A 57,671-nucleotide genomic window follows, 5' to 3' on the forward strand; every position below is an offset into this window, starting at 1 on the left:
TCTGCTGTTGCATCAGCAGGAGCCACACCATTGACTGTGATAATATCAGAACCTGATGTTAAAAATGTGATAAGATTTGAATTTTTGAAACCAAGATAGGCAACGAAAACGCCAATACCTCCACCAATCGCATGTTGTAAGCTAACTGGAATCGCCTTGATAATACTCTTACGTACCTTCGTAACCGTGATAAAGATGTTAAACAAGCCACAGAGGAAAACCATGGCAAGAGCCTCCTGCCACGTAAAGCCAAGACCGATAACAACGGTATAAGTAAAGAAGGCATTCAAGCCCATCCCTGGTGCTAGCGCATATGGAACATTAGCAAATAAGCCCATGATTAAGGTAGATACCGCACTGGCAATAATAGTTGCCAAGAACACTGCTTGAGAAGGCATTCCTGCTACACTCAGCACACTTGGATTGACAAACAAGATATAGGACATGGCAAAGAAGGTCGTCATACCTGCCATGATTTCTGTTGAAACTGTCGTTCCATTTTCTTTTAGACCAAAATAGTTATCCATTTTTCAAAAAATCTCCTTTATTTACGAACGATAAATAGATTATAACCTAAAAACAGTCGTTTTTCAAGCGAAATGTTCGTGAAATTGTTTTCTTTTTTTAAAATATCTGCTTTTTTCTAAAAAATGTTCGGTTTTTACTGTTTTTTGCTTACATAGAACGTTAAAAACAAAAATAAGATAGCTACACTTTGCCAGATGTCCTGTATTTTGCTATACTTAGAGGTATTAACTCATTGAAAGGAGTTCCTCCATGAAGAAGAAAATGATTGCTCTTGATTTAGACGGGACATTATTAAACAAAGAGAGTCAATTGAGTGACTTCACCATCGAAACCATTCGACAGGTTCAAAAAGCTGGTCACACTGTGATTATCGCAACAGGTCGTCCCTACCGCATGGCACGCCAATTTTATGAAACATTAGGACTGTCCACTCCCATGATTAACTTTAACGGCTCGCTCGTCCATCTCCCTGAACAGCGCTGGAAATGGGAGAAAAATATCCTCATCGACAAGCGCTATTTGATTGACTTTCTAAAAGAAGAAGAGCGGTTTGAAGCCGATTTTATCGCTGGAGAGTACAAAAATGCGTTTTTTATCACCCAAAATTATTTAGATAGCTTTAATCCTGCTCTTTTAGGGGTCGAGCAAATTACCCCTGATACCTTGATGAAGCCAGAGCGTATCACAACAGATCCTCACTCCATCTTGATGCAGACACGAGCAACAGATAAATACGCCCTAGCCGATGAAATCAACCATTATTTCAATAATGAGCTGGAAATCAATACTTGGGGTGGTCCTCTCAATATCCTTGAGACCTGTGCAAAAGGCGTTACCAAAGCCTCTGCCTTGTCCTATCTCCTTGATCACTACCGCATGGAGGCACAGGATCTCATTGCCTTTGGCGATGAACACAACGATGTCCAAATGCTCTCTCTAGCAGGTATTGGCTATGCCATGAAAAATGCCAGCGACACCCTTCTTCCCCACGCTGACCGTCTAACAGAGTTTAGCAATGACGAAGACGGCGTAGCAAGAGAATTACGCAAACTATTTTTAGACTAGGAAATCAATTCCCTCTTTAGGGTGTTGATTTTTTTGTACGCCGATACAATAGCATCACCGTTCGCATCTTTTGATACTCTCAATCACCTTCCTTTTTTCTAATCAGATGTCACACATCTCTGTCAACTTTTTCTTATTTTAGAGAACAAAATTCCTTTCTGTATCAGCCTTTATGCAAACCTATTTTGTAAAGGTGTGGGTTTATTTCAGAAATTTTCGAAAAAATTTACTTACAATTAGCACATATTTACTTGACAGAAAAATTGAAAACGTTTTATAATAAGATAGTTCAAAAATGTCCGCTCAAAACTAGCAACATGGAGAACGGTTGTCATTGAACAAGATTACACATTCAGAACCAATGGATAGGCGCAAGGTACTGAAAATGATCGATTTCAATGATTGGAAAATGACTTAGGAGGAAACATAATGAGTATCGGAATCATTATTGCAAGCCATGGTGAATTTGCTGCGGGTATTCATCAATCTGGTTCCATGATTTTTGGCGAACAAGAAAAAGTTCAAGTAGTAACTTTCATGCCAAACGAAGGTCCAGACGATTTATACGCTAAATTCAACAATGCTGTGGCTACTTTTGATGCGAATGACGAAATCTTGGTCCTTGCTGACCTATGGAGTGGGTCACCATTTAACCAAGCAAGCCGTGTTATGGGTGAAAACCCAGACCGCAAATTCGCTATCATTACTGGTTTGAATTTACCAATGTTAATTCAAGCCTACACAGAACGCATGATGGATGCAAATGCAGGCGTTGCTGCTGTTGCTGCAAACATCATCAAAGAATCTAAAGACGGAATCAAAGCCCTTCCAGAAGAACTAAACCCAGTAGAAGAAGCTACTGCTGCACCACAAGCCGCTGTCGCTCAAGCTGCTATCCCTGAGGGAACTGTTATCGGAGATGGGAAATTAAAAATCAACCTTGCTCGGATTGACACACGCCTCTTGCATGGTCAAGTTGCGACTGCTTGGACACCTGATTCAAAAGCAGACCGTATCATCGTTGCTTCTGACTCAGTATCCGCTGACACCCTTCGAAAAGAGTTAATCAAGCAAGCTGCACCAGGAAATGTTAAAGCAAATGTCGTCCCAATCCAGAAATTGATTGACGTTGCAAAAGATCCTCGATTTGGAAATACCCATGCCCTTATCTTGTTTGAAACACCTCAAGATGCACTTCGTGCAATCGAAGGCGGTGTGCCAATCAAGACCTTGAATGTCGGCTCAATGGCGCATTCAACTGGTAAAACCATGGTCAATAACGTTCTTTCTATGGATAAAGAAGATGTCGCAACCTTTGAAAAACTGCGCGATTTAGGTGTTGAATTTGACGTTCGTAAGGTGCCAAACGACTCGAAGAAAGACTTGTTTGACTTAATCAACAAAGCAAATGTGCCCCACTAATTTCTAATTAGAAATTGTGGTCTGATTGAGGGTTTCATTCATCGGCAAACTTGAGTTGTTCGCCTATCACACTTGAGCAAACCTAGCCAGATGAACCAAACCAATTCAGTCATACTTGGCACGATAGAGGAAGAAACAATCGTTTTCAGCCTCGTCTTATATCGTTATGAAAAGAAAGGATTTATCATGTCATTAATTTCAATGATTTTGGTCGTTTTCGTCGCTTTCCTCGCTGGTATGGAAGGTATCCTCGACCAATTCCAATTTCACCAACCAATCGTTGCTTGTACCCTTATCGGTCTTGTAACAGGTAACCTTGCAGCAGGTGTTGCGCTTGGTGGTGCCCTTCAACTGGTGGCCCTCGGTTGGGCAAATATCGGGGCTGCGGTTGCACCAGACGCTGCCCTTGCTTCTGTTGCTGCTGCAATCATCCTTGTAAAAGGTGGCGACTTCTCACAAGGAGCTATCAGTGTCGCTCAAGGGATTGCGATTCCTCTTGCAATTGCTGGACTTTTCCTTACCATGCTCGTTCGTACTGCTTCTGTCGCTCTTGTGCACGGAGCTGATGCGGCTGCTGAAAAAGGAAACTTTGCTGCTCTTGAGCGCTACCACCTAGTCGCTCTTTCACTTCAAGGGCTTCGTATTGCGATTCCTGCTGCCCTTCTTCTTGCGATTCCTGCTGAGTCAGTAAAAGCAATGCTTGACCTCATGCCAGAATGGCTCAAAGGAGGAATGCAAGTCGGTGGTGGTATGGTGGTAGCCGTTGGTTTTGCCATGGTTATTAACATGATGGCAACCCGCGAAGTATGGCCATTCTTTGCCATTGGTTTCGTACTTGCTGCTGTCACTCAAATCACCCTTATCGGTTTTGGTGCTCTCGGTGTGTCAATCGCCCTTATCTACCTTCACCTTTCAAAAACTGGTGGAAATGGTGGCGGAGGAGCTACCTCTAACGACCCAATCGGCGATATCCTAGAAGACTACTAAGAAGGGAGATTTACAATGTCAGAAAAATTACAACTTTCCGTAAACGACCGTAAAAAAGTATGGTGGCGTTCTCAATTTCTTCAAGCTTCTTGGAACTACGAGCGTATGCAAAACTTGGGTTGGGCTTACTCTTTAGTCCCTGCCCTTAAAAAACTCTACACTAATAAAGAAGATCAAGCCGCAGCTCTCAAACGCCACATGGAATTCTTCAATACACATCCATACGTAGCTGCTCCTATCATCGGGGTAACACTTGCCCTTGAAGAAGAACGTGCAAATGGGGCAGAAATCGATGACGCTGCTATCCAAGGGGTAAAAATCGGTATGATGGGGCCTCTTGCTGGTATCGGTGATCCAGTATTCTGGTTTACTGTTCGTCCAATCCTTGGTTCTCTTGGTGCCTCTCTTGCCCTTTCAGGAAATATCATCGGACCAATCATCTTCTTTGTTGCTTGGAACTTGATTCGTATGTCCTTCTTATGGTACACACAAGAAATCGGCTACAAAGCTGGTTCTGAAATCACCAAAGACATGTCTGGTGGTATCCTCCAAGACATCACAAAAGGTGCTTCTATCCTTGGGATGTTTATCCTTGCGGTTCTCGCACAACGTTGGGTATCTATCAACTTTACCTTCAATGTCTCTGAAGTACCGCTTGCCAAAGGAGCTTTCATTGAATGGGATAAATTGCCAGCAGGCAGCGAAGGAATTCGCCAAGCCTTTGAACAAGTTGGTCAAGGACTTTCACAAACTCCTACTAAGGTCACAACCTTCCAAGATAACTTGAATGGCTTGATTCCAGGATTCATGAACTTACTCCTTACCTTCCTATGTATGTGGTTGTTGAAGAAAAAAGTGTCTCCAATCACCATCATCATTGGCCTCTTTATCGTTGGTATCCTTGCTCGTGTAGCAGGTATCATGTAAACATGAATTCTACTAGAAGAAGGTTCCGGCCTTCTTTTAGTGTTTTTCATCCCAACTATCGACAAGATAGCAAGCAAACCTCAGAAACTGGAAATAAATCCAATCTATAAATGTGGTATAATAGAGAAAACAAGAACGATAAGGAATCATCATGGCACAATCACAAAATAAAACCGTTGAATTTCAGACAACTGGTGTCTCTTACCTCGGAATTGGAGGAAAGGTCGGCAAATTTTTAGTTGGTGACAAGGCTCTAGAATTCTACGCCGATGCCAATGTGGAAGACTATATCCAAATCCCTTGGGAAAATGTTCTACAAATTGGTGCAAATGTCTCGGGAAAAACGGTCAGTCGGCATTTCCAAGTTTTTACAGACAGTGGGAAATTCCTCTTTGCCTCCAAAGATGCTGGTAGCATTCTCAAACATGCTAGAAACCATATCGGCAATGAAAAAGTCGTCAAATTACCCACTCTTTTGCAAACAATCAGCCACTTTTTTAAAAATCTATTTGCAAAAAAGTGAAAAATCAAGTATAATAATTGCAACGGATAAGTAGTATCAGGCGTTTTTCAGAAAGTCTGCGGTCGCTGTGAGCAGATAAGCAAGGGATATGAAATTCTACCGTTTCATTTATTTTCATACAAAAACAAGTGCACTCATGTGAAGTTGGATGGAACCGTGGCTCTGTCACTCCAACACGTTCATGGGTGTATTTTTTATAGGAGGAAGAACATGTTAGATATCAAACGTATTCGTGCCGATTTTGACGGTGTCGCTGCAAAACTTGCAACCCGTGGAGTAGCAACTGAGACCCTCGCTCACATCAAGGAACTCGATGCCAAACGCCGTCAGGTCTTGGTCAAGGTCGAAGAATTAAAGGCTGAACGCAATACCGTATCCGCTGAAATTGCCCAAGCAAAACGCAACAAGGAAAATGCGGATGACAAGATTGCAGCTATGCAAACCCTCTCTGCAACGATCAAGGAGCTCGATGCTGAACTCCTTGCCATTGACGAAGAATTACAAGCCATTCTCGTCATCTTACCAAATACGCCACATGATAGCGTACCAGTTGGGGCAGACGAAGAAGAAAATGTCGAAGTGCGTCGTTGGGGGACACCGCGCGAATTCGACTTTGAACCCAAAGCGCACTGGGATCTCGGGGAGGACTTGGATATTCTTGACTGGGAACGTGGAGCCAAGGTAACCGGCGCTCGCTTCCTCTTCTACAAGAACCTCGGTGCTCGCTTGGAACGTGCCCTCTATAACTTCATGCTCGATGAGCATATTGCCGAAGGATATCAAGAAATCATCACTCCTTACATGGTCAACCACGATTCTATGTTTGGCACAGGACAATATCCAAAATTCAAGGAAGATACCTTTGAACTTGACCAAACCAACTTTGTCCTTATCCCAACAGCCGAAGTACCGCTTACCAACTACTACCGTGATGAGATTGTAGACGGCAAAGACCTGCCAATTTACTTCACTGCTATGAGCCCATCTTTCCGTTCAGAAGCTGGTTCTGCTGGTCGTGACACTCGTGGTTTGATTCGCCTGCACCAATTCCACAAGGTTGAAATGGTCAAGTTTGCCAAACCAGAAGAATCTTACGAAGAACTAGAAAAAATGACAGCCAACGCAGAAAACATCCTTCAAAAACTAGGACTGCCTTACCGCGTTCTTGCTCTTTGCACAGGCGACATGGGCTTCTCCGCTGCGAAGACCTACGATTTAGAAGTCTGGATTCCTGCTCAAAATACCTACCGTGAAATTTCTAGCTGTTCTAATACTGAAGATTTCCAAGCACGCCGTGCCCAAATCCGTTACCGTGATGAGGCAGATGGCAAGGTCAAACTCCTTCATACCTTAAATGGTTCAGGACTAGCCGTGGGGCGTACTGTCGCTGCCATTCTTGAAAACTACCAAAACGCAGACGGCTCTGTGACTATTCCAGAAGTCCTTCGTCCATACATGGGTGGCGCAGAAGTCATTGCACCAAAATAAGACTGTTTTATAGAATAGAGGAAGAACTATCCTCTAGCCCTTCCCTGACGGTTTTAATTCGCTACCTCACAATAGTCAGGCTTGAGATTCGCTATTAGCTTCAGCGGTAGCAGGTACCTATAAGGGACTTTTGCCTTAGATATACGATATATTTATCATACCTAAAAATAGGTTGAGCAGTTGCTCAACCTATTTTATTAGGCTCTATAATATCTGTAGTGGGTACGCCCGCCACAGAGATTATGGAGCCTTTTTCAGTGTAGAAAAAAAGTTCCATATGACCTATAATGAAAAGCGACAAAACTATCATTTAGAAAGACTCATATGGAACAACTAAATCTTATCACAAATTTTCTCAAAATGAAAGACAAAAATATCACTATCACTAATGAATGCGACATGGGAACACACTTAGAACTCCACGGTCACTTGGATTACACAGCCCCTAAATGCCCTTCCTGCAAGGGACAAATGGCTAAGTACGACTTCCAGAAAGCCTCTAAAATCCCCTACTTAGAAACTGCTGGCTACCCGCTACTTATCCGCCTTCGAAAGCGTCGTTTCAAGTGCAAAGACTGTGGGAAAATAGCGGTCGCTGAAACTCCTATTGTTAAGAAGAACCATCAAATCTCTGTCGCTGTCAACCAGAAAATCGCACAATTACTCATCGAAAAGCAAGCAATGACACATATCGCACACAGACTCTCCATTTCTACATCTACAGTTATTCGAAAACTCAATGAGTTTAAATTTGAAACGGATTGGGATAAGCTTCCAGAAGTCATGTCCTGGGATGAGTATGCCTTCAAGAAAGGGAAAATGAGCTTTATCGCTCAAGATTTTGACACAAATAACATCATCGCTATCCTTGATGGAAGAACGCAAGCAACCATCCGAAATCACTTTCTGAGATACCCTAGAAAGGTCAGAAACCGCGTTAAAATCATCACTATGGACATGTTTAGCCCTTACTATCAACTAGCCAAACAACTTTTTCCTCATGCTAAAATCGTGCTGGATCGCTTCCACGTTGTGCAACATCTCAGCCGTGCTATGAACCGTGTCCGTACCCAAATCATGAATGCTTTTGACCGCAAATCGCATGAATACAAGACGCTCAAACGCTACTGGAAACTGGTACAACAAGATAGCCGTAAACTCAGTGACAAGCGGTTTTATCGCCCTACTTTTCGCATGCATTTGACCAATAAGGAAATCTTAGACAAGCTCCTATCCTACTCAGATGAGTTACGACAACATTATGAACTCTATCAACTTCTTTTATTCCATTTCCAAGAGAAAAACTCAGATCATTTCTTTGACCTAATTGAGCAAGAAATAGCCACTGTTAACCCTATTTTCCAGACGGTATTTAAGACGTTTCTAAAGGATAAGGACAAGGTTTTAAACGCCTTGGAATTGCCTTATTCCAACGCTAAATTGGAAGCTACCAATAATCTTATCAAAGTCATCAAGCGTAATGCCTTTGGATTTCGGAACTTTGAAAACTTCAAAAAGCGGATTTTGATTGCCATCAATATCAAAAAAGAGAAGACCAACTTGGTCCTCTCTAGATGTTAGCTGACATCTACCCACTACAGTTGACAAAGAGCCTTTTATTATTCTAATTCTGATACTATAATAGCCGTTTTTTATGTTCCATTTCTGCCGCACCACACTTTATTCAGATGTACTGAGCAGTTATTTTCCCCGTAGTGATATTATCCGCAATAGCAATCCTGCTGTGGATGCCAAAAATGTTCATTTTGATTTTTACAGAGTACTGCTATAGTTGTTTATGATCAGTAAATTTATTTAACAGGTGAATGAAGATGACTAAATGAAAGGCTATTAGCGTTATAAAGCCTCCTATAATATTTCCCTTTTGAAAATATAAAAAGATAAATATAAAAAGATCCATTATTATTATTTCAAGCATAGAGATGATTAAAAATTTTTTCATTTTATCTCCTTTCAACATATACATATTTTTGTTTATTCTATTACAATGATAGAATGATTTTGTAAAAAAATCAAAAAAAAAGGAGGCTTTACAATGAAAAATTGTAAAAAATTATTAACCGGTTCGTTTTTAGGGATTTGTATTCTAGCGAATAGTATTTCACCTGTTACTATGGTTTATGCTAATGAAATTCCTAATGCATCATTTTCTCAAAAAGTTTCTAATGCTACTTTTTATGATGAAGTAAATAGGGTTTCCGTTGAAGTTGTAAATGCTGATGTATTACGATTAACTTATGAAGATGGAACGATAGATGTATTGGAAAAGAAGGAAGATGGAGTGTATAAAAACGGCGTATTATTTGTTGAAAATAATTCATTACCTTCTGTTAATAGTATTTTTAGAAGTTCTGGTTGGGCAGTCGTTGGAGTAACATCCGATAGAGCTGATAGAGATAGTGTGGTTCATAATGCTATAGGCGCACTTTATAGTACCGTGTTAGGTTTGGTAGGTGGGGGAGCTATTGGTTTCCTCATTGAAGCAATTCAATTAGCGACACATTCTAATCCTCCTGGAGCATATAGTAGAACAACTGTATTATATAATGCTTCTGAATTAAGATTTAAAGTTATTAATGATTATTTTAGAGATCCTTATTTCTCGCAACATGTTAAAACAACCGTTGGATATGTAACTATTCCTCAATAAAAAGATATCTAATGTAGTTAATACTTTAAGAACCTGTATGCACAATTGAAGTCCTTTTATATAAAAGATGGTTTTTCGCTAATCAAGTCAGTTTTTTGAGGGAATACTGACTGTATTTTGAAAAAACCAGCCTTAGATGGACGTGCTGAACTGTGAATACAGTTTCTATATATATTGAGACAAACGTCTAACTCCAATACTCTATAAAAAATCAAAATCTTTCCCCAGACTCTTTGTTAATATTTTCGGAAACGCTCATACCGTTCTGCGACTAATTGTTCTCTTGAACGAGATTGTAACTCCGCAAAGCTAGCAATCAACTCTTCTTTCAAGCCTTCCACAACTTCTGTTTGACTGCCTTTTTCTGAAATAACCTTGTCAATTACTCCCATTTCCAATAGTTCATAGGAGGTGATTTTCATGAGCTTGGCAGCTTCCATAGCACGACTGGCATCTTTCCATAAAATAGAGGCAAAACCTTCTGGACTAAGCACCGCATAGATGGCATTCTCTAACATCCAGACTCGGTCTGCTACTGCTAGGGCGAGTGCGCCACCTGATCCCCCCTCACCGATGATTAGAGCAATAATAGGAACCTTTAAATCACTCATTTCCATGAGATTACGAGCAATCGCCTCCCCTTGGCCACGCTCTTCCGCACCGATTCCTGGATAGGCTCCAGCCGTATTAATCAACGTCAGAATTGGCCGACAAAATTTCTCAGCCTGCTGCATCAAGCGTAGTGCCTTGCGATAACCTTCTGGATGTGGCTGACCAAAATTTCGTTTCAAATTATCTTGTAAACTCTTACCTTTTTGAATCCCTACGACTGTGACAGGCATTCCACCTAACAGCCCAAGACCACCGATGACTGCACCGTCATCGCGAAATTGGCGATCACCATGCAATTCCATAAAGTCATCTAGGAGCAGACGCGCATAGTCCAGACTGGTCAATCGAGCCTGATCACGTGCCTGCCGAATGATTTTTGCTATCTCCGTCATCTCTTTCCTCCATGCAATCGAACTAGGTAGCCAATGGTTTCCCGTAATGCTTGCCGCTTGACAATTGCATCGACAAATCCATGTTCTTGTAAAAATTCAGCCTTTTGAAAATCATCTGGTAGCTGCTCTCGAACAGTCGTTTCAATCACACGACGGCCCGCAAAGCCTACTAAGGCTTGTGGCTCAGCTAGGATAATGTCACCCTCCATAGCAAAGGAGGCGGTTACCCCACCTGTCGTTGGATCTGTCAAAATGGTCAAATAGAACAAACCTGCATTGGAATGGCGCTTAACAGCTGTAGAAATCTTTGCCATTTGCATGAGACTCATAATCCCTTCCTGCATCCGAGCACCGCCCGAAGCTGTAAAAAGGACGACCGGAAACTGTTGCTCTGTCGCATATTCAAACAAACGGGTGATTTTTTCGCCGACCACGGTCCCCATACTAGCCATGATAAAGGACGCATCCATAATACCGAGTGCTACTTCCTGACCTAAAATCTCTGCCTTTCCTGTCAATACCGCTTCATCCAAACCTGTTTTCGCACGGACTGCTGCTAACTTTTCGGTATACTGGGGGAAATTGAGAGGATTGGTCGTTTCAATACCTGTAAACAATTCTTCAAACGATCCCTCATCGATCGTTAAATTCAGACGCTCATAGGCACTAATACGAAAGGTGTAGGAACAATGCTGGCACATTTTCTCCTGACCCAACTCTTTCTGATAAATCAGACGTTTGCAGGCAGGACATTTTGAAAATAGGGCATCCGGCACTTCGGGCTTATTCTGAGAAGTTGTATTCATAAGCGATCGATTGGGATTGATGCGAATGTATTTATCCTTTTTTCTAAATAAAGCCATTGGCTCCTCCTTCTTTACTACTGATTAGCCTCACTTCTACTCGTCAAAAATCAATATCTGATGTCGTTAACCCTGCGTTTTTTAGGACACAAGCTACGCTAGTTTTATCTATCACCTTCCACAATTCTCAATTGTGGAAGCTAGTCAGATGTTAATTTTTATAGTGTATTACTCTACTACTCCACGATAACGAGGTAAAAAGTCTTCCATGAGGTAGGCGGTGTCATAATCTCCTGCTACCACACGTTTATCCGCAATCAAGTCCAATTGGAAATCTGTATTGGTCACCAGTCCATCAATCTCTAACTCATACAAGGCACGCTGCATTTTCATCAAAGCTTCAAAACGATTGCCACCATGGACAATGACCTTAGCAATCATGCTGTCGTAGTAGGGCGGAATTGTATACCCTGGATAAACCGCCGAATCCACTCGCACTCCGACACCACCACTCGGTAGGTAGAGATTAGAAATCTTCCCGGGACTTGGTGCAAAGTTAAAGGCTGGATTTTCAGCATTGATACGGCACTCAATGGCATGACCCTGAATCCTAATCTCGTCTTGAATCACACTCAGTTCTTGCCCTGCAGCAATACGAATCTGCTCCTTGACAATATCAATGCCCGTGACAAATTCTGTTACAGGATGTTCTACCTGAACACGGGTGTTCATTTCCATGAAATAAAACTGACCACTTGCTTCGTCTAGCAGAAATTCAATCGTTCCTGCATTTTCATACCCAACAGACTGGGCTGCTCGTACTGCTGCTTGGCCAATCTGTTCACGAAGGGTTTGCCCAATAGCAATGGACGGAGCTTCTTCAAGAACCTTTTGATTATTACGCTGAAGGGAGCAATCACGCTCTCCTAAATGGACAACATGACCGTATTGGTCTGCTAAAATTTGAACCTCAATATGTCTTGCTGGGTAAATGACCCGCTCAAGATACATAGCCCCATTTCCAAAAGCGGCCTTGGCTTCGCTGGAAGCAGACTCAAAAGCTGCAATCAGGTCTGCTGCTTTTTCCACCTTGCGGATTCCTTTTCCCCCACCACCAGCTGAAGCTTTTAGCATGACAGGATAACCAATTTTTTCAGCAATGGCAAGGGCTTCTTCAGCTGTAAATACTTCTCCGTCTGAACCTGGAATCACAGGGACATCTGCTTCAATCATCTTTTTTCGAGCATTAATTTTATCCCCCATGGTGTCCATGACTGCTCCAGACGGTCCGATAAATTTAATTCCTACTTCGGAACAAAGAATCGCAAAGGTAGAATTTTCACTTAAAAAACCAAATCCTGGGTGAATAGCTTGCGCCCCTGTTACGACAGCTGCAGAAATAATGGCATTCATGTTTAGATAGGAATCTCTCGAACGAGCTGGACCAATACAAATAGCTTCATCTGCTAACATCGTATGCAAAGCTTCCTTATCAGCCGTTGAATAAACTGCAACTGTTGCAATTCCCAATTCGCGTGCCGCACGAATAATCCGCACAGCAATTTCTCCACGATTGGCGATGAGTATTTTTTGAAACATGTTCTCCTCCTTCCTCTTCATACTCTATAAAAACAGCACTATTTAACTAGAGTTTGGGACAAAAGCCCCGTATCCCATTACATTTTATCGTTTTAACAGTTTGACGCGGTAATTGTCAGACTTGTAAGGGAGTTTGGAACCTCAAAAGGGTTCTCACTCTCTATTTTCCAAACTCAGACACCTACTGCAAAGGTTAGGGTTCCACTTGCTGCGAGTACACCGTCTACTTCCGCTTTGGCTTCAACAACTGCAATCGTCCCACGACGTTTGACAAAACGAGCTGTCATGATGAGCTGGTCTCCTGGCACAACTTGCTTTTTAAATTTTACCTTGTCCATACCTGCGTAAAAGACCAATTTCCCCTTGTTCTCTTCCTTAGACAGTTCCAAAACACCTGCTGTCTGCGCTAGGGCTTCCATAATCAGAACTCCTGGCATAACAGGATAGTCTGGAAAATGCCCATTAAAGAACGGTTCGTTCATGGTCACATTTTTTAGCGCTACAATTTCATCTTCTCTAACCTCCAGCACCCGATCAACTAAAAGCATCGGATAACGATGAGGAAGAGCTTCTTTTATTTCTTGTATCGTCATCATACAATCCGTACCAATCCTTGTCCAAATTCAACCACAGCTTCATTAGCAACCAAGACTTCTGCTATCACACCATCACACGGTGCAGGAATTTCATTCATCACCTTCATAGCTTCGATAATCATCACGGTTTGACCTTTTTTAACAGTATTACCTACTGAAACAAAAGCCGCCTTGTCTGGTGATGGAGATAGATAGGCTACTCCTACGAGCGGACTGTCTACAACTGTCCCTTCGCTCACGGTTTCAGGAGCCCTTTCTGCTACTCTTGCTACACTGGTTGCTTCAACTCTCGGCTCTGACATACCTTCTGCTGGGGTAGCCGACTGAATACTTGGTCCAACCGACTCAGCCTTGTGTTCATTTTTACTAAAGACGAGTTGAACACCGTTGTTTCTATAAGAAAATTCCCGTAGACTTGATTGATCAAATTGAGCCATCAAGTCCTTAATCTCAGTATTGTTCACTTAATCCTCCCAACGTTTAAAAGCAATCACGGCATTGTGGCCACCGAAACCAAAGGTATTTGAAATGGCATGGCGGATTTCCATATCACGACCTTGACCATAAATAACATCTGCTTCAATGTAATCGGACAATTCTGTCGTTCCCGCTGTCTTTGGAGCATGAGAATGGCGTATGGCCTCAATCACCGCAACCGCCTCAACGGCTCCTGCTGCTCCTAAGAGATGACCAGTGTAAGATTTGGTAGAAGAAACTGGCGTATTCGTCCCAAATACTGCTACAATCGCTTGGCTCTCTGCCTTTTCATTAACTGGAGTAGAAGTTCCATGGGCGTTGATATAATCAATATCTTTAGGTTCTAAACCTGCTTCACCAATGGCTAACTTCATCGCCTTAATGGCACCAAGTCCTTCTGGATGAGGAGAGGTCATGTGGTGGGCATCGCAGGTATTTCCATATCCTACAATTTCTGCTAGAATGGTCGCTCCACGTTTTGTGGCATGCTCCAAACTTTCCAAAACCAGGACAGCTGCACCTTCTCCCATGACAAAACCATTACGATCCTTATCAAAGGGAATAGAGGCTCTCTCTGGATCTTCCGTGGTGGAGAGGGCTGTTAAGGCTTGGAAACCGCCGATTGCGAACGGTGTAATCGCAGCTTCTGAGCCACCTGCTAACATGACATCTTGAAATCCAAATTTGATGTCACGAAAGGCCTCACCAATTGCGTCATTGGATGCAGCACAAGCGGTAATCACACATTTACAAATGCCATTTGCCCCAACCTGCATAGCAATATTGCCAGCAGCCATATTCGGAAGAGCCTTAGGAAGGACCATAGGTCGAATTCGCTTTGCGCCCTTGGTGTTCATTTTTTCAACCTGCTCTTCAATTTCCTTGATTCCACCGATACCTGTTGATAAAACAACACCAAAACGGTCGCGATTTAGGCTATCGGTATCTAAAGCAGCATGAGCAACTGCCTCGTGAGCTGCATATAAAGCATATAGAGAATACAAATCATAGCGGTTGCTATCTTTTTTGACGAAATACTTATCAAATGGAAAATCGGTCACTTCTGCAGCATTGTGGACATTGTAATCGCTCGTATCAAATTTGGTAATCGGTCCAATTCCGACTTTTCCAGACTTCAAGCTATTCCAAAATTCTTCAGGTGTGTTTCCGATTGGCGATGTTAGGCCATATCCTGTTACTACTACACGGTTTGTTGTCATGTCTTACTCCTTTATTGCATGGTTAAGCCACCATCTATGGCGAGCACTTGGCCTGTGAGGTATTCTTGGCGAGCGAGAAATACAGCAACTTCTGCTACTTCTTGTACCAACCCAAAACGTTTCATCGGAATTTGCCCTAGCATAGCTGTCTTGATCTTATCCGGTAAAACAGCTGTCATATCTGACTCGATAAAACCTGGTGCAATCGCATTGACACGGATATTGCGACCGGCAACCTCACGGGAAATCGACTTGGTCAATCCAATCACGCCTGCTTTAGAAGCTGCATAATTGGCCTGACCGGCATTCCCTGTCAACCCCACGACACTAGACAAATTGATAATTGCTCCAGCTTTCGCCTTGGTCATCGGTTTCAACACAGCCTGTGTCATATTAAAAGTCCCTGTCAGATTAACCTTAAGTACCGACTCAAAATCATCTTCTGACATCCTTAGTGCCAAGCCGTCTTTGGTAATGCCAGCATTGTTGACCAAGATATCGACAGAACCTGCATATTCAATGGCTTCTGCTACCATACGCTGTGCTTCACTAGAGTCCGCAACATTGCCCAGCACCACATGGACTTGAACACCATAAGATGCAAAACTCTCTATCACCTCTTCTGAAATACTATTGCGCCCATTTAAGATAATATTAGCTCCTTGCCTTGCAAATTCATGGGCAATACCCAGTCCAATTCCACGACTAGATCCTGTAATCAAGACATTTTTTCCCTTTACTTCCATTTTTTACTCCTCTGCCATAAATGTTGCCAGTGTAGCGAGATTTTCGACCTGATGGACACGTGCTGAGCGATCAATTTTTTTCAAGAAACCTGACAAGACTGCTCCTGGCCCAATTTCAACAAATTCTGTTACTCCAGCCGCCTGCATACAAGCAATCGAATCATAGAAACGAACGGGTTCCATCACCTGGCGCGTCAAAAGAGGAACGATTTCTTCTTTGGTCATCACCTGAGCCAGCGTATTGCCAACCAAGGGAAGGGTAAAATCATGAAAGGAAACCGTCGCCAAGGCTGTTGCTAATTGCTTTGAAGCAGGTTCTAGTAAGGCTGTGTGAAAAGGGCCTGATACATTGAGGGGGATCAAGCGCTTCACCCCTGCTTCTTTCAGCAAATCTAAAGCCCTATCGACTGCAGCAACTTCACCACCAATCACGATTTGAGCAGGTGTGTTGTAGTTAGCAGCTGCCACAATGCCATATTCTGAAGCTTTTTGACAGACTTGTTCAATTATATCTAAATCCGCATTCAGGACGGCCACCATTTTACCACTACCTGCCGGCGCAGCAGTCTCCATATATTCACCACGCTTAGCTACCAGGGCAACCGCCTCTTTAAAATCTAAGGCACCTGAAGCTACCAGGGCACTATATTCACCTAGAGAGAGACCGGCCACCATATCTGCGCTTGCTCCCTTTTCCTGCAACAAACGCCAAATAGCAACTGAAGTCGTCAAAATCGCTGGCTGAGTATAGCGAGTTTGATTCAGTTTTTCCTCATCTGAGTCAATCAAGTGCCGTAAATCATAACCAAGAACACTTCTTGCTTCATCAAAAGTTTGTCTCACAATTTCATACTGGTCATAGAGGTCACGCCCCATTCCAAGGTATTGAGCACCTTGACCAGCAAATAAATAGGCTCTTTTTGTCATCTTATTCTCCACTTGTTGCCCAACGTGTAGCCTGTTCCTTGATAACACGAGCTGCTCCGTCATAAATATCACGCACAATCTCCGCACATGACTCTTCTTTTCTAATCAAGCCAGCAATCTGTCCAGCCATGACGGAGCCATAATCCACATCACCGTCTACAACCGCATTACGCAAAGCGCCAGCTCCTAAGACTTCAATGTCTTCGCTTGTTTTTTCCCCACGTAGAAAGTCTTTTTCTGCGCTTGCATAAGCTGTTGCCAACTTATTTTTGATAGCACGTACAGGATGACCTACGACTTGAGCGGAAACAGTAGTATCAATATCTTTTGCCCTGAGAATCTTAGCCTTGAAGTTTGGATGAGCATTGGATTCTGTTGCGACAACAAAGCGTGTCCCAACTTGTACTGCCTCCGCTCCTAGCATAAAGGCCGCTGCCGCTCCAGCACCATCTGCAATTCCTCCTGCCGCAATAACAGGAATGGATACTGCCTCAACTACCTGTCGGACCAAAGTCATAGTCGTCAATTTTCCAATATGGCCACCAGCTTCCATACCTTCTGCGATGACAGCATCAACACCTAGTTTCTCCATGCGTTTTGCAAGGGCAACACTTGGAACAACTGGAATGACTGTAATTCCCGCAGCATGAAACCGCTCCATATACTTCCCTGGATTTCCAGCACCAGTCGTTACCACTTTGACACCTTCTTCAATGACTAAATCAACAATGTCTTCTACAAATGGTGATAAGAGCATGATGTTGACTCCAAATGGCTTGCCAGTTAATGATTTAACCTTGTCAATATTGGCTTTGACAACCTCTTTTGGGGCATTTCCGCCACCGATAATCCCTAGACCTCCTGCATTGGATACCGCACCAGCTAAATCCCCATCTGCGACCCAAGCCATTCCACCTTGGAAAATAGGATAATCAATACCAAGCAGTTCTGTAATTTTTGTTTGCATACCGTCCTCTTTCAATTCTTCATTTGCTTAGTTAATCATTTGAGACTCAAACAATTAACTAAACAAGGAAGTGAGTATCTTTCACTCACTACTTTTTTATAAATATTTTGACATATAGATGTTTTGAATATCAAAGTATGTACCCTAGTAAAAATGCTAGAAACTAGCATTTGACTACTCCTACTCAATCACAATCAGCACCTAAGCAGCTTTTATAATTAAGAACTGTGAAGGTTAGAAAGCGTTCTAGCAAAGCTAATCTCTGCTAGAACTGACATTCACTCAATGTTAGCGACTGATTTTTGACGAATATTATTTTGTTTGTGCTTCTACGTAAGCCACTAAATCAGCTACCGTGTTCAACCCTTCTTCTGATTCGATTTGAATATCAAATTCATCTTCGATTTCTGAAATAACTTGGAACAAGTCCAATGAATCTGCATCTAAATCTTCAAATGTTGTTGTAAGGGTCACTTCTTCTGCATCCTTACCAAGTTCTTCAACAATAATTGCTTGTACTTTTTCAAATACTGCCATGATAGTTCTCCTTTAAAGAAAATATAAAATTTTTTAATAACTGTAAAAACAGTCCATTAACTAAAGTTTTAATAGAATAGCTCCCCAAGTGAGGCCTCCACCAAATCCACTCATCACCAAAGTTTGGCTGCCGTCAAGGAGAATGCTACCCTGCTCTACACACTCCGATAGTAAAATCGGAATACTTGCTGCACTGGTATTGCCATACTCGGCCATATTGGCTGGAAATTTCGCTAGATGACTGCCTAATTTCTTAGCCATTTTTTCCAAAATCCGTCGATTGGCCTGATGTAATAAATAATAATCAATCTCATCATCTGATAAATCGTGGTTGACAAGCAAGTCTTGTATGGTCTTGGTCACATCTCGCAGCGCAAATTCAAAGATAGAGCGCCCTTCCATTTTCAGATAGGGATGAGGAACACTTGTTTCTGAAAAAGGAGATGAAAGTCCTGACACACCTGATTGTAAATCCATTCCTCTGCTACCATCTGTCCGATGAATTTCCCCTAGAAAATGCGGTTGCTCTGCCACATCTAATAGGACACCGCCTGCACCATCTCCAAAGAGAACAGCCGTGCTTCTATCTGACCAATCAAGGGTTTTGGAAAGTGTTTCTGCACCAATGACCATCCCTCGTTTGTATCGACCCGAAGCAATCAACTTTTCAGCAGTCGATAAGGCAAAGACAAAGCCTGAACACGCTGCAACCAAATCATAGGCAAAGGCTTGACTTGCACCAATATTGGCCTGAACTCGTGCTGCTGTTGACGGCATAGCAGAGTCTGGTGTAATCGTTGCAAGGATAATAAAATCAATCGTTTCTGGAGCATAGCCACTCTTTTGCAGCAACTGCTTTGCTACTTGTGTCGCTAAATCACTCGTATCCTCATTCCTTGTGATATGGCGTCTGCGAATCCCCGTCCTAGAGGCAATCCACTCATCACTCGTATCCATTAGCAGCGCCAATTGATCATTTTCAATAACTTGCTTAGGAACATAATGGGCCACATGACTGATTTTTGCAAAGCTCGTCATTTTAAGCCCTCCAAGAACTGATAGAGTTTCAAGAGACCCTTTTTCATGACCTTATATTCGGCTTCATCCATATCTGAGGTAATTTGGTGCACCATCTCCTTGTGAAATCGTTGGTGCAATCGATAGACCAATCTCCCTTTTTTGGTCAAATGAAGATGAATCACACGGCGATCTCTAGTTGATCGAACCCGTTCAATATAGCCTTTTCGTTCCAAATTATTCAAACTAGTTGTTACTGTACCAAGTGTGACCATCAAAGCACTGGCAACATGACTAGGAGTCACACCTTCTCTGTCACCAATGACATCAATCGTGTGCATTTCCTTGATTGAAATATCCTTAAAACGACTACCGCGCAGGCTGGTTTCTTCAATAATCAATACATTATTAAAGATTGCAGTCAGATATTCATTGATCTTTGCTTCTTCCACAATTGAATGCCTCCTCACATACTTTGACTCTCAAAGTATACGATAGATTTATTTGATTGTCAAATATTTTCTGTTACATCGGATAGAATTTAAGAAAGAATTGACCTGTACTATTCTATAAAAATTAAAATCTGACTAGGGAGCCGTTCAAAAAGTGTCCAGCATTTTTTTGTTTGAGTAGTTTTACGCATATCAATAGTCAGAGGAGTGACAATTAATACTTGAGGCTAGAAATTCGAAAGCGAAATTGACAAAATCAAATTCCTACGAAATAACGATTGAGTCCTTACTCCCGGTGATAGATAAAACCAGCGTAGCTTGTGCCCTAAAAAACTCAGGTAAAACTAGAGTTCAGCAAGATGAGTAAGCGACATCAGATGTTAATTTTTAACGAGTATAGATGGCGTCTCCGTATGTCAACATAATTCCTTTATAGGTCGTCTGCTACTCCTTTTCTCGTTATACCTACTCTATTATGACACACATCAAAGCATTCTAAAAATTTCGTACAAAGTCTACTGACAAGCGGAATAGTTTTTGTTATAATGATGAAAAGCATAAAAGGAGAGTGAAAATTTTTATGAAAGTGACTAAATTTGGCGGTAGTTCCCTCGCATCAGCTACCCAACTTGAAAAAGTATTCACTATTGTCCAAGCAGATTCAGAACGTCGATTCATCGTCGTATCTGCTCCCGGTAAACGAGATAGTAACGACACTAAGGTAACCGACGCTCTTATTAAATATTACAAGGAATATATAGACGGTAAAGATGTTTCTGTCAGCCAAGAATGGATTATCAATCGCTATCAAGCCATGGTAGATGAGCTAGATTTCCCAGGCAAATGCATGAAAAAAATCAAAGACAGCATTTTAGGACTTGCAACACTACCGATTGAGGACAATGACTTTCTCTATGATGCTTTTTTAGCAGCAGGAGAAGATAACAATGCCAAATTAGTTGCCGAATATTTCACCTATAAGGGTATTCCTGCCCGCTATATTCACCCTAAAAAAGCAGGTATCATTGTTAGTTCAGAACCTGGAAATGCACGCATTTTACCTTCTAGCTATGATAAAATCGAAGAATTGAACAAGGCCGACGAAGTCCTTGTCATTCCTGGATTCTTTGGGGTAACAGTTGATAACCAAATCTGTACCTTCTCTCGCGGTGGCTCAGATATTACTGGTTCTATCGTTGCTGCTGGTGTTAAGGCTGATCTCTATGAGAACTTTACAGATGTTGACGGTATTTTTGCTGCTCATCCTGGAATCATCCACAATCCACATTCTATCAAGGAATTGACCTATCGTGAAATGCGGGAGTTGGCCTATGCTGGATTCTCTGTCCTTCACGACGAAGCCCTACTTCCTGCCTACCGCGGTCGCATTCCGCTTGTCATTAAAAACACCAATAACCCTGACCACCCTGGTACACGTATTGTACTCAAACATAGCGACCATACCTTACCCGTTGTCGGAATCGCAGCAGATGACGGCTTTGTCAGCATCAATCTGTCGAAATACTTGATGAACCGAGAAATCGGATTTGGTCGGAAAGTCTTAAACATCCTCGAAGATCTCAATATTCGTTGGGAACATATGCCGACTGGAATCGATGACCTCTCACTTGTTTTACGCAGCCGCGAATTGACACCAATCAAGGAAGAAGAAATCCTCCGTCAGCTCAATTCTAAGCTCGAAGTCGACAAGGCAGAAATCGAATATGGATTATCGATTATCATGATTGTTGGTGAAAACATGAAGAGTCATGTCGGGGTAACAGCTACCGCAACAGCTGCCCTCTCTCAAGAAAATGTCAACTTGACCATGATTTCTCAAGGTGCTAGCGAAGTATCTGTCCTATTCGCTATCAAAACAGAAGAAAAAGAAAAAGCCCTCAAAGCCTTGTATAAAGCCTTTTTTGGATAAATCTATTCTAGCTAAAAATCCAACTCTGACATGAGAGCTGGATTTTTTTACTTTATTTTATATAGAACGTTACTTGACTTCTACTTTATCAAGCCAAGAACTTGCAGTCGTTGCAAGGACACCATTCAATTCTTCCATGTTCTGACGACCTTGATCTGCCAACCACGCCTTAGCCGCAGCTTCTCCTTCTTTCGCAAAGACTGCAACCGCATCTTTCCATGTTGCACGACCACACAGCACACCATTAAAGCTAGAACCTGCTTCTTTAGCTACCACAAGTGTTTCTTGGAAGAGCTTAGCGGATACACCCGCACTCAAGAAGATAAATGGTAGGTGAGTTGCTTCTGCTTGTTCTTTAAAGTATGCCTTTGCTTCTTCTAGGCTATAAACAGGTTCTTGATCCGTATAGCCTTCCACAAAGTTCATATTAACTGGAACTTCGACCTTCAAGACGTCAGCATTGTAGCGAGCCTTGCTAAATTCACGCATCGCACCATTCACTTTATGAGGTTTCAAGGCTGCATATTCACGAGATGTCACATCCATATCGCTAGCATCATAGGTCAAGATTTCCACAAAGTAAGGAATATCTTCAGCGATACACTCGCTACCGATTCGTTCGATCCAGGCATGCTTGATATCGTTAATTTCTGGCTTATCATCTACATCATAGTAAAGCAAGATTTTCACCGCATCTGCACCCAATTCTTTGATCCGTTTTGCAGACCAATTTGGAAGCAAGTCTGGTAAGCGACCTGGTGTTGACGCATCATAGCCTGTTTTCTCATAAGCCGCAATAAACCCACAATCTGGATGGCGCAATTTTGAAGCTAGTACACCATATTCCGCATCCAGTAAGATAGAGCTTGCATACTGAGTCAAATCACTTGAAATGACTTTTTTGAAATCAACCAGAATCTCATCTCCAAAATCAGCATCTGCTGCTGCCGACAAGAGTCGTTTCAAAGCACCACGTTGGTCAATCGCGAGGGCTGCAATCACTTTTTCGTCATTTGAGAGACGAACTAAATGATCATACTTAGCCTGTGAAAGTTGTAATTTTTCCATTATCTTCCTCCTAGATAAAGTAGAGTATAAGCAATAATAACTGGCTTTCTGCCAATAAACTATCCATTAATAGTAGCAACTATTCGACACCAAAGCGTTTCACACCATCCAAATACGTAGCCTGTAAACGACCTTTATCATCGACTACAATGAAATCTGCTGCCCGACCTGCTACAATTTGTCCACAGACATGATCGATATTGACAGATTTTGCTGGAGCAAGTGATGCCATACGGACAGCATCTGGTAAACTTGCCAAGCCCCATTCGACAATATGTTCTACTGCCTGAATCAATTCCAAGATAGAACCTGCTAGACTGCCATTGTGTTTCAGGCGAGCGGTTCCGTCTTTGACTACAACCTCAAATTCACCCAAGCGAGAATCTCCTTCCCCTTGGCCTCCTGCACGCATACAGTCAGTAATGAGAACTGTTTCTTCTACCCCACGCGCTTTCAACACAATATCTACTGCTGCTGGATGGACATGGTGACCATCACAGATAACCTCAGCAAAGACATTTTCTAAATCAAGCGCCGCACCGACCATGCCTGGTTCTCTATGATGAAGCCCACTCATCCCATTGTAAACATGGACGAAGATATTGGCTCCTGCTTCAACTGCCTTTTTAGCTTGATCATAGGTCGCATCACTGTGGGCAAGGGCAGTATGAATCTTTTTCTCATTAGCAAAGTGAATAAATTCCTCTACTCCATCCCGTTCTGGAGCAATCGCAATCTTATTGACCAAGCCTTCTGATAAACGGTGCCATTTGTCCAATTTCTCAACAGACGGATCGCCCATATACTTAGGATTTTGTGCGCCCTTGTATTTCTCTGTGAAAAACGGCCCTTCAAGGAAAATACCTTGAATCTTAGCACCTGTTTCTTCACCCGCATGACGACCAATGGTTTCACAAACCGCATCCAAATTCTCTGTTGAATCGGTTAAGGTTGTTGGTAACCAAGAAGTAACACCACAAGACAAGAGCCCTTCTGAAATCACCTTAATTCCTTCAAAATCATTGTCCATAACGTCATACGAAGCATAGCCATGAATATGAGTATCCACTAGACCAGGTCCAATATGATAGTCTGAATAATCTACAATTGTTCCTTCTGGTTTTTCCGTCACAATCTCACCAAATTGACCATCATCTGTAATCTCTAGATAGGCATTTTCAACCTCTCGATCGGACAAGATAATGGATTTTGCAAAAATATAGTGTGCCATGTTGTCTCCTTTCTCAAAGACTCGATTCTACTAAATTAACATATTAACCGAAAACTGGTTATAACCTCTCCTCTTTATTGTACTCACCTTTTACTAAATTGTCAAGTTATTTCTCAATCCTAGCTAGCTTTTTCTGACGCTAAACAAGACCGTTCACTCCTGATTATTTCAACGAAGCAGACAGGCAAAAGCCATCTAAAATAGAGAAAGTACCTTGCTGCTTAAAATTAAACAGACAAAAACTGCTGTTTCCATCTTACAAACAGCAGCTCTATTCTATTCATAATAACGAGGAATCCGATCCGACAAACCGCAAACTACCTCATAATTAATCGTTTTGAGATAATCCGCCCAATCCTGTACCTCTATCGCCCTATCACCACTGACACCAATCAAGGTAACAAGAGTTCCTAAAGGATATTTCTTCGGTAAGCGCACCGTAATTTGGTCCATGGAGACACGACCGACTACCGGACACCATTCCCCTTCTACTAGCAATGAAAAGCCTTGCATCGTGCGGAAAAAACCATCTGCATAGCCAATTGGAATCGTACCGATATATTCTGTTTGTTCACTATGGTAGGTCGCACCATAGCCGATACTGGCTCCTGCTTCTACTTCTTTTATATGAACCAATTCCGAGGTCAAGCCCAAGGCTGGCCGAATAGAATAGGGCAAATCTAAGGCATGACCACTCGGGTTCAGACCATATAAGATATTTCCCAACCGCACCATTGTAAAGATCGTATCTACATGCCAAATACTAGTAGCCGAATTACTCGCATGAATGCAGGCCGGTACGTAGTTCAAATCGGAAATCAACTCCTTAAATCGAGCCAATTGCAATTGAAATTGACTGTCATCTTTCTCATCAGCCGTCGCAAAATGAGTGAACACCCCTTCGATTGTAACACCATGTTGCCCCAACTCATCCATGGCTTGATTGAGGGATTGACTATCCCTAAAACCAATCCGCCCCATACCGGTATCTACTTTCACATGAACCTGCAAACCGTGCAAGGAAATACCTTGTTGTAAGAGCAATTGTATCCATTCAAGACTAGCTACTGTCACCATGATTTTTTCTGAAATGGCAAGAGGCACGGTCTCTACAGGTATAATTCCTAATATCAATATTGGTTGAACAATTCCTGCTTGCCGTAATTCCAGCGCCTCATCCATATTGGATACACAAAAGCCATCTACCTGATTCTCCAAATGTCTGGCAACTGCAACAGCTCCGTGACCATAGGCATTAGCCTTAACGACCGCAAAAACCTGTGGCTGATTGGGCAATCCTTGTCTGACTTGCTCTAGATTCTCTGAAATAGCTGCTAAATCAACCTGAATAGTTGTTGGTCTATGAATGCTTGCTCTCATCTATTTCCTCCAAAATCACACTCGCCTGTACAAACCCAGCAGAGTGGCTAATGCTAATCCAGGACTTGGCTTTAATAGGGGACCTGGCGATATAGGGTGCCCCTTTTTTATCTGTTAAAATTTCAATATCGTGAAAACCGACTTGCCCAATCCCTGTCCCAAGTGCCTTGACAAAGGCTTCTTTCGCCGACCATCGGCCTGCTAAATACTCAACTTGCCGTCGGTGTTTCAACTGTCGAAAACGGTCTAATTCGTTTTCTGTCAATACCTTACTGGCAAATCGTTCGTGCTTCTTCATCGCTACTTCTACAGCAGCCATATCTTGCATGTCTATTCCGTGTCCTATTATCATTTTCTAAAAAAGAAGCGGGATATCCGTGCTCTTTCAAAGACCGGATACCCTCACTTCCTCCCTCATGTTTCTTAACTTACTTGCTTGCGACCATGACAGTTCTTAAATTTCTTGCCTGACTGACATGGACAAGGATCATTACGGTCAACTCCTTCAAAGCGCACTTGCTCATTTGGAGTAACTGTTTGTGCTGGAATGATATTCTTCGTAGCAGTTGTACGAGCCTCTTGCGTAGCATGCTCCCGTTCAATATTGTCATGAATCTGTGCTTTCATCATCAAACGCGTCACATCAAACTCAATCGAAGCAATCATATCATTAAAGGTTGTGAAGGCTTCTGATTGGTACTCCACAACTGGATTATTTTGCGCATACCCACGAAGACTCACTGCATTGCGGAGTTGGTCCATCATGTCAATATGGTCTGTCCATTTATTGTCTACAACACGGAGGATCAATACCTTTTGGAATTCTCTCACACGATCTTCATCACGCAATTTTGCTACTTGACTGTTATAGACTTCCAGGGCACGATCATAGAGGTAGGATACGATTTCTTTATCTGATTTACCTTCCAAATCCGCCAAAGCGATAGACTCTTCTGAAACAAGATTTAACTGTGCAAAGTTCAAGATTGCCTGTAGAGCTTCATCGCTCTTACTTGACCGATGGTCTGCTACTTGCCGTTCAATCGTCCGAAGAATCATCGCCTTGATTTCTGGAGCCAAATCGCGATTAGCTGTAATCACATCGTGACGCTGATTGTAGATAATTTCACGTTGTTCACGCATGACATCGTCGTACTGAAGGACTTGTTTACGAGAATCGTAGTTATTTCCTTCGACCCGTTTTTGCGCCCCTTCTACCTGACGGGTTAACATTTTTGACTTAATCACAGACTCTTCTTCTGTCAAATTCATGCGTTCCATGAAGGCCTTGATTCGCTCTGAGCCAAAACGTTTCATCAAATCATCTTCCAAAGAAAGATAGAATTGGGACTCACCTGGGTCTCCCTGACGGCCTGAACGTCCACGAAGCTGATTATCGATCCGACGGCTCTCATGGCGCTCTGTACCGATGACACAAAGTCCACCAAGTTCACGAACCCCAGGGCCTAACTTGATATCCGTACCACGTCCAGCCATGTTGGTCGCAATCGTCACCGCACCACGTTGGCCAGCATTCATGATGATTTGTGCTTCGCGGTAGTGGTTTTTCGCATTCAACACTTCGTGTGGCACACCAGCAGCAACTAGACGTTGTGAAATGTAATCGGATGTTTCTACAGCTACTGTACCAACCAAGACAGGCTGTCCTTTTTCGTAGCGCGCTTTAACATCGGCTACAACGGCATTAAATTTGTACTCCAAACTTGGGTACAGCAAGTCTTCATGGTCAATACGAGCAATCGGACGGTTGGTTGGAATTGGAATGACACGAATGTTGTAAATTTCACGGAATTCTTCTTCCTCTGTCTTACCAGTACCTGTCATTCCTGATAGTTTCTTATACATCCGGAAGAGGTTTTGGTAAGTGATAGAGGCACTCGTTTTTGATTCATTTTGAACAGGGACACCTTCTTTTGCCTCAATCGCTTGGTGAAGACCGTCTGAATAACGACGACCTTCCATAGTCCGCCCTGTAAATGGATCGATAATCATGACTTCTTGGGCTTCATTGACCAGATAATCAATGTCATAAATCATGATGTAATTGGCACGTAGAGCATTGTCAATAAAGTGTGTTAGGGCAACATTTTCAATATCATATAGATTGTCTAATTTAAAGAAACTCTCGGCTTTATCAATCCCTGAGTCTGACAAACCAATCGTTTTAGACGGCACATCAATAATGTAGTCATCCTTGTCCAATGACTTCACCAGCTTATCCGCTAAGAAATATAATTGATTTGTTTCTGAAGAAGTTGGACCAGATACAATCAGCGGTGTCCGAGCCTCATCGATTAAAATAGAGTCAACCTCATCGACCAAGGCGTAATTCAGTGGACGTTGCACCATATCTTCTGCACGAACCACCATGTTATCACGGAGGTAGTCAAAACCAATTTCTGAGTTGGTTGAGTAGGTAATATCGCAATTATAGGCTTCTCGTTTTTCAAAGGAAGACTTAGCAGCCAAGTTAATTCCGACAGACAAACCAAGCCATGAGTAGAGCTCACCCATTTCGGTCGCATCACGTTCTGATAGGTACTCATTGACTGTGACAACGTGCACTCCTTCGCCAGACAAGGCGTTTAGATAAACTGGCATAGTTGCTGTCAAGGTTTTTCCTTCACCCGTGCGCATCTCAGGAACATCTCCATGATGGAGCACAATCCCCCCATTACCTGTACTTTATAAGGATAGAGGCCAAGAACACGCTTTGCTCCCTCACGGACTACCGCAAAGGCTTCATAGAGCAAATCATCTAAACTTTCCCCACGATGGTAGCGCTCTTTAAATTCTGCTGTTTTTGCTTGCAGTTGCTCATCTGATAAAGCCGCCATTTTATCTGCATAGGCCAGAACCTTATCAGCCATCTTTTCTAATTTTCGTAATTCACCTTTATCATTTTCGATAATTGTTTTTAAAATATTTGCCATTGTTTTCCTTACTTGTATCGATTCTTATTTTTTTGTGTTCTTTTCATTATAGCACGTTTCCTTACTACTTTCAAGAATGAGCGACAGTTTAAACCGATGAAGCCACTACTTCACCGGTCTTATTTCAAGCATGTTTTTCGATTATGGATGACTAGCAATAATTTCTAATTCCTGCCCCTTCAAAGTCCACTCAGTCACATCGGCAGGTAAGATAAAGTGGTCTCCTTTTCTAATGGAATAGCCCTGCCCTTCAATGATAAGTTCCCCTTGACCAGCCAAGACACTGACCAAGTAATAGTCAGCTGTTCGCTGCATGTGAACTTGCCCTGTTACCTCCCACTTGTAAACACTGAAAAAGTCATTGGCAACAAGCAGGGTTGAACGCAAATCATCTGCGTAAAGAGTCACAGGACGGCTATTTGCTGGCTCTCCTATTGTTGTTACATCAATGGATTTTTCCAAATGCAATTCTCGTAGATTGCCTGCCTCATCTTTTCGGTCAAAATCGTAGACACGGTAGGTGGTATCACTTGATTGCTGGGTTTCCAAAATCATAATGCCTTGTCCAATAGCATGAATGGTTCCGCTTGGCACATAGAAGAAATCCCCCGCCTTGACAGGAACCTTCTTCAACAACCCTTCCCAATCTTTTTGGTTAATCTTTTCACGAAGTTCTTCTTTTGAGAGAGCCTTGTGCCCATAGATAATTTCAGATCCTTCATCAGCTACCAAAACATACCAGCATTCGGTCTTGCCAAGCTCTCCCTCATGTGCTAAACCATAAGCATCATCGGGGTGAACTTGTACGCTCAACCAGTCATTGGCATCTAAAATCTTCGTCAAAAGAGGAAAAACGTCTTCTCTGCGATGAGCAAAAAGTTCACGGTGTTCACGGTACAAATCATCTAATTTCCAACCTGCATAGGTGCCATTTTTAATCAAGGAAACCCCGTTTGGATGGGCTGAAATCGCCCAGTATTCCCCGATATGGTCACTTGCACTTTCATAACCAAATTCGTTCCGAAGCCTAGTCCCGCCCCAAATCTTTTCCTGCATAACCGATTGTAAAAATAATGGTTCCGCCATAATGATTCCTCGTTTCTATTTCCTACTGCTATCCTAACAAAAATGACTTAAAAAAGCGAATTTCCTCCAAAGATTTCTCAAAAAAGGGGAGAAAACGCTACTTGCTAATACTCTATGAACGGAAAAAATGCCAGACAAAGTCCAGCATTTCCATTTTTATTTTTCAGAGACTTGTTTGGCCAAGGCAAAGTTTCCAAGGGTTGCTGAGCCATTTTCTGCAACAGCTGGTGTTACAATATACTCTGTTGCTTCTGGTGTTGGTACATAGTCATTCATCAAAGCGGTAAATTTATCGCGTACACGTTTCAGCATGTGTTCTTGCGCCATGACACCACCACCAAAAACAATGACTTGTGGACGATACATCAAAGTTGCCTGTACTGCTGCTTGAGCAATATAGTAGGCCTGAACATCCCAGACATCCGCATTTTGCTCAATCAATTCCCCACGAATACCTGTACGAGCTTCCAATGACGGACCTGCTGCCAAGCCCTCTAAACAGCCATTATGGAAGGGACAAACACCTTTAAATTCTTTAGCAACGTCCTGTGGATGCAAGGCAACATAGGTATGACCAGCTTCTGTATGCCCTACTCCACCAATGAATTCTCCATTTTGGATAGCACCAGCTCCGATTCCTGTACCGATTGTATAATAAACGAGGCTCGTTACTCCCTTACGAACAAGAGCTTCCCCAAATGCAGACGAGTTCACATCTGTCGTAAAGTAAAAAGGAATCTTAAATTCTTTTGCAATCAAGCCCAACAAATCAACATTTGCCCAATGAGGTTTTGGAGTCGTTGTGATATAGCCGTAGGTAGCTGAATTTGGATCAATATCAATTGGTCCAAATGAGCCAATTGCAATCCCTGCCAAACGATCTTCATAGCGTTTGAAAAATTCAACCGTACGCTCAATCGTCTCATAAGGTGTCGTCGTTGGGAATTGCGTTTTTTCAACCACTTGGAAATTCTCATCCCCTACTGCACAGACAAATTTAGTCCCTCCAGCCTCTAGGCTACCATACAATTTTGTCATCTTTTTCTCCTTTTAAAATCAGTGTCATTTTAGCTTATTATACCATAGTTTTAGGCGTAAGAAAAAGGCGAAACGCCTTTTTCATGTGATTATTTTGCAACTTTAAGGAAGGCATCGCCATGCGCTACTGTCGCATCTGCAAGAGCTTCAACAGTTGCAAATTCTGCTGTGTTGGTCACGATAATCATCGTTGTATCATCGAGACCTGCTGCTGCAATTTTGCTTGCATCAAACTTAGCAATAGCTGTCCCTGCTGTAACCTTGTCGCCTGCTGCAACTAATTTTTCGAATCCTTCACCATTCATGGATACAGTATCAATACCGATGTGGATAAGAATTTCCGCACCACTTGCCGTCTTCAAGCCATAAGCATGACCAGTTTCAAAGGCAATAGTGACTTCTGCATCTGCCGGCGCATACACAACACCTTCAGAAGGTTTTACAGCAAGACCTTTCCCCATTGCGCCTGATGAAAAGACAGGGTCATTAACATTTTCAAGGGCAACTACTTCACCTGAAAGTGGTGAAACAAAGGTTTCTTCATTAACAAGAGCCGCTGGAGCTTCTTTTACTGCTTCAGTAGTCACTACTGGTTCAGACTTTTTTGCAGGAGCTTCTTCATCTTCAAATCCGAACATGTAAGTAAGCGTGAAACCTGCTACGAATGATACCGCAACCATTAAGATGTAAGAGAAGAGTTGTCCGTTCACGTAAAGGAGAGTACCTGGAATAATTGTAATTCCAAATCCAGTACCTGCAAGTCCTAGAAGGGAAGCAACCGCTCCACCGATTGCACCTGCAATCAATGAAAGGAAGAATGGTTTACGGAAGCGTAAGTTTACACCAAAGATGGCTGGCTCTGTAATTCCCAAGAAGGCTGCAAGAGCTGCTGGGAAAGCAAGAGCTTTCAATTTAGGATTTTTTGTTTTCACACCAACTGCGATGGTTGCCGCACCTTGTGCTGTCATAGCCGCAGTGATAATGGCGTTAAATGGGTTTGCTCCGGTATTTGCCACCAATTGAGATTCCAACAAGTTGAAGATATGGTGAACACCTGATACCACGATTACTTGGTGAACGCCCCCAATCAAAAGACCTGGAAGACCAAATGGAAGAGCAAGAAGAGCATTTGTCGCAGCTAAAATGTAGTTTTCAACCACGTGGAAGACTGGACCAATGACAAACAACCCAAGAATAGACATCACAAGGAGGGTCACAAATGGTGTTACCAAGAGGTCAAGTACTTCTGGGACATACTTGCGGACAAATTTCTCAAATTTAGCACCAACAATACCGATAATGAAGGCTGGAAGAACAGATCCTTGCAAACCAACGACTGGAATAAAGCCAAAGAATTGCATTGGCGTCACATCCCCACCTGAAGCTACTGCCCAAGCGTTTGGTAAAGAACCAGAGATGAGCATCATTCCAAGTACGATACCGATGGTTTGGTTTCCACCAAATACACGGAAGGTTGACCATACCACAAGGGCCGGAAGGACGATAAAGGCTGTATCTGTTAAAATTTGAGTATAGGTGATAAAGTCAGGGTTATACTCCGCTATACCAAAGAAGGACATAATCGCTTCTTGTGTCAACAAGCCACGGAAGCCCATGAACAAACCAGTCGCTACGATTGCTGGAATGATTGGAACAAAGACGTCACCAAATGTACGAATGGCACGTTGGAAGGCATTTCCTTGCTTAGCAGCTTCTGCTTTCATCTCATCTTTCGAAGAAGTTGGCAAACCAAGTGCTACGACTTCATCATAGATCTTATTTACAATACCCGTACCAAAGATGATTTGGTATTGACCTGAATTAAAGAACGCACCTTGTACCTTCTCAATATCTTCGACACGTGCTTTGTCGATTTTATTTTCATCTTTTACCATGACACGTAGGCGAGTGGAACAGTGAGCTACACTGTTGACATTCTCACGTCCGCCCAAGGCTTCGATGACATTTTTTGCAATTTCAGTGTTATTCATCTTGCAAAAATCTCCTTTGTACTATTTTTCTTTTTTGAAAGTGTTTTCAACCTTTCTATGCTTTTAATTATACCATTTTTTATCAATATGTCAAACGCTTGACATAAATTTTTATTATTTTTTCTGTTTTTGGGGTAAAACCTTGCTTTTTGACAAGCAAACGTTTACTATATTACTATAACGATAGAAGAAATACATATACGTAAAACAAGGAGAAAACATGCCCTTCACAACGGAAGAACGCTACCGTGCTTATGCAGATTGGTCGGCAGACTATATTGAAACCATTAAAAACAACACCCAAAACTCACCTTGGAGAACGAATTTCCATATTGAGACACCACACGGCCTCTTAAATGACCCCAATGGTTTTTCATACTTTAATGGAAAATGGACCCTTTTCTACCAATATTTTCCATTTGGGGCAGCTCATGGGTTGAAATCGTGGGTTCATACTGAGTCAACAGATTTAGTCCACTTTGAGCCAACAGGAACCATGGTCTATCCTGACACACCTCTTGACAGCCACGGTGCTTATTCAGGATCGGCTATGCAGTTTGGTGACAAGCTCTTCCTCTTTTATACAGGAAATGTTCGTGATGAAAACTGGATTCGCCACCCTTACCAAATCGGTGCTCTCATGGATGCCAATGGGAAGATTGAAAAAATGGATAAGATCTTGATTGATCAGCCAGACGACACGACAGACCACTTCCGCGACCCACAAATTTTTAATTTCAAGGGTGACTACTATGCGATTGTCGGCGGACAAAATCTGGACAAAAAAGGAATCATCAAACTCTACAAAGCTGTAGACAATGATTATCTCAATTGGGAGTATGTGGCTGATTTAGATTTCAACAATGACTTGACTGCCTATATGATGGAATGCCCAAATCTTGTTTTCATCGATGAAAAGCCAGTTCTCCTCTATTGTCCGCAAGGACTGGATAAAAGCATTCTTGACTACGACAATATCTATCCAAATCTGTACAAGATTGCACAGTCCTTTGACCCAGAAACAGCTACAATGGTCGAACCAAGCCCCCTTCAACAACTAGATTATGGTTTTGAATGCTACGCCACGCAAGCCTTCAATGCTCCTGATGGACGAGCGCTTGCCGTCAGTTGGCTTGCCCTACCAGATGTGGAATACCCGACAGACCGCTACGATTACCAAGGCTGCCTGTCCCTTGTCAAAGAATTGACGATTCAAGACGGCAAACTCTACCAGTACCCTGTTGAAGCGATTACGAGCCTTCGTACAGATAGCCAGATTTTCGCCCCCAAAGCCGCAACAAACAATTGCTACGAATTGGAATTGACAGTAGAAGCAGATAGCAAGATTGACTTGGTTCTCTTTGCAGACGCAAACGAAAAAGGACTTAAACTCTCTATTGACCCTGCCAATGGAAAGGTAACTCTTGACCGCAAGGACTGTGGTGAAGCTTTTGCCCTCGACTTTGGTACTGAACGTCATTGCCAAATTGACAACCAAGTAACAACCGCTAACATCTTCATCGACAAGTCTGTCTTTGAAATTTTCATTAATAAAGGAGAAAAGGTATTTTCTGGACGTGTCTTCCCGCGCCAAGACCAGACAGGTATTGCGGTGCTAGCAGGTCAAGCGACTGGAAATTACTACTCATTAGATTATGGTCGCAAAACTCACTGATGTCGCAAAACTAGCCGGAGTCAGCCCTACGACTGTCTCCCGTGTCATCAATAAAAAAGGCTATCTGTCCGACAAAACGGTCAAAAATGTGACCGATGCCATGCGTGAACTGGGCTACAAACCCAACAATCTCGCTCGGAGCCTACAAGGAAAGTCTGCCAAACTCGTTGGACTTATCTTTCCAACTATCAGCAATATCTTTTATGCAGAATTAATTGATTACCTCGAAAAAGAATTGTTCAGCCGTGGCTACAAGGCCATCATCTGTAACAGCCAGCACGATTCTGCCAAAGAGCGAGAATACCTAGAAATGCTGACCGCTAATCAGGTAGACGGTATTATTTCAGGTAGCCATAATCTGGGAATCAAAGACTATGACCGCGTATCGGCGCCGATTATTGCCTTTGACCGCAATTTATCACCGTCCACTCCGATTGTCTCTTCTGACAATTACGGCGGAGGGGTCTTAGCTGCTGAAACACTCCAAAAAGCAGGGTGTATAAAACCGATTATGATTACAGGAAATGACGATTCCAATTCTCCTACAGGCCTTCGGCAAACGGGATTTTCTAGCATTTTTCCACATGCAGCCATTCACCATATTTCAAGCGATTTCTCCCCTGTTCGTAAGGAAATGGAAATCAAAACCATTCTCCAAACAAGCTCAACAGACGGTATCTTTGTTTCGGGGGATTTGACGGCTATGTTGGTCTGGAATATCGCCCAATCCTTGGGCTTATCTATCCCCCAAGACCTCAAACTCATCGGCTATGACGGTACCTATTTTATCGAAACACACTACCCCCAGCTGACTACCATCAAACAGCCCCTAGCAGATATAGCCAAGCTCATGGTGGATCTTCTCGTACAAAAAATTGAGGGATCAACCCTCGAACAACATTATTCTCTACCTATTAGCCTCTTAGCAGGTCGAAGTGTCTAATATAGTAAATGGAACATCGTTAATGCAATTTGACTAATTTCAATGTATAAAAAAGGAAGCCAGTTAGGCTTCTTCTTTTTTGATAAACTGACTTAAGACACCATTGATAAACTTTGCAGAAGCAGGGTCTGAAAATTCTTTGGCCAGCTCGATTGCTTCATTGACTGCTACACGATCTGGTGTTTCTTCAAAATACAACATTTCAAATAGCCCCAAACGCATAATATTTTTATCAATCAAGGTCAAGCGATCCAAGGTCCAACCTGCTTTCAAACGTGGAGCTAATTGAGCATCAATCTCATCCTGCACACCTGCAACTCCTGTGACCAGGTTGAGCAGAAAGAGCGGAATCTCCACTTCTTGCTCTTCTTCATGGTCATACAGGTAGGCAAATTGAGCTGCTTGAATAGGTTCCTGTCCAAACTCCAAGGATACAATCGCTTGAAGCGCACATTGGCGCAAGTAATGCCGTGATTCGTTTTGCTTATTCTTCATCTAAGAAGTCCTCACCAAACAAATCCTTTAAGTCTGGTTTTGGTGTCTTGTCTGGCACGATACCATCCACATGGATATTCACGGTTTTCACTGTGACATCTGCATAGTTTGCAACAGCTGTTTTTACCGCGCGTTGAATGTTCATTGATACTGTCGGTACATTCACGCCGTATTCCAAATAGACATAGATGTCCGCCGTCACTTCGCCTTTTTCATCTGTTTGGAGATACACACCACGATTTAAGGCAGTCTTTGACAAACCATCTTTAACACTTTTATTATGGAGAGAGTGCACACCTTCCACCTTTGCAGAAGCAATTCCTGTGATCACTTCTAACACGCGAGGTGCAATCACAATTTCGCCTACATTTTCTTTTGCCATTCGAAATCCTTTCTAAGAGGAATGCTATTAAGCACGTGATACGTATGTTCCCTCTGCTGTGTTGATAACCAATTTTTGACCAGCTTCAATGAAATCTGGCACATTCACCACAAGTCCTGTTTCCATTGTCGCAGGTTTTCCTGAACCAGTAACTGTTGCACCCTTGATAGAAGGTTGTGTTTCAGCAACGACCAATTCAACCGTAGTTGGAACAGTCACACCAATCACTTCTGTTCCGTAGAACTGAATTTTCACTTCTGAATTTTCAAGAATGTAGAGTAATTCTTCTTTGACACTTGCTACTGGAATTTCATATTGATCAAATGACTCTGTATCCATGAAGTAAGCTGTATCATCCATTTGGTAAAGGTAGGTTGCTACACGTGTTTCGATAATCGCTTGTTCAAATTTTTCATCTGGACGGTAGGTTGTATCAAACGTTGAACCTGTACGAACATCGCGCAATTTCATCCGCATGATGGTATTTCCTTTACCTGGTTTGTGGTGACTCGCTTCTAATACGCGGAGAAGTTTTCCGTCTGGTGCGATAAATGTCATACCTGCTCTTAATTTACTTGCATCAATCATGTTTATGATTACCTCTTCATTATTTTATTATTCGTTTTATTCTACCACAAAATGGCTGATTTCTCAAATCACAATCAACTCTTTTGGTGCCAAGGTCAAGATTTTACAACCTGTCTCTGTAATCAAAAGATCATCTTCGATCCGCACTCCATATTTGCCTTCCAAATAAATCCCTGGCTCATCCGTCAAGACCATACCAGCTTGAATCTTATCGGTCGCTGTTTGTCTGAAATAAGGAATTTCATGGACATCAAGCCCCATACCATGGCCAATACCATGCGTAAAGTAGGGACCGTAGCCTGCCGCTTCAATCACACGGCGTGGCACCCCATCAAATTCACGGTATTCCATGCCAGCCTTTGCCGCTGTAATCAGGGCTTGGTTGGCTGCTAAAACAGTCTGGTAGATTTCTGCCTCTTCATCGCTGACAGAACCAATATAGATGGTACGTGTCATGTCGCTCACATAATGGTCATAGATACAGCCAAAATCAAGTGTCAGAGCATCACCAGTTTCAATGACCTTATGGGACGCACGTCCGTGCGGCATAGCAGAGCGGTAACCAGATGCGGCAATGGTATCAAAGGATACGGCCTCAGACCCCATTTCCCGCATGCGAAAATCAAGGAAATTAGCCACTTCAAGCTCTGTTTTTCCTGGTTTGATAAAGTCCAAAGCGTCTAAAAAGGCTTGATCCGAAATCTGACAGGCACGTTGAATGGTCGCAATCTCTGTCTCATCCTTAATCATACGTAAGTTCATGACCATATCTGTCGTTGGCACTAGGCGTATTCCTTCAAATACGGTCTGCATAGCTTGGTAATAGGCAACAGACACCTCATCTTCAAAGGCCAACTCAGTTACCTTGCTATCTTTTAAGATTGCTGCAACCACTGAAAGGGCATCTCGGTCTGATACCACCTCAAAATCGTTGACCACAGACTGGGCATAGGTGATATAGCGATCATCAGTGATCAACACTTGTCGTTCTGCTGTAATCAAAACCGTTCCAGCCGAACCCCAGAAACCTGTCAGATAGTAAATATTCTTCAAATTCGTGATGAGGAAGGCAGGCAGCTCCTGAGCAACCAATTCATCGCGCAGCTTCGTTAATCGTTGTTCCATCTTCTATCTCCTTACAATTGATTAGTATCATTGTAACATAAAATCGCGGAAATTGGAGCAGCACAACCGTCCTTCGTTCACAGAAAACAAGTCAACAGACTGCTTGCGAGCAAAAAGCAAGAGGGTCAGTCAGCACTGAACCTCCATTAGAGTCTACCATTTAGGGAAATAAGGATAAGGGCAACAGGATTAGTTTTCAGCTATTTTGCCTAAAAGGTGGATTGCAAGCCATTGAGATAGGACAATGCTAGTAAACATCAGCAGAAAGAACTGATCAACCGCACTCGTATTTTTCGCTAAAGCAAGAGCTAAAAATGGAGATAGCAAATATAGAATGATTTGTAGCCATGTTATAGTCCGTTTGTTCATCATCTGAATACCTAACTTTCTAGTGAAATTTCCCAAAATAATAGCCGCTTGCAGTTTTTTTAAGCTATCTGATTAAACTTGATAACAACCTAATAATACTATAAAAAACAGCATCGCAACTAAAACGCTGCTATTCAGTCTACCCTTTTCATTGGTTCTCAGGCAGAGAATCGGCATCTTCCTCCGCATTTTTCCCTCTCGTTAGAAGGTAGATAAAATAAATCGGAGCAATGAGATACAACCCTAGATAAATCAAACGTGAAAAAACAGCTGGAAGTTTCCATTTCCTATCCTCTTCAAAGTCTTCTAGAACAAAGGAAAAACAAATAGTAGCCGCTAAAAATAGAGGGTGGACAGTATTTTAGGAAAGGTCAAAAACGACTCCTCAAACATCATGATATACACGAATAAAAACATGCAGCCAACAATAAATGCAATAATATCAAACCTTAATTTCTTCATACGACCACCACACCAACACCCTAGTCGGTTTCACCTTTCAACGATTTTGAAGCCGAGACAATAGTGTCTGTCCTTGCTTCTTTTATAGCTTTAGCAATTTGACGCATATCAATAGTTAGGGGAGTGACTATTGATACCTGAGCCTAGAAATTCGAAAGCGAGGATTGTCTGGTTTGTAAAACGTTGATAAATCAACATTCTAGTAGAAGAGGCTAGCGAACATTTCGCTAGCTCTATTTCCAACCTTTCACAATTCTTAATTGTAAGGAGCGAGCTATGCTCGTTCTATTTCCAACCTTTCACAATTCTCAATTGTGAAAGCTAGTCAACTTGCGGGGGTGGGAGTAAGCGAATCCAGTGGGCCCGAACCTAGAAAGAACGGAGTGAGGTTAATCGATTTCTTCGAAATCACGATTTTGGTTCCACTCCCACCCTTTTCTCGTTGATAGCCATTTTTTTCAGTATTTCTTCAGATAGGTCTACTCCAAGCATCTCTAAGATACCGAGCAAATAAATAGCACTATCGGCCAATTCTTCTGCCATATTTTCTTAGTCACCCTTTAAATAGTTCTGCTATTTCACCATGTAATAATAAAAGTTCAAATTTGATGTCTGTCGTATTAAAACCATGATTGACCTTATTTTGGATTACACGTTTTTGTAGCTCTGATACATCAACCTTCATCTCGATTTCCCCTTTTCATACATGCTCCAGTCTGATTCAGTACCTATCTGCAACGGTCAGATATCGTCCTAAATTCTTGGATGTAACTTCCCTTTCAAATACTGGCCTGTATAGCTGGCTTCGTTTGCCGCTACTTCTTCTGGTGTTCCAGTTGCGATAATCATACCGCCACCGACACCGCCTTCTGGACCTAAATCAATGATGTGGTCCGCAGTCTTAATCACATCGAGATTATGCTCGATGACCAGTACGGTATTTCCGTCATCGACAAAGCGTGCCAAAACTTTTAATAGCTGGGCAATGTCTTCTGTGTGGAGACCTGTCGTTGGCTCGTCCAAGATATACAAGGATTTCCCAGTTGAGCGCTTGTGGAGCTCACTGGCTAGCTTCATCCGCTGGGCTTCTCCTCCTGAGAGAGTTGTCGCTGGTTGTCCCAAGGTGACATAACCTAGACCGACATCTTGAATGGTCCGCAATTTCCGCTCAATTTTTGGAATATGCTTGAAAAACTCAACTGCATCATTGACAGTCATATCAAGGACTTCCGCGATATTTTTTTCCTTGTAATGGACTTCAAGGGTCTCTGAATTGTACCTGCGACCATGACAGACTTCACAAGGGACAAAGACATCTGGCAGGAAGTGCATCTCAATCTTGATGATACCATCTCCCGAGCAGGCCTCACAGCGTCCACCCTTGACATTGAACGAAAAACGTCCTTTCTTGTAGCCACGAATCTTGGCTTCATTGGTCTGAGCAAACAAATCACGGATATCATCAAATACACCAGTATAGGTGGCAGGATTGGAACGCGGAGTACGCCCAATCGGACTCTGGTCAATATCAATCAAGCGGTCCAAGTGCTCAATTCCTGAAATGGATTTGAATTTCCCTGGCTTTTCCGAATTGCGGTTGAGTTTCTGAGCAATGGCTTTTTTCAAGATAGAATTGACCAAGGTGGACTTGCCAGAACCTGATACACCTGTAACAGCGACAAATTTTCCAAGCGGAATCCGAGCCGTTACGTTTTGCAGATTGTTTTCAGAGGCTCCTGTTACCTCGATAAAACGACCATTTCCAATTCTCCGCTCCAAGGGGACTGGAATTTCACGTTTCCCAGACAGGTATTGGCCTGTGATTGACTTTTTATTTTTTGCAACCTGGCTTGGTGTGCCTGAAGCGACAATCTCCCCACCAAAGACACCTGCACCCGGTCCAATATCAATCAGATAATCCGCTGCTCGCATGGTATCCTCATCATGCTCCACCACAATCAGCGTATTGCCCAAATCTCTCATTTTCTTAAGACTAGCAATCAAGCGGTCATTATCTCGCTGATGAAGTCCAATCGACGGCTCATCTAGGATATACAAGACACCGCTCAAGTTTGATCCAATCTGGGTTGCTAACCTTATCCGCTGGCTTTCTCCACCCGATAAGGTTCCAGCCGACCGTGACAAGGTCAGATAATTGAGTCCCACATTGTTCAAGAAGGTCAAGCGGTCCTTGATTTCCTTGACAATCGGTGTCGCAATTGTCACTTCATTGGCAGAGAGTTGCAGGTGTGATACAACGTCCAAGTGGTCAGCTACAGATAGTTCCGACAATTCTCCAATATGAAGCCCCTGTTCACCGCCCACACGAACTGACAAGGCCTGATCATTCAAGCGGTAGCCGTGGCAGGTCACACAGGTCAGCTCATTCATGTAAGTCCGCATAACTTGACGCGTGTAGTCACTGTTGGTTTCACGATAGCGCCTGCTGATATTGCTAATCAAGCCTTCAAATGGAATGTCAATATCTCGTACACCACCAAATTCATTCTCATAATGAAAATGGAATTCCTTCCCATCTGAACCGTGGAAAATCAAATCTTTCTCTTCAGCAGACAAATCCTCAAACGGCGTATCCATATCGATACCAAACTGGGTCATGGCCTGTTCTAACATCTGCGGATAGTAGTTGGACGAAATTGGATTCCACGGTGCCAAAGCTCCCTCACGCAAGGTCTTTTGTCGATCTGGTACAATCAAGTCTTCATCCACTTCCAACTTCATGCCGAGACCGTCACAGTCGCTACAAGAGCCAAAAGGAGCATTGAAGGAAAAGAGGCGTGGTTCTAATTCTGGCACTGTAAAACCACAGACTGGACAGGCATAGTATTCCGAAAAGAGCAATTCTTTCCCATCCATGGTGTCAATAATGACATAGCCTTCCGCAATGCGCAGAGCTGCCTCAATCGAGTCAAACAAACGAGAACGAACTCCATCCTTGATCACAATCCGGTCCACAACAACTTCAATCGTATGTTGCTTGCTCTTTGACAGTTCAGGAACTTCCGTCACATCGTGAATTTCCCCATCCACACGCACACGAACATAGCCGTCTTTTTGAATTTTCTCAAAAATCGCCTTATGCTGACCTTTCTTCTTACGGACAATGGGCGCTAGAATTTGCAGGCGTTGCCGTTCTGGTAACTCCAGCACCTCATCGACAATCTGCTCCACAGACGAAGCTGAAATCGCCCCGTGCCCGTTGATACAGTAAGGTGTTCCTACTCGAGCATACAAGAGACGCAGATAGTCATTGATTTCCGTCACCGTTCCAACTGTCGAACGTGGATTTTTAGATGTTGTCTTTTGGTCAATAGAGATAGCAGGACTCAAACCGTCAATGGAATCTACATCCGGCTTGTCCATATTGCCCAAAAACTGCCGCGCATAGGCAGACAAACTCTCCACATAGCGGCGTTGCCCTTCGGCATAAAGTGTATCAAAGGCTAGGCTTGATTTACCAGACCCAGACAGTCCTGTTACCACCACCAATTTATCACGTGGAATCGTCACATCAATATTTTTTAAATTATGAGCACGCGCCCCATGAATTTCAATCTTATCTTTCATTCTTTCTTCCTTCTAAAATATCTCATATTATACCATATTTTTGGAAAAACTTTTCCGCTAGAGCGCTTTTTTTGATATAATAAAGGGTGCGCTTAACGCAATAAAAAACTGAGGAGGATTTGATATGAAACAGATATTTCGTTCTACATTAACAAATTTAGAAGAAATCCAGACCTTTGAGCCAGGCTCTTGGATTAATTTGGTCAACCCCTCCCAGGAAGAATCTGTCAAACTAGCTGAACAATTTAATATTGATATTACCGACCTAAGGGCCCCTCTCGACGTGGAAGAATCCTCTCGTATTACCGTAGAAGACGACTACACCTTGATTATCGTAGACGTTCCGACCTATGAGGAGCGGAACAACAAAAGCTACCACATCACCTTGCCGCTCGGTATCATTGTCACCAATGATGCTGTCATCACTACCTGCGTGCAACCCCTTGCTCTTTTTGACTTTTTCTTTAACAAGCGCATTAAGAACTTTTATACCTTTATGAAGACCCGTTTTGTCTTCCAATTGCTCTATCGGAATGCCGAACTCTTCATCACGGCCCTTCGTTCTATTGATCGACAAACAGACCGCATTAGTGCCCATATCGACCGAGCAACCAAAAACGAACAGGTTATCGACATGATGGAGTTGGAAAAATCTATCGTCTACTTAAAGGCCTCACTCAAACTCAATGAACGAGTGGTCAAAAAGCTAGCAATTAGAAATAGCACCTTGAAGAAGTATGAAGAAGACGAGGACTTGTTGGAAGATACCTTAATTGAAACCCAGCAGGCGCTTGAGATGGCAGACATCTATGGCAACGTCTTATACGCCATGACCGAAACTTCTGCCGCAATCATTTCCAACAATCAAAATACCATTATGAAAACCTTAGCCCTCATGACCATGGCACTTGATATCCCAACGGTGATTTTCTCAGCCTATGGGATGAATGTCCCTGAATCAGGCATGCCCTTTGGTGGACATCCCAATGCTTTTTGGATTATCGCCTTTATCTCAGCCTGCTTTAGCGCTATTGTCGTCATCAACTTTTTACGAAAAAAATGGTTCTAACCACACAAGGAGATTATTATGTCATTTACTGAAATCAAAGAATTGACCAAAAAAAATCAAGAATTTATCCACATCGCAACCAATCACTTGATTCAAGCTGGAAAATCAGATACCGAAATCAAAGAATTGCTCGAAGAAATCATCCCTGTGATACTTGAAAAGCAAAAAACAGGCGTCACCGCCCGTAGTATCTATGGAGCTCCGAGTGAATGGGCAGCCAGCAAGACCGCTAGTCCTGCTGAATCAGACCAACAACCGCTCAATGAAAACCCTTGGCTCATGTGGCTCGATTCTAGCCTTCTGCTCCTTGCCATTATCGGCCTAGTCAACGGTGCCATGAATTCCTTTGGAGTTGGAGCAAACTATGGCATCATTACCCTCTTGCTGATTGGCTTTGGAGTTGGGGCAGGTATGTATATGATGTACCATTTCGTTTACCGCGATCAAGTCAAAACTGGCAAACGACCTAGCTTGCTCAAAGCACTTGGATTTCTTGTTTTGGCCACTCTTGCCTGGAGTTTTGTTTTCTTCCTCGCAGCACTCATTCCAAGTTCTATCAATCCGACGGTGACACCAACAGTTGCTATTATCTTAGGGGCAGTAGCCTTTGGTATCCGTCACCTGCTCAAGAAAAAATATAATATTCGCAACGCCATTCAACCTATGCCATAAAACTCTCTATAAAGAATACCACCCAAGGAAACTAACCTGCCTTGGGTGGTATTTGTTTGTTCTCTTCCCTTTAAACTTCACTATTTTTACAAAAAACGACTGCGGATAATGTTTTTTATCACAAATCGAGCATTCTCTAAAGTAACTTCTTTTTTCATCGCCTTGTCCAGAGAATACACACCTGTCTGAATCGAAAAAATCGCTAAAAAACAATCGTCAAATCCCGGCACATCTGTGGCTACGCTACCGCAAATGGCAATTGTCGGCACACCAGCAGAACGAGCTAAATCAGCTACACCTACAGGTACTTTGCCATTGAGACTTTGACTATCCAAGCGTCCCTCTCCCGTAATGACCAAATCTACACCTAGACTAGCCTTATTGAGCCCAATTTTTTCTGCAACAAATGGAAAGCCTGCCTTCAGCTCTCCACCCAAGACAACAAGTGCACCACCTAGACCACCTGCTGCTCCCGTCCCTGGAATAGCCTGCAAATCAATTCCTACTTCTTCTTTTATCCTCTGTACAAAAGAAAGAGCAGCCTTATCCATCGCTTCTACCTGCGTTTGATTTGCTCCTTTTTGTGGACCAAAAATGTGTGCATAACCTTCTGATCCAGCATAGACATTCCTCACATCTGTTAGACCAATAAGGTTGACACAACGCAACTGCTCTTTGTCTTCTTCCGTCAGACTAGCAAGTAAACCTCTGCCACCATCTGATGTTCCTGTGCCACCCAATGTGAGGACGATTTCTTCACAAGAACGACTCAAAGCGTCTCGAATCACAGCACCCAAGCCAAAACTGGTCGCCACCTCCACAGTCGCAGGAGTCGGCTTTATCTTATCAATTCCTACTACCGATGCCACCTCAATAAAGGCTGTCTGTCCAGACAAGAAATAGAAAATCTCAATCGGACGCTCTAACAAATCAACTGTCGAAACAGAGATAAACTCCCCGTCAAGTGCCTCAGCCAGTGCTTCCAAAGTCCCCTCACCGCCGTCTCCGATTGCAAAAGTCGCCACCTCTGCTTCTGGAAGAACTTCCTCTATCGCTTCCTTGACCACCTGATTTAACTCTGCAGAAGTCGCTGAACCCTTAAATGAATCGATTGCACTCACTATTTTCATCTGATTACCTCACTAGCTACATACTTCTGATACTACTTTACTACTATTATAGCAGAGTTTATCAAAGGTGGAGATTTAGAGTTTCCAACAATAAGAAAACATGGTTGATAAAAGCATCCAACTTTTCTTCGATGAATGCTTTTATTTAGGTTGAGGAAATATAACCATATGCTCACTATCCCAATGGTAATTGGTGAACTTGCTTTGAAACCTCTAAAAACAAGTAAGGGAAAAATAAGGGAAACTTTGAGGGAAACTTTAAAAAAAACACGAAAAAGCACTCATGAGGGAAACTCTTGAGTGCTTTGAAACATTGATATATAGCGGTATATTAACGTTTACTAAATTGTGATGCTTTACGTGCTTTCTTAAGACCTGGTTCAGGTAGAACGGGATTGAATAGAGGGTAAACAGCTTTATTTTCAAGAGTTTTTACAACTTTTTTGAGTATAACATTTCATTAAATTTCAATTAATATTAGACAAATAAGGGAAATTTTAAATTTAACGGGCTTGATTTTACTAATAGAAAAGGACACTATAAAGCGTGTCCTTTTTACATTATTACTCATGAGTGTCTGAGCTAATCTCTTCAAAACTTAACTCACTGCTATCCACATAACCCCGTCTCTTTAATTCAATGGCATATAACGTATTATAAAAATATAGTAATATCAAAAAGAAAAACAGGGTTAAGCAAATGCAAATTTGAAGTGTCCATAAAGTTTCTGAAGCCAATAATTGATAAAATCCAGCACTACAAAATAATATTGAAACCCAAATTTTAATATCTTTATTCCTATAAAACGGCTCTGTCAAGCGCAGTAAACTAAATTTTTCAAGCGTTACTCTCTTGCCTTTATCATTCTTAATTAAATACATTAGCTACTTCCTATTATCCTTATCAACTAAATCTTGAAAAGCTCTCATTCTTCCATAAGAACCTCCACCATATTTCATAGACCCCATTTCAATCTCAGCCTCTCCCATCATAGGTACCATCATCAAAAGAATTACACCACCAACAATGACAAAAATAGTAAATATAATGGTAATCACTGATGATATTATTAGATATTTAAAACCAAATATACCAAATGCAATAAGCCATATACATGGGTCTGATAATAGTCCTTTCAGCTGAGTCTTATTCTTAATTTTAAACATTCGTTATTTCTCCATTTTTCTAAAACCTGATTTGAGTAATTCTGACTCAATATCAGTATCGTAATCAGAATACTTAGAAATATCATTAGAGTTAGACATATCAATATTCCCCTGTTCATCAAAAATGTTTTGATAACCATAAAGCAGGGTAAATTCTTCTGAGAGTTTATTATCGTCTCTATAATATTTCCTTATCTTATAAGCTCCGATCATTTGTCCCGGTTTTTGAGTTGTTGAAAACATATTATTGGTATCATCATCAATAAACTGTCTGTAATAGAAGCCTAAATTCGTAATATCATACCGATACGAACTATTTTTCTCAGAGTATGCTTCATTCAGGAAGCCTACAATTTTTTTCTTTATTGAATCAATTCCATTAAGATTGTCAACTTCAGTAGGTACTATCTCTAACCCAGTAATCTTATATAACAACGGCTTGTTCTCTGAAAATTCATAACCTGAGATAGCAAAATCCGTGAGTGTCTCGTCAGAGAAATATATTTCTGCTGTATCTCCATTTGAGAAACTACCATTATTAGGAATATCAAAGGTAGCATAGCCCCGACCAGTCCATTTTACACTTACTTCTCCTCGACCATTTTTTCCGCTAACTTCTACCTCCATTGCTTTATGAGCATCCTCTATTGGTACTACCTCACCTGTCTCTAAACCACTAACCTGAAATGTTTTTTCAGCTCTTTGACCATCGCCCCATGTCAACGTTGCATGTATTGTATCTCCATTTTTTAAGTCGCTTTTATTATCTACTTCAACTTTGAAATCATTCAAAATTTTTGACATTCTTTTATTTTTTGAGGAACTATATGAATAGGTTACACTAAACTAGACAAAAATTATAAAGTGTTCTACACTGAACTAAAGAAAAGAGGAATCCCTTATGTCTAGAAAACCACGTCGTCACTTCACCGATGATTTCAAAAAACAAATCGTTGACCTTTACCAAGCAGGGAAAAAGCGTAGTGAGCTCATCAGAGAATATGAGCTAACCCCTTCAACCTTCGATAAGTGGGTGAAACAATCCAAAACAACTGGATCGTTTAAGACCGTTGATAACCTTACTGCTGAACAGCGCGAGCTGATTGCCCTCAGAAAACGAAACAAAGAGCTTGAAATGCAGGTTGACATCTTAAAGCAAGCAGCGGTGATTATGGCGCAAAAAGGGAAGTAATCACCGCTAATAAAGATAAATACAAAATTGTAGACATGTGCCGTTGCTTAAATATCCCGCGTTCTAGCTATTATTACAAAGCCGTTGAACCTGTATCTGAAGCAGAGATTGAAGGAAAGGTTAGAAACATTTTCTCTGAAAGCAAGTCCAGATACGGGGCTAGGAAAATCAAGAAATGCCTGGAAGCTGAAGGCATCTGCTTGTCTCTCCGACGGATTCGGCGCATCATGAAGCGCCTAAATTTGGTCTCTGTTTACCAGAAAGCTGTCTTCAAGCCTCGTTCTAAAGGGAAGAACGAAGCTCCCATTCCTAATCTCTTAGATCGACAATTCGACCAACACAAGCCTTTAGAAGCCCTTGTCACGGACTTGACCTATGTTCGTATAGACCAGCGTTGGGCTTACGTTTGCCTCATCATCGACCTCTTTAATCGAGAAATCATTGGCCTGTCAGTCGGTTGGCAGAAGACCGCAGATCTGGTAAAGCAAGCAATTCAGAGTATCCCTTATGCTTTAACCAAGGTCAATCTTTTTCATTCTGACCGTGGCAAGGAGTTCGATAATCAGCTGATTGATGAGATGCTAGTGGCCTTTGGTATCACCCGTTCTCTTAGTCAAGCTGGTTGCCCTTATGACAATGCCGTGGCTGAAAGCACCTACCGTGCTTTCAAGATTGAGTTTGTTTATCAAGAACAATTTTCAACACTGGAAGAACTGGCCATCAAGACAAGAGACTATGTCCACTGGTGGAACCATCATCGTATTCACGGTAGTCTCAATTACCAAACTCCCATAGCTAAGCGAGGTATCGCTTAAGAAAAACACTTTATAAGACTGTACAGAAAACTGTTGCCTTTTCAATATAAATTGACAAATTGAAAAAGGCCACTATCATTCTCATCTTTTAAAGAACTAAATTCAATCTCAAAATTATATAACTCCCGAGCTAACTTTTTCTTATTTAGAAACACGTCTGCTGTACCAATTCTATTTGTTCCAGAATACTTAGCTTCTAAATAATTACCATATTGATTTTCCTTTGAACAACCCGTCAATAGAATCACGACAAAACATACTATAAAATAATATTTCTTTTTCATTTTCCTAATAACTTCCTTATCTCGTCAGAAATAGCACTCCCGAATGTTGGAGGGTTTATATCCGCAACAGCAGCATGCATAGATTCTTCTATGCGTAGATTACGAACATCTAAAGCGTATAAATTTAAACCTTCTTTCAATGTATCTACCCGACCAGATAGTATCAAATTTCTAATTGTATGCAGTGTATTAGACGTAGTAAAATCAGTGTCCAAATAGTATAAAAATGGATTAGTCAGTGTATACTGAAAATGTGCTTGATATAAACTATCTATCTCTTCCAACTTATAAAAAGTCGTTAAATACCTTTTTACAAATCTACGTAGAATAATGATAGGGACTATAGCTAACCCTAATACGATTACTGGATTAGCAGAGAACAATGTAATAGGATTAAAAATAATGTACACTAAGATATTCCAATAAATCATTGCTCCTAAAAATGTTGCAACATTACATCTTCTCTTTACTAATTGTAGAGTTGCCATTTTCCAACCTAAAATACTCTCCAATCTTTCTAAAAGTATAATGCCGTCTTTCAATTTCTCCAAATCCGTTTGTTTTTGCGATTCCAAACCATTATCAGGAAATTGATAGTATGCATCATAAAACTGTTGCACAGATACTTGCTGTTGAGTTTCCCTAATGTACTCCTCGTAGCTTGTTCTTTCCGCTATATTTTGCAAGTGATACTTGTTAGGAACGATTGTCAACAATTGCTCTAAGTCATTTAAATTCATTAGATAACCTCCTTATTTTATTTATATTCTATCATAGAGAAACAACTTTGCATAGTGGTATTTTGTCGAATAATACACTCTTTGTAATGGTTATGTTTTTCATATATTCCTTGTATGCTATTTATATAAGCGAGGAAAGCACATGGAAAACATCAACTTACAAAGATATATTGCTAAACGAATTCGAACATTGCGAATCAACCAAGGTCTTAGTCAAGAAAAATTAAGTGAAAAAGCTGATTTAGGAATCAATTATATTCATAATATCGAAAACAAAGCCTATAATATTAAGATTGAAACATTAGAAAAGATTATTTCTGCTTTAGAAGTATCAAACGAAACTTTTTTTGATTTTCGGTTTCCTCATAACTCTGATAAAATTGAACGCCTACTCTTAGAAATAAACCAATTAACGGAAGAAAAACAGGCACGCCTATTCGATGGCTTGGAATTGTTATTACAAAATATGAAATAAACTAAAAAGCTCGTCATGAGCTTTTTAGTTTTTAATGTTAGTCTGAATATTCTGTTTCTTTAAAAATGTGTTACATTTTAATGATTCAGTTGAAATAGCATTTTTCATAGATATGTTAATTATATAAATAATTATTTATACCTTTTACAATAAAACAGAAAAGGAGAACATTATGAATCGAAAAATTAAAGTAACGAAAGACGAGCTATTCGAACTCCAATTAGACTGGTACATTACTCAAAACGAAGAGCAATGGCCGTTTCCAATGGAGAATTATGAAATTATAAAAGAAAAAGGAGAGACAAAAATATGAAAAATTTACGACAATATCAAGAATTTAATCACACAAAATTTTTTAACGAACATTCAAATCTAATAGTAAAAGGCATTGCATCTTGGGAAGATTACACAACAAAAACTACTCTTGGTTCAAAATTAAGTATTACAATTATGAATAATGACAGCGAGAACTTTCTTGAAACCTTTAATATTAAAGTAAAACAAAACATTGATAATTTACATATAAAGCAAGGAGAACGAATCATGATTTTTGATATCGAGAAAGCTTCGATTTATGGCGATTATCAGAATAATTTATCATTAGAAGCTAAGATTCGAAAGTGGAGTGAACATCATGAAAAGAATTAACAAATATCTATCACTCAACAGAAGAAGTACCACTCTTGTAACGCTAATAAATAGTTTATTAGCGTCCTTCTTCTTCCTGATATTATTTTTTACCGTTTTACGATATAGTTTGATATCCATAGTCTTCCTTTTTATTTCAATCATTTGCTTTCTAAACTTTTACTTCATTGCCAACAAAAAAATTAAATCACCGTATCTTTCAAAATATGAATTTTTGACATTATTAACATTTATTTTTGACATTGAATTTGCATTGATTGAAGTCACGACTGATTTGAATCAATCCAAGCAAGGCATTATCACAACTCCTACTTTCTTCTTGCAAGATATTCAATTTCAAAATAATACACTCGTTTCGTTTCAAATCATCGTTGAAAATTCAGCAGCATTTGAATCTAAATTAAAATCGTTTGAACATTTTTTATCAGCTTCTCTATCTCAAAAATATTTTATTGATAGTTATTCAAAAGATAATATAGATAAATATTATGTAGTAAATGTCATCAACAAGCAAATCTTCGACGGTAAAGAATTGACAAATTTAGCAGATTTTAATGAACGATATGATATCAATACATCCTCTTACATCTATCAAGTTGGTCGTTATACAATCGACAGTCAAGTCTGTCCTCACTTGCTGATATCTGCAAAAAGCGGATTCGGAAAAACTAATTTAATCAAAACGCTAATCGCCCAACTTCACCAAAAAAATGCTCAAATTATTGTGATTGATCCCAAGAATGAGCTAACAAATCTCCAAAAGTTGTTAGGAAGGCAGAGCGTAGCAACAGAAAAAGATGAAATTATTGATTTATTAAAACAATTACTATCCGTCTGCAAAATTCGTCAAAACCACATGACAACTCAGTATAAAACGTCTCCTGAGCTTGCTTTTCCAGCTTTATATCTTATCTTCGACGAAATCTTAGCATTTATGTTATCTATTCAGAAAAAAAGTGAGCGAGACGAAGTCAATAGTTTATTATCACAATTAGTGTTAATGGGACGTTCGGCTGGTGTTTTTGTTGTCGTAGCGTCTCAAAAATTTACAAACGATGCACTGACCAAAGGAGTAAGAGAGTCGCTGGGATTTTAGGCTCACACTCACGAACTGCACTGGAGGGAGCAGGCTTTGAAATCAATGAGTTCGATACTCAGGATATTATATTCGGCAAGGGTGAAGGATATCTACTGACTGATTTAGAAACACGTCCCCGTTTCTTACAGACAGATAAAATTTCATTTGATTTAGTTGCTGAATTATCTTGATTTTGTGTCAATACAATAAAAGCCTTATCTACCGCGGGGGAGCGCTTGTTATCCCCCCGCAGTAGATTGTGTCAGTGTCAATTATTTATTAACAGAAAGGAGAAAGAAATGACTGAAAGAATTAGAAGTAGGAATCACATGTATGTTCAACAATTAGAATATTTAAAGCACAAAGATGTAAAAAGAGTCGTCAATGATATTACTACGATACTTGCTCCTAAAAAGTGGGCATATATTATTCACGATAAAGATAAAGATAAAGATGAAACTGGTAAGCTCAAAACAGCACATATTCATTTGGTTATGGAATTTGAAAACGCTCTAAGTCCTAAGAGCCTTGCAAAGCAAATAGATGAACAAAATCCGCAGACATTTAGAGTATTAAAAGGGAAAGTGAATAATGCCTATGCTTATCTCATTCACGAACATAGCACTGGAAAATATAAATATCCAATCGAAGATGTCATCAGTAATTTTGACTATGCTACATTAATAGATGAAATTCGAACACAAGCAAGCCAAGCAAAACGGAAAAATGATAGAGAGTTCATTGATGATTTGCTCAATCAAATTTATGAAGGTACACTATCCATCGAAGAAGCCGAAAAATTATTATCCGGCAGTCAATACGCTAAGAATGTAAACAAACTAAAAGCAGTTGCTTTTAAACATCAGCAAAGTTTATCCGCTCAATTTGTTCAGAAACAAAGGGAAAAGAACCAACCAAAAGAAATTATTTGGATTTTTGGAGAATCGGGTGTCGGAAAGACTCGATTAGCAAAACATTATGCCGAACAACAAAAGGACGACTACTTTATATCTGGCTCAAGTAAAGATACATTCCAAAATTATAAAAATGAAACAGTTGTTATTTTAGATGAATTACGCCCTTCGACTTTTCGATATGAAGACTTATTAAAAATATTAGATCCCTATAATTTTGAATCTTTTGTACCCTCACGATACTTTGATAAAGCCCTGACCGCTAATATCATTATTATCACCTCCCCATTTTCACCTAAAGAGTTATACGACGACCTTGTCGCATACAAAAGTAAAGACGGCTTCGAACAATTAAATAGGCGTATTACCTCATGCATAAAAATGGATAACTTGTTTATTAATCATGTAGAATATTTCGAATGGAGAACACACATGGCAACATATTATTCATATAATGTTCAAAAACGGATACCCAATCCATTTGCAAAACAAGCAGAAACAGTTAAGCAAACTAATCTTTTTAATAAAATCGAACAAAGCTTAATCGTCAATACAAAGGAGGTAGATATGAATGGAAGTAATACTGTCGGAACAATACTCTAATCAGCTACAACAACAAATATACAATCTAATAATGTGCGAAATTAACAATATTCGCCAAAATAACAATTTAGAAAGTCCGTTCTTAAATAAGAAACAAGTTTGTGATTATCTAAGTATTTCAAATAATACACTGGATAGTTGGATAGAAAGAGGTTTACCCGTGATTCGCATTGGTAAAATCTTAAGATTTGATAGAAAAGAAATCAATAGATGGATAAAAACATTTGAAAATTAATATCTAATGCACTATAACTTTTGTCATAGTAGTTTTCAAGCCCATTGATTTCTGACAAGGAGATTACTATGACAATTACTAAGACAACAAACAACTCTTATCGTTTAAAAGTGTATATTCCAAAAGAGTACCGTCCTTATCTTGGAATACAAAAAGGGAATTATTATGAAAAACGTTTTAAGAGTAGAAAGGAAGCAAAGCAAGCAGAATTAGAAATTTCAATAAAAATTCAAAGCATTGAAAAAGGTGAAGAAATTTCAGCAAGTGGCTCTGAGATGCTGTTCTCTGATTTCTACCACAGTATATGGTGGGAATCCTACAAGGCAGGACAAACAACCTCAACTAATACACCTCCTACGACAGTGACTATTGAAAATACTGCTCAAATTTTTAAAAATCATATTCTTCCAATGTTTGGTATCTACTCTCTTAATTTTCTTAATCAAAATAAGCAAGTAGTTCTTCAGTTAATGACCAATAAAGCAAATGAATATGCAAACTTCAAAACTGTAAGAAGCTATGTTAATTCAATTTTTGATTGGGCAGAGGAGTTGGAATATATCGAGTCAAACAAAGTTTCTAAAATTTTAAAGCGAATCAAAGCAACTAAAAAAATTCAATTGCAATCTGCAAAACGAGACGAAGAATTATATCTTTCAGAGGAAGAACTTCAAGAATGGTTTAAGGCTTTCGAATCAGATTTAGGAGCCAATAAAATCTCTTTAAAAGACTATGTTTTATTCTATCTGACATTCTTTTTAGGTGATAGAAAATCTGAAAGTTATGCTCTTCAATGGAAGCATATTGATTTTACAAAAAATGAAATACACTTAGTTCAAGCGTTAGATAGACATGGTTCTATAAAATCTACTAAAGGCAACAAAAAGACTATTTTTAAAGTTCCAAAAGAAATCATGAGTTTACTACAGTCTTGGAAAATTCAACAGAAAGAGGAGCTTACTAAATTCAATATCCCTCAGACTGACCGCCTACCTATATTGACTCTAAAGGCAATGTCAATAAACCTTTGCACAGTGATTATTTAAACTATCGCATGAAGTCTATTAAGAAGCGCCACCCTGAGCTTGCTCATGCTACGCCACATAAACTACGTCATACTGGAGCAACACTGGCAAAGCAAAAAGGGATGAGTTTAGAGGCTCTAACACACAGTGATACAGCTACCACTAAGATTTATGTCAATACTTCAAACGTTATCCCAATGGCAGTTGGTGAACTTGCTTTGAAACCTCTAAAAACAAGTAAGGGAAAAATAAGGGAAATTTTGAGGGAAACTTTTTAAAAAAACACGAAAAAAGCACCCATGAGGGAAACTCTTGAGTGCTCTGAAACGTTGATATATAGCGGTATATTAACGTTTACTAAATTGTGATGCCTTACGTGCTTTCTTAAGACCTGGTTTCTTACGTTCTACCATACGAGCGTCACGTGTGAGAAGGCCAGCGCGTTTAAGAGAGTCGCGGAAGTCTGGATCTACTTGAAGAAGGGCACGAGCGATACCGTGACGGATAGCTCCTGATTGACCTGCATAACCACCACCTACAACGTTTACGAAAACATCGTAGCTTCCTACTGTTGATGTAACAGCAAATGGTTGGTTGATAACCAAGCGAAGGTCAGCGTGTGGGATGTACTCTTCTACATCTTTTTTGTTAACAGTGATTTTACCAGTTCCTGGAACAAGGCGAACGCGTGCAACAGCGTTTTTACGACGTCCAGTACCTGCATATTGTGCTTGTGACATACTTTATTTGTTCCTTTCCTTAGATAAGTCCTGAAATATCAAGAACTTCTGGTTGTTGTGCAGCGTGGTTGTGCTCAGAACCAACGAATACTTTCAATTTCATCCCTTGAGCGCGGCCAAGAGTGTTGTGTGGAAGCATTCCTTTAACTGATTTTTCAATCAAACGCACTGCATTTTTTGAACGAAGTTCACCAGCAGTGATTGATTTCAATCCACCTGGGTACATTGAGTGAGTGTAGTAAACTTTATCAGTTGCTTTTTTACCAGTCAATTTCACTTTTTCAGCATTGATAACGATGACGAAGTCACCTGTATCAGTATGTGGTGTAAATGTTGGTTTGTTTTTTCCACGAAGAACGCTTGCTACAACTGCTGAAAGGCGTCCAAGAGGCACATCAGTAGCGTCTACTACATACCATTTGCGTTCAACTTCACCTGGCTTAGCCATGTATGTTGTTTTGTTCATGATTTCTCCTATATGAATGTCGTTTTTGTTTACAGGGCGGATGTTCCGGTCCGCAAGTTATTTGAAGGGTTCCGGGGCCTTTCAAATGGGGTAAACAATACCGTCTACCATTATATCAAAAGAAAAGAGAGAAAGTCAAGCCTTACTACTCTCTTTTTCTTTATTTTTTCTGCGCGTAATTTCCCAAAGTAAGTTCCACTTTCGTTTTCGAAGCGGAAGTTAGTCTAAAACGGATTTTTATGGTGGAATTAAGTCTGAGACGTTTGGGTTAGAAATGAGCTCTTACGATGACAAAATACAAACACCTTACCCTCTCAGACCGCAATGATATCCAGATAGGATTAGAAAGAGGAGAATCATACCCTTATGCGAGATATTCTCCCTAAAGGAACGAGCTTTGATACCTTAACTCAGGACGATATCAACCTGGTCTGTTCGCATGTCAATAGCGTGAAACGCGCTGCTTTGAATGGAAAGTCAGCTTATGAACTTTTTACGTTTACCTATGACGAAGAACTGGCTAAGCTTCTCGGTATTTCCTTAATTCCCGCTGAAGACGTCTGCCAGTCTCCTAAAGTATTGCAACATAAATCCTAAAAACGAACCGAATAAAATCCACTCAAACGTCTCACACTAACTTCCACCATAGCGGAACTTAATCTGAAACGCTTTCAGATGAGGGGATTTTGTGCGCTCTTTTTCCAACTACCATTCGCCTAAAAAAGCCATGAAATCAACAATTATAAAAACCAGTGGAACTTACTCTGACATAGATTTCCACTGGTTTTTAACGTTTTTATCAGACTAAATGCCACTTTAAGAGGCTATGGAAGCTAGTTTGAGAATTTAGCTATTTTTTCTGCGGGTAATTTCCCAAAGTAAGTTCCACTTTCGTTTTCGAAGCGGAAGTTAGTCTAAAACGGATTTTTATGGTGGAATTAAGTCTGAGACGTTTGAGTTAGAAATGAGCTCTTACGATGACAAAATACAAATACCTTACCCTCTCAGACCGCAATGATATCCAGCTAGGATTAGAAAGAGGAGAATCCTTCAAAACCATCGCACATTTCATCCTTAAAGAGCCTACTACTGTTTCCAAAGAAGTCAAACGTAATAGACAGATCAGAACGTCTACTAGTGATGGGCTTCCTTGCCCTCTCCTTGATAAGGCTCCTTTTGTCTGTAACGCTTGCCCTAAGAGAAGACAAAATTGTGGCTATGGACATTGTGACTTTTCTCATTCATTTAGCCTTTTGCCCATCCGCTTGGGCACGCACTCTGTCAAGACCTCCCTCTCTTGAATGTGATACCGATCATCCGTATGCAGAAACTAGGAAGCCATACACTTGAGAAGTGTGGAAGGTTGTTAACAACGTTTTACAAACCTGAGTGAGCTTGCTTTTATGCTATTTCATGGCAAATCATTTCTCGATTGCGCAACTCAATATGATGGGTATAGCAACGCTTAATTCTTTCGTCATAGTGGTGGGCCACTTCAAAAATTGTACAGTCTGTTTCAAAAAAGAGATTGCGAATGATATCAGACGATTGCTTGTCAATAGCCGATGTCCCCTCATCTACTAGTAAAATCGGTTGCTGATGCAGCAAGGCACGCGCAATTTCAATCCGTTGCTTTTGTCCACCAGATAATTGAGAACCATTTTCCCCATAGCCTTGATCCAAGCAAGTCTCCCCCAACTCCTTCACTAATCCTACTTGATTGAGCAAATCAAGCAAGTGTTCATCCGGCACATCCTGTAATTCCATCAGCAGGTTTTCTCTCAATGTCACATCAAAATAATAGGGTTCCTGCTGGATACGAGCAATCTGAACAGCTGAACAAGAAACTTCATCACCATTTTCCTCAAACACAACCTGTCCACTCCTTGGCTGCAAGCACCCCTGCAACACATCCAAAAAACTGGATTTCCCACTACCTGATACACCTGTGATTAAGACCTTACTACCAAATGGTATACAGAAGTTTGCCTGATCAACAAGATTATCTTCATAGCCAAAAGCAAGGTTAGAAACTATAATCGTTGGGCGTACTGCGAGAGAATGAAACTCTTTAGTTTCTATCGTTTTTCTGTCTTGAGCAAGGATTGTAGCGATTTTCTCACGTGTGCTCTTTGTTGATTGAATCATCCGTAGGTAA

The 57,671-nt window shown here is 41.1% G+C and carries 55 protein-coding genes and 5 pseudogenes (2 of these 60 running past the window's edge); 24 read left to right on the forward strand and 36 right to left on the reverse strand.

Going from position 1 to position 57,671, the window contains the following annotated elements:
• A protein-coding gene (locus A4H00_RS01745) for an NCS2 family permease (protein WP_067086542.1) crosses the window boundary here: on the reverse strand, positions 1–527 show its start. The gene continues 934 nt to the left of window position 1, outside the view; 527 of the gene's 1,461 nt are visible here — the first part of the coding sequence; the start codon lies at positions 525–527; the stop codon falls past the left edge of the window.
• Positions 528–777: 250 nt separating this feature from the next.
• Between A4H00_RS01745 and A4H00_RS01750 the strand changes: the two genes are divergently transcribed.
• The 8 genes from A4H00_RS01750 (at position 778) to A4H00_RS01785 (ending at position 9,611) form a co-directional block, all read left to right on the forward strand.
• Positions 778–1,593, forward strand: coding sequence for a Cof-type HAD-IIB family hydrolase (locus A4H00_RS01750; RefSeq protein WP_067086546.1), 816 nt, complete (start codon positions 778–780; stop codon positions 1,591–1,593).
• Positions 1,594–2,022: 429 nt separating this feature from the next.
• Positions 2,023–3,015, forward strand: a complete 993-nt coding sequence (locus tag A4H00_RS01755; RefSeq protein WP_067086547.1) for a PTS sugar transporter subunit IIB — start codon at positions 2,023–2,025, stop codon at positions 3,013–3,015.
• Positions 3,016–3,201: 186 nt separating this feature from the next.
• Positions 3,202–4,002 (forward strand): PTS mannose/fructose/sorbose transporter subunit IIC, encoded by an 801-nt coding sequence (locus A4H00_RS01760; protein WP_067091384.1) that lies wholly within the window; start codon positions 3,202–3,204, stop codon positions 4,000–4,002.
• Between the two features lie 15 nt (positions 4,003–4,017).
• Positions 4,018–4,929: a PTS system mannose/fructose/sorbose family transporter subunit IID gene (locus A4H00_RS01765; RefSeq protein ID WP_067086550.1), complete on the forward strand. Its 912-nt coding sequence runs from the start codon at positions 4,018–4,020 to the stop codon at positions 4,927–4,929.
• 151 nt (positions 4,930–5,080) lie between these two features.
• Positions 5,081–5,452 (forward strand): DUF956 family protein, encoded by a 372-nt coding sequence (locus A4H00_RS01770; protein WP_067086554.1) that lies wholly within the window; start codon positions 5,081–5,083, stop codon positions 5,450–5,452.
• 210 nt (positions 5,453–5,662) lie between these two features.
• On the forward strand, positions 5,663–6,940 hold the full coding sequence (gene serS / locus A4H00_RS01775) for a serine--tRNA ligase (RefSeq protein WP_067086556.1): 1,278 nt from the start codon (positions 5,663–5,665) through the stop codon (positions 6,938–6,940).
• Positions 6,941–7,264: 324 nt separating this feature from the next.
• The gene (locus tag A4H00_RS01780) at positions 7,265–8,521 is read left to right on the forward strand and encodes an ISL3 family transposase (RefSeq protein WP_067085967.1); all 1,257 of its coding nucleotides are present in this window, start codon (positions 7,265–7,267) and stop codon (positions 8,519–8,521) included.
• Between the two features lie 475 nt (positions 8,522–8,996).
• Positions 8,997–9,611, forward strand: coding sequence for a hypothetical protein (locus tag A4H00_RS01785; RefSeq protein ID WP_067086559.1), 615 nt, complete (start codon positions 8,997–8,999; stop codon positions 9,609–9,611).
• Between the two features lie 236 nt (positions 9,612–9,847).
• Here the strand turns inward: A4H00_RS01785 and A4H00_RS01790 are convergent, their stop codons facing one another.
• From A4H00_RS01790 to fabT, 12 genes are all read right to left on the reverse strand, one after another.
• Positions 9,848–10,615 carry an acetyl-CoA carboxylase carboxyl transferase subunit alpha gene (locus A4H00_RS01790; RefSeq protein ID WP_067086562.1) on the reverse strand — a complete coding sequence of 256 codons (768 nt, stop codon included), beginning with the start codon at positions 10,613–10,615 and terminating at the stop codon, positions 9,848–9,850.
• Positions 10,612–11,478 carry an acetyl-CoA carboxylase, carboxyltransferase subunit beta gene (gene accD / locus A4H00_RS01795; RefSeq protein WP_067086565.1) on the reverse strand — a complete coding sequence of 289 codons (867 nt, stop codon included), beginning with the start codon at positions 11,476–11,478 and terminating at the stop codon, positions 10,612–10,614. The genes A4H00_RS01790 and accD overlap by 4 nt, the downstream gene beginning before the upstream one ends.
• 168 nt (positions 11,479–11,646) lie before the next feature.
• The gene (gene accC / locus A4H00_RS01800) at positions 11,647–13,017 is read right to left on the reverse strand and encodes an acetyl-CoA carboxylase biotin carboxylase subunit (protein WP_067086567.1); all 1,371 of its coding nucleotides are present in this window, start codon (positions 13,015–13,017) and stop codon (positions 11,647–11,649) included.
• 173 nt (positions 13,018–13,190) lie between these two features.
• Positions 13,191–13,613, reverse strand: coding sequence for a 3-hydroxyacyl-ACP dehydratase FabZ (gene fabZ / locus A4H00_RS01805; RefSeq protein WP_067086570.1), 423 nt, complete (start codon positions 13,611–13,613; stop codon positions 13,191–13,193).
• Positions 13,610–14,077, reverse strand: a complete 468-nt coding sequence (gene accB / locus A4H00_RS01810) for an acetyl-CoA carboxylase biotin carboxyl carrier protein (RefSeq protein WP_067086573.1) — start codon at positions 14,075–14,077, stop codon at positions 13,610–13,612. Before accB ends, fabZ begins: the two co-directional genes overlap by 4 nt.
• On the reverse strand, positions 14,078–15,310 hold the full coding sequence (gene fabF / locus A4H00_RS01815; protein ID WP_067086577.1) for a beta-ketoacyl-ACP synthase II: 1,233 nt from the start codon (positions 15,308–15,310) through the stop codon (positions 14,078–14,080).
• Positions 15,311–15,321: 11 nt separating this feature from the next.
• Complete coding sequence (fabG, locus tag A4H00_RS01820) at positions 15,322–16,056, reverse strand: 3-oxoacyl-[acyl-carrier-protein] reductase (protein WP_067086581.1); 735 nt, start codon at positions 16,054–16,056, stop codon at positions 15,322–15,324.
• Between the two features lie 3 nt (positions 16,057–16,059).
• Complete coding sequence (fabD, locus tag A4H00_RS01825) at positions 16,060–16,983, reverse strand: ACP S-malonyltransferase (RefSeq protein ID WP_067086584.1); 924 nt, start codon at positions 16,981–16,983, stop codon at positions 16,060–16,062.
• A 1-nt stretch (position 16,984) separates the two neighbouring features.
• Positions 16,985–17,950, reverse strand: a complete 966-nt coding sequence (gene fabK / locus A4H00_RS01830; RefSeq protein ID WP_067086586.1) for an enoyl-[acyl-carrier-protein] reductase FabK — start codon at positions 17,948–17,950, stop codon at positions 16,985–16,987.
• Positions 17,951–18,262: 312 nt separating this feature from the next.
• The gene (locus tag A4H00_RS01835; protein ID WP_067086589.1) at positions 18,263–18,487 is read right to left on the reverse strand and encodes an acyl carrier protein; all 225 of its coding nucleotides are present in this window, start codon (positions 18,485–18,487) and stop codon (positions 18,263–18,265) included.
• A gap of 60 nt (positions 18,488–18,547) precedes the next feature.
• On the reverse strand, positions 18,548–19,525 hold the full coding sequence (locus tag A4H00_RS01840) for a beta-ketoacyl-ACP synthase III (protein ID WP_067086592.1): 978 nt from the start codon (positions 19,523–19,525) through the stop codon (positions 18,548–18,550).
• Complete coding sequence (gene fabT / locus A4H00_RS01845) at positions 19,522–19,956, reverse strand: fatty acid biosynthesis transcriptional regulator FabT (RefSeq protein WP_067086595.1); 435 nt, start codon at positions 19,954–19,956, stop codon at positions 19,522–19,524. Before fabT ends, A4H00_RS01840 begins: the two co-directional genes overlap by 4 nt.
• Positions 19,957–20,536: 580 nt before the next feature.
• Here fabT and A4H00_RS01850 point away from each other — a divergent pair.
• Positions 20,537–21,886: an aspartate kinase gene (locus tag A4H00_RS01850; RefSeq protein WP_067086598.1), complete on the forward strand. Its 1,350-nt coding sequence runs from the start codon at positions 20,537–20,539 to the stop codon at positions 21,884–21,886.
• A 69-nt stretch (positions 21,887–21,955) separates the two neighbouring features.
• On the opposite strand, the gene lacD is transcribed toward A4H00_RS01850, so the two are convergent.
• From lacD to A4H00_RS01890, 8 genes and pseudogenes are all read right to left on the reverse strand, one after another.
• Positions 21,956–22,954 carry a tagatose-bisphosphate aldolase gene (gene lacD, locus A4H00_RS01855; protein ID WP_067086601.1) on the reverse strand — a complete coding sequence of 333 codons (999 nt, stop codon included), beginning with the start codon at positions 22,952–22,954 and terminating at the stop codon, positions 21,956–21,958.
• A 79-nt stretch (positions 22,955–23,033) separates the two neighbouring features.
• Positions 23,034–24,185, reverse strand: a complete 1,152-nt coding sequence (gene nagA / locus A4H00_RS01860; protein WP_067086604.1) for an N-acetylglucosamine-6-phosphate deacetylase — start codon at positions 24,183–24,185, stop codon at positions 23,034–23,036.
• Positions 24,186–24,461: 276 nt separating this feature from the next.
• Positions 24,462–25,565, reverse strand: coding sequence for an alanine racemase (gene alr / locus A4H00_RS01865; protein ID WP_067086607.1), 1,104 nt, complete (start codon positions 25,563–25,565; stop codon positions 24,462–24,464).
• Entirely contained in the window at positions 25,546–25,917 is a 372-nt protein-coding gene (gene acpS, locus A4H00_RS01870) for a holo-ACP synthase (protein WP_067086610.1), read from the reverse strand. The genes alr and acpS overlap by 20 nt, the downstream gene beginning before the upstream one ends.
• 71 nt (positions 25,918–25,988) lie before the next feature.
• Positions 25,989–28,519: pseudogene (gene secA, locus A4H00_RS01875) on the reverse strand (preprotein translocase subunit SecA).
• Positions 28,520–28,660: 141 nt separating this feature from the next.
• Positions 28,661–29,605: a mannose-6-phosphate isomerase, class I gene (gene manA, locus A4H00_RS01880; protein ID WP_067086612.1), complete on the reverse strand. Its 945-nt coding sequence runs from the start codon at positions 29,603–29,605 to the stop codon at positions 28,661–28,663.
• A 156-nt stretch (positions 29,606–29,761) separates the two neighbouring features.
• Positions 29,762–30,643 (reverse strand): fructokinase ScrK, encoded by an 882-nt coding sequence (scrK, locus tag A4H00_RS01885; protein ID WP_067086615.1) that lies wholly within the window; start codon positions 30,641–30,643, stop codon positions 29,762–29,764.
• Between the two features lie 89 nt (positions 30,644–30,732).
• Positions 30,733–32,634 (reverse strand): sucrose-specific PTS transporter subunit IIBC, encoded by a 1,902-nt coding sequence (locus A4H00_RS01890; RefSeq protein WP_067086617.1) that lies wholly within the window; start codon positions 32,632–32,634, stop codon positions 30,733–30,735.
• A gap of 220 nt (positions 32,635–32,854) precedes the next feature.
• On the opposite strand from A4H00_RS01890, the gene A4H00_RS01895 reads away from it, so the two are divergent.
• Both A4H00_RS01895 and A4H00_RS01900 read left to right on the forward strand, forming a co-directional pair.
• Positions 32,855–34,309 carry a sucrose-6-phosphate hydrolase gene (locus A4H00_RS01895; protein ID WP_067086620.1) on the forward strand — a complete coding sequence of 485 codons (1,455 nt, stop codon included), beginning with the start codon at positions 32,855–32,857 and terminating at the stop codon, positions 34,307–34,309.
• Positions 34,290–35,252 (forward strand): LacI family DNA-binding transcriptional regulator, encoded by a 963-nt coding sequence (locus A4H00_RS01900; protein ID WP_067086622.1) that lies wholly within the window; start codon positions 34,290–34,292, stop codon positions 35,250–35,252. Before A4H00_RS01895 ends, A4H00_RS01900 begins: the two co-directional genes overlap by 20 nt.
• A gap of 63 nt (positions 35,253–35,315) precedes the next feature.
• On the opposite strand, the gene nusB is transcribed toward A4H00_RS01900, so the two are convergent.
• The 6 genes and pseudogenes from nusB to uvrA all read right to left on the reverse strand — a co-directional run bounded on the left by nusB (position 35,316) and on the right by uvrA (position 42,261).
• On the reverse strand, positions 35,316–35,747 hold the full coding sequence (gene nusB / locus A4H00_RS01905) for a transcription antitermination factor NusB (protein ID WP_067086625.1): 432 nt from the start codon (positions 35,745–35,747) through the stop codon (positions 35,316–35,318).
• The gene (locus A4H00_RS01910; RefSeq protein ID WP_067086628.1) at positions 35,737–36,129 is read right to left on the reverse strand and encodes an Asp23/Gls24 family envelope stress response protein; all 393 of its coding nucleotides are present in this window, start codon (positions 36,127–36,129) and stop codon (positions 35,737–35,739) included. Before A4H00_RS01910 ends, nusB begins: the two co-directional genes overlap by 11 nt.
• Positions 36,130–36,156: 27 nt before the next feature.
• Positions 36,157–36,717, reverse strand: coding sequence for an elongation factor P (gene efp, locus A4H00_RS01915; protein WP_067086631.1), 561 nt, complete (start codon positions 36,715–36,717; stop codon positions 36,157–36,159).
• 63 nt (positions 36,718–36,780) lie between these two features.
• Complete coding sequence (locus A4H00_RS01920) at positions 36,781–37,842, reverse strand: M24 family metallopeptidase (RefSeq protein ID WP_067086634.1); 1,062 nt, start codon at positions 37,840–37,842, stop codon at positions 36,781–36,783.
• A gap of 1,239 nt (positions 37,843–39,081) precedes the next feature.
• Positions 39,082–39,358 (reverse strand): annotated as a pseudogene (locus tag A4H00_RS01930) (MazG-like family protein).
• A gap of 68 nt (positions 39,359–39,426) precedes the next feature.
• The gene (gene uvrA / locus A4H00_RS01935) at positions 39,427–42,261 is read right to left on the reverse strand and encodes an excinuclease ABC subunit UvrA (RefSeq protein WP_067086639.1); all 2,835 of its coding nucleotides are present in this window, start codon (positions 42,259–42,261) and stop codon (positions 39,427–39,429) included.
• Between the two features lie 124 nt (positions 42,262–42,385).
• Between uvrA and A4H00_RS01940 the strand changes: the two genes are divergently transcribed.
• Complete coding sequence (locus tag A4H00_RS01940) at positions 42,386–43,330, forward strand: magnesium transporter CorA family protein (protein ID WP_067086643.1); 945 nt, start codon at positions 42,386–42,388, stop codon at positions 43,328–43,330.
• A gap of 18 nt (positions 43,331–43,348) precedes the next feature.
• The gene (locus A4H00_RS01945; protein WP_067086645.1) at positions 43,349–44,002 is read left to right on the forward strand and encodes a DUF1129 domain-containing protein; all 654 of its coding nucleotides are present in this window, start codon (positions 43,349–43,351) and stop codon (positions 44,000–44,002) included.
• An 86-nt stretch (positions 44,003–44,088) separates the two neighbouring features.
• Here the strand turns inward: A4H00_RS01945 and A4H00_RS01950 are convergent, their stop codons facing one another.
• The 4 genes from A4H00_RS01950 to A4H00_RS01965 all read right to left on the reverse strand — a co-directional run bounded on the left by A4H00_RS01950 (position 44,089) and on the right by A4H00_RS01965 (position 47,102).
• Positions 44,089–45,132, reverse strand: a complete 1,044-nt coding sequence (locus tag A4H00_RS01950; protein ID WP_067086648.1) for a glycerate kinase family protein — start codon at positions 45,130–45,132, stop codon at positions 44,089–44,091.
• Between the two features lie 563 nt (positions 45,133–45,695).
• Positions 45,696–46,013 (reverse strand): hypothetical protein, encoded by a 318-nt coding sequence (locus tag A4H00_RS01955; protein ID WP_067086651.1) that lies wholly within the window; start codon positions 46,011–46,013, stop codon positions 45,696–45,698.
• 3 nt (positions 46,014–46,016) lie between these two features.
• Complete coding sequence (locus A4H00_RS01960; RefSeq protein WP_067086653.1) at positions 46,017–46,298, reverse strand: hypothetical protein; 282 nt, start codon at positions 46,296–46,298, stop codon at positions 46,017–46,019.
• A gap of 3 nt (positions 46,299–46,301) precedes the next feature.
• The gene (locus A4H00_RS01965) at positions 46,302–47,102 is read right to left on the reverse strand and encodes a hypothetical protein (protein ID WP_067086656.1); all 801 of its coding nucleotides are present in this window, start codon (positions 47,100–47,102) and stop codon (positions 46,302–46,304) included.
• A gap of 97 nt (positions 47,103–47,199) precedes the next feature.
• Between A4H00_RS01965 and A4H00_RS01975 the strand changes: the two genes are divergently transcribed.
• Positions 47,200–48,305, forward strand: a protein-coding gene (locus A4H00_RS01975; protein ID WP_099092148.1) for an IS3 family transposase whose coding sequence is annotated in 2 segments (ribosomal slippage) — positions 47,200–47,476 and positions 47,476–48,305 — 1,107 coding nt in all. Because the reading frame shifts where the segments join, the coding sequence is not laid out codon by codon here.
• A 41-nt stretch (positions 48,306–48,346) separates the two neighbouring features.
• On the opposite strand, the gene A4H00_RS01980 is transcribed toward A4H00_RS01975, so the two are convergent.
• Together A4H00_RS01980 and A4H00_RS01985 are read right to left on the reverse strand one after the other, a co-directional pair.
• Positions 48,347–48,589: a hypothetical protein gene (locus tag A4H00_RS01980; protein ID WP_067086659.1), complete on the reverse strand. Its 243-nt coding sequence runs from the start codon at positions 48,587–48,589 to the stop codon at positions 48,347–48,349.
• Positions 48,586–49,329 carry a hypothetical protein gene (locus A4H00_RS01985; protein ID WP_067086661.1) on the reverse strand — a complete coding sequence of 248 codons (744 nt, stop codon included), beginning with the start codon at positions 49,327–49,329 and terminating at the stop codon, positions 48,586–48,588. The genes A4H00_RS01980 and A4H00_RS01985 overlap by 4 nt, the downstream gene beginning before the upstream one ends.
• A 142-nt stretch (positions 49,330–49,471) precedes the next feature.
• On the opposite strand from A4H00_RS01985, the gene A4H00_RS01990 reads away from it, so the two are divergent.
• The 7 genes and pseudogenes from A4H00_RS01990 (at position 49,472) to A4H00_RS11640 (ending at position 54,585) form a co-directional block, all read left to right on the forward strand.
• Positions 49,472–49,804: a helix-turn-helix domain-containing protein gene (locus tag A4H00_RS01990; RefSeq protein ID WP_067086664.1), complete on the forward strand. Its 333-nt coding sequence runs from the start codon at positions 49,472–49,474 to the stop codon at positions 49,802–49,804.
• Between the two features lie 172 nt (positions 49,805–49,976).
• Positions 49,977–50,117: a hypothetical protein gene (locus A4H00_RS11775; protein WP_157770969.1), complete on the forward strand. Its 141-nt coding sequence runs from the start codon at positions 49,977–49,979 to the stop codon at positions 50,115–50,117.
• Positions 50,114–50,452, forward strand: coding sequence for a hypothetical protein (locus A4H00_RS01995; RefSeq protein WP_067086667.1), 339 nt, complete (start codon positions 50,114–50,116; stop codon positions 50,450–50,452). Before A4H00_RS11775 ends, A4H00_RS01995 begins: the two co-directional genes overlap by 4 nt.
• 214 nt (positions 50,453–50,666) lie before the next feature.
• Positions 50,667–51,548, forward strand: a complete 882-nt coding sequence (locus A4H00_RS02000) for an FtsK/SpoIIIE domain-containing protein (RefSeq protein ID WP_157770970.1) — start codon at positions 50,667–50,669, stop codon at positions 51,546–51,548.
• Positions 51,549–51,829: 281 nt separating this feature from the next.
• Positions 51,830–53,047 carry a Rep family protein gene (locus tag A4H00_RS02005; protein WP_067086671.1) on the forward strand — a complete coding sequence of 406 codons (1,218 nt, stop codon included), beginning with the start codon at positions 51,830–51,832 and terminating at the stop codon, positions 53,045–53,047.
• Positions 53,016–53,282 (forward strand): helix-turn-helix transcriptional regulator, encoded by a 267-nt coding sequence (locus tag A4H00_RS02010; protein WP_067086673.1) that lies wholly within the window; start codon positions 53,016–53,018, stop codon positions 53,280–53,282. Before A4H00_RS02005 ends, A4H00_RS02010 begins: the two co-directional genes overlap by 32 nt.
• Before the next feature lie 68 nt (positions 53,283–53,350).
• Positions 53,351–54,585 (forward strand): annotated as a pseudogene (locus A4H00_RS11640) (site-specific integrase).
• A gap of 69 nt (positions 54,586–54,654) precedes the next feature.
• Here the strand turns inward: A4H00_RS11640 and rpsI are convergent.
• Positions 54,655–55,047, reverse strand: coding sequence for a 30S ribosomal protein S9 (gene rpsI, locus A4H00_RS02020; RefSeq protein WP_067086676.1), 393 nt, complete (start codon positions 55,045–55,047; stop codon positions 54,655–54,657).
• A gap of 19 nt (positions 55,048–55,066) precedes the next feature.
• Positions 55,067–55,513, reverse strand: coding sequence for a 50S ribosomal protein L13 (gene rplM, locus A4H00_RS02025; RefSeq protein ID WP_067086679.1), 447 nt, complete (start codon positions 55,511–55,513; stop codon positions 55,067–55,069).
• 287 nt (positions 55,514–55,800) lie between these two features.
• On the opposite strand from rplM, the gene A4H00_RS12405 reads away from it, so the two are divergent.
• The 3 genes and pseudogenes from A4H00_RS12405 to A4H00_RS11370 form a co-directional block, all read left to right on the forward strand.
• The gene (locus A4H00_RS12405) at positions 55,801–55,899 is read left to right on the forward strand and encodes a helix-turn-helix domain-containing protein (RefSeq protein ID WP_082815571.1); all 99 of its coding nucleotides are present in this window, start codon (positions 55,801–55,803) and stop codon (positions 55,897–55,899) included.
• A pseudogene (locus tag A4H00_RS02030) lies at positions 55,862–56,110 on the forward strand (IS30 family transposase); the annotation flags it as partial. The gene A4H00_RS12405 and the pseudogene A4H00_RS02030, both read left to right, overlap by 38 nt.
• Before the next feature lie 380 nt (positions 56,111–56,490).
• A pseudogene (locus A4H00_RS11370) lies at positions 56,491–56,733 on the forward strand (helix-turn-helix domain-containing protein); the annotation flags it as partial.
• 181 nt (positions 56,734–56,914) lie between these two features.
• On the opposite strand, the gene A4H00_RS02035 reads toward A4H00_RS11370, so the two are convergent.
• Positions 56,915–57,671, reverse strand: partial view of an ATP-binding cassette domain-containing protein gene (locus tag A4H00_RS02035; RefSeq protein ID WP_067086685.1) — the final stretch only. The gene runs 860 nt beyond the window's last position; 757 of the gene's 1,617 nt are visible here — the last part of the coding sequence; its start codon lies beyond the right edge, outside the window; the stop codon is at positions 56,915–56,917.

Origin of the sequence: Streptococcus marmotae (assembly GCF_001623565.1) — a bacterium.
Classification (GTDB): Bacteria; Bacillota; Bacilli; order Lactobacillales; family Streptococcaceae; genus Streptococcus; species Streptococcus marmotae.

Bases quoted from the DNA above. Each gene is read 5' to 3' on its own strand.
- A4H00_RS01890 (WP_067086617.1), bottom strand. From the start codon at position 32,634: ATGAATAACACTGAAATTGCAAAAAATGTCATCGAAGCCTTGGGCGGA.
- fabG (WP_067086581.1), bottom strand. From the start codon at position 16,056: ATGGAAGTAAAGGGAAAAAATGTCTTGATTACAGGATCTAGTCGTGGA.
- A4H00_RS12405 (WP_082815571.1), top strand. From the start codon at position 55,801: ATGACAAAATACAAACACCTTACCCTCTCAGACCGCAATGATATCCAG.
- A4H00_RS01785 (WP_067086559.1), top strand. From the start codon at position 8,997: ATGAAAAATTGTAAAAAATTATTAACCGGTTCGTTTTTAGGGATTTGT.
- A4H00_RS11775 (WP_157770969.1), top strand. From the start codon at position 49,977: ATGAATCGAAAAATTAAAGTAACGAAAGACGAGCTATTCGAACTCCAA.
- A4H00_RS02005 (WP_067086671.1), top strand. From the start codon at position 51,830: ATGACTGAAAGAATTAGAAGTAGGAATCACATGTATGTTCAACAATTA.
- A4H00_RS01920 (WP_067086634.1), bottom strand. From the start codon at position 37,842: ATGGAACAACGATTAACGAAGCTGCGCGATGAATTGGTTGCTCAGGAG.
- rplM (WP_067086679.1), bottom strand. From the start codon at position 55,513: ATGAACAAAACAACATACATGGCTAAGCCAGGTGAAGTTGAACGCAAA.
- A4H00_RS01760 (WP_067091384.1), top strand. From the start codon at position 3,202: ATGTCATTAATTTCAATGATTTTGGTCGTTTTCGTCGCTTTCCTCGCT.
- rpsI (WP_067086676.1), bottom strand. From the start codon at position 55,047: ATGTCACAAGCACAATATGCAGGTACTGGACGTCGTAAAAACGCTGTT.
- A4H00_RS01755 (WP_067086547.1), top strand. From the start codon at position 2,023: ATGAGTATCGGAATCATTATTGCAAGCCATGGTGAATTTGCTGCGGGT.
- efp (WP_067086631.1), bottom strand. From the start codon at position 36,717: ATGATTGATGCAAGTAAATTAAGAGCAGGTATGACATTTATCGCACCA.
- A4H00_RS01945 (WP_067086645.1), top strand. From the start codon at position 43,349: ATGTCATTTACTGAAATCAAAGAATTGACCAAAAAAAATCAAGAATTT.
- alr (WP_067086607.1), bottom strand. From the start codon at position 25,565: ATGAGAGCAAGCATTCATAGACCAACAACTATTCAGGTTGATTTAGCA.
- accD (WP_067086565.1), bottom strand. From the start codon at position 11,478: ATGGCTTTATTTAGAAAAAAGGATAAATACATTCGCATCAATCCCAAT.
- accC (WP_067086567.1), bottom strand. From the start codon at position 13,017: ATGTTTCAAAAAATACTCATCGCCAATCGTGGAGAAATTGCTGTGCGG.
- A4H00_RS01950 (WP_067086648.1), bottom strand. From the start codon at position 45,132: ATGAAAATAGTGAGTGCAATCGATTCATTTAAGGGTTCAGCGACTTCT.
- A4H00_RS01900 (WP_067086622.1), top strand. From the start codon at position 34,290: ATGGTCGCAAAACTCACTGATGTCGCAAAACTAGCCGGAGTCAGCCCT.
- fabZ (WP_067086570.1), bottom strand. From the start codon at position 13,613: ATGATGACGATACAAGAAATAAAAGAAGCTCTTCCTCATCGTTATCCG.
- A4H00_RS01990 (WP_067086664.1), top strand. From the start codon at position 49,472: ATGGAAAACATCAACTTACAAAGATATATTGCTAAACGAATTCGAACA.
- nagA (WP_067086604.1), bottom strand. From the start codon at position 24,185: ATGGCACACTATATTTTTGCAAAATCCATTATCTTGTCCGATCGAGAG.
- fabK (WP_067086586.1), bottom strand. From the start codon at position 17,950: ATGCAAACAAAAATTACAGAACTGCTTGGTATTGATTATCCTATTTTC.
- A4H00_RS01960 (WP_067086653.1), bottom strand. From the start codon at position 46,298: ATGTTTAAAATTAAGAATAAGACTCAGCTGAAAGGACTATTATCAGAC.
- A4H00_RS01835 (WP_067086589.1), bottom strand. From the start codon at position 18,487: ATGGCAGTATTTGAAAAAGTACAAGCAATTATTGTTGAAGAACTTGGT.
- A4H00_RS01750 (WP_067086546.1), top strand. From the start codon at position 778: ATGAAGAAGAAAATGATTGCTCTTGATTTAGACGGGACATTATTAAAC.
- nusB (WP_067086625.1), bottom strand. From the start codon at position 35,747: ATGAAGAATAAGCAAAACGAATCACGGCATTACTTGCGCCAATGTGCG.
- scrK (WP_067086615.1), bottom strand. From the start codon at position 30,643: ATGACAAAATTGTATGGTAGCCTAGAGGCTGGAGGGACTAAATTTGTC.
- A4H00_RS01955 (WP_067086651.1), bottom strand. From the start codon at position 46,013: ATGTATTTAATTAAGAATGATAAAGGCAAGAGAGTAACGCTTGAAAAA.
- A4H00_RS01895 (WP_067086620.1), top strand. From the start codon at position 32,855: ATGCCCTTCACAACGGAAGAACGCTACCGTGCTTATGCAGATTGGTCG.
- A4H00_RS01940 (WP_067086643.1), top strand. From the start codon at position 42,386: ATGAAACAGATATTTCGTTCTACATTAACAAATTTAGAAGAAATCCAG.
- A4H00_RS01840 (WP_067086592.1), bottom strand. From the start codon at position 19,525: ATGACGAGCTTTGCAAAAATCAGTCATGTGGCCCATTATGTTCCTAAG.
- A4H00_RS01965 (WP_067086656.1), bottom strand. From the start codon at position 47,102: ATGTCAAAAATTTTGAATGATTTCAAAGTTGAAGTAGATAATAAAAGC.
- A4H00_RS01985 (WP_067086661.1), bottom strand. From the start codon at position 49,329: ATGAATTTAAATGACTTAGAGCAATTGTTGACAATCGTTCCTAACAAG.
- fabD (WP_067086584.1), bottom strand. From the start codon at position 16,983: ATGACAAAAAGAGCCTATTTATTTGCTGGTCAAGGTGCTCAATACCTT.
- A4H00_RS01765 (WP_067086550.1), top strand. From the start codon at position 4,018: ATGTCAGAAAAATTACAACTTTCCGTAAACGACCGTAAAAAAGTATGG.
- fabF (WP_067086577.1), bottom strand. From the start codon at position 15,310: ATGACAACAAACCGTGTAGTAGTAACAGGATATGGCCTAACATCGCCA.
- manA (WP_067086612.1), bottom strand. From the start codon at position 29,605: ATGGCGGAACCATTATTTTTACAATCGGTTATGCAGGAAAAGATTTGG.
- A4H00_RS01980 (WP_067086659.1), bottom strand. From the start codon at position 48,589: ATGAAAAAGAAATATTATTTTATAGTATGTTTTGTCGTGATTCTATTG.
- serS (WP_067086556.1), top strand. From the start codon at position 5,663: ATGTTAGATATCAAACGTATTCGTGCCGATTTTGACGGTGTCGCTGCA.
- A4H00_RS01770 (WP_067086554.1), top strand. From the start codon at position 5,081: ATGGCACAATCACAAAATAAAACCGTTGAATTTCAGACAACTGGTGTC.
- A4H00_RS02010 (WP_067086673.1), top strand. From the start codon at position 53,016: ATGGAAGTAATACTGTCGGAACAATACTCTAATCAGCTACAACAACAA.
- lacD (WP_067086601.1), bottom strand. From the start codon at position 22,954: ATGGAAAAATTACAACTTTCACAGGCTAAGTATGATCATTTAGTTCGT.
- A4H00_RS01910 (WP_067086628.1), bottom strand. From the start codon at position 36,129: ATGGCAAAAGAAAATGTAGGCGAAATTGTGATTGCACCTCGCGTGTTA.
- uvrA (WP_067086639.1), bottom strand. From the start codon at position 42,261: ATGAAAGATAAGATTGAAATTCATGGGGCGCGTGCTCATAATTTAAAA.
- A4H00_RS01995 (WP_067086667.1), top strand. From the start codon at position 50,114: ATGAAAAATTTACGACAATATCAAGAATTTAATCACACAAAATTTTTT.
- A4H00_RS01780 (WP_067085967.1), top strand. From the start codon at position 7,265: ATGGAACAACTAAATCTTATCACAAATTTTCTCAAAATGAAAGACAAA.
- A4H00_RS01790 (WP_067086562.1), bottom strand. From the start codon at position 10,615: ATGACGGAGATAGCAAAAATCATTCGGCAGGCACGTGATCAGGCTCGA.
- A4H00_RS01850 (WP_067086598.1), top strand. From the start codon at position 20,537: ATGAAAGTGACTAAATTTGGCGGTAGTTCCCTCGCATCAGCTACCCAA.
- acpS (WP_067086610.1), bottom strand. From the start codon at position 25,917: ATGATAATAGGACACGGAATAGACATGCAAGATATGGCTGCTGTAGAA.